The following is a 56,256-nucleotide window of genomic DNA, read 5'->3' as shown; positions in this document are numbered from 1 at the left end:
GATCAATTCACGGATGTCGCGAAGATGCTTTCCGCAAAAGGAGCAGTGTTGACCGGGGCGTGGGTCACTGTTGGACATTGGCGCTCTCGGGTCGAACCTTGGAAAGTGGACTCGGCATTCCTGCTGCCTCGATCGTCCCGGCGCCTCTGCCAAGTGTGCTTGTCGGGCGTCATCTTGATCGCCGGCCGACGTGCAGTCAAAGCCGCCGCTGTCGACGATCCAGATCTGTGAGCTTGTCGGGTTGGCTACCTACCCGACTCTCGCGCTTCGCCCCGGGCAGTTGAACGGCGGGTCGGAAGCCGGCGCATGCAGGAGAGGATCATGGCGCCAAGCAGCATGCTCCAGAAGACGAATTTTCCCCGCAATTTCAAAGCGAACCACCCTGTCCAGTCCTTCCGTTAAAAATAATTATCTTTCTTATTTTCAAAATTCGTGTTTCAATCCCTTCGTCCCGCCTCGGCACGAGGGGCGTATCGCGATCGTCATGACACGCGGGGTGGGATGCGGTGGGCGCTTGGGGTCGCAGCATGGCTTGGCCGTGCGGACGAACGGCTTAAGGCGCACGTTGAAAACGTATGGTCCTGGCATCTCGACGCTGATGCTACGCCGGTGGTGACGATGATCCGCCGGTCACGGGGGCAAGACAGCCCGATCCCCGGGGAGAGTACGCATAAGGCGTAAAGCCATCGCGCAGGGAATGCCGGTTGACCGGCTGGACCTGTGGTGACTGCCGCCTGCTTTTTTTCTGCAGGCGGGCCATGGGTTGCGGCCAGCACCCGGCATTCCCTGCGCCCTCGCTTTGAAAGAGGGTGACAACGAGATGCAGACCTCGGGCGTTTCATGCCGCGAGAACGAGAAGGCATGGGCGAAAACGCATATCCGCGGCAGCGCGCGTTGTCCCAACCGTGTGGTGATATCCATCCACCCGTCATTGCGAGCGCAGCGAAGCAATCCAGAGTGGTGTGCGGGACTCTGGATTGCTTCGCTGCGCTCGCAATGACGCTGTGGAGGCAGGCGTGTGCATATCACGCGAAGTGTGTCGCAGGCGCAGAGTGTTGTCGCGGCGCGATCAGCTCTCCGCTTTCGCCGCACCGCCCTTATAGATGCGATGGTAGCGCCGGCCGAGATTGGTCAGGACTTCGTAGCCGATGGTGCCGAAATGATGCGCGAGCTCGTCGACTGTGATGCCTTCGCCGAGCAGAGTGGCGAAGTGGCCGCGGCGGGCAGCCTTGGGCGGCAGGTCTGTCACGTCGACGGCGATCAGGTCCATCGAGACGCGGCCGGCGATCGGACAGCGCTGGCCGGCGATGATGACGTCGGCGCCGCGGGTGCCGTCGTTGGACGAGGCGGCGCGGAAATAGCCGTCGGCATAGCCGGCGGAGAGGATCGCGATCCTGGTCGGCCGGCGCGCGCTCCAGGTGCCGCCATAGCCGACGGTGTCGCCGCGGGCGAGATCGCGCAGCTGCACGATGCGCGCCTTGATCTCGGCGACCGGCTGCATCGGATTGTCGGCCTCCGGCGTCGGGTTGACGCCGTAGAGCGCGGCGCCCGGGCGCACCATGTCGAACTGGAAGGACGCGCCGAGGAAAATTCCGGAGGAGGCGGCCAGCGCCGCCGGCACGCCGGTGAAGACGCTGGTGACCTCACGGAAGAGGCCGAGCTGGCGCGCATTCGCGGGGCTGTTGACCTGCTCGGCCGAGGCCAGATGGCTCATGACGAGCGTGATGCCGTGGTCGCCGGTCTGGATGCGCGGGATCATGCCCTGCGCATCGATCGGGTTGAGGCCGAGCCGGTTCATGCCGGTGTCGACATGAATGGCGGCGCCGCCCTTCCACCCGGTGCGGCGGCAGAACATGTCCCATTCGGCGAGCTCGTTGAGGTCGCCGATGACGGGGCGGCAGTTGATCGCGGCGTAGTCGTCGCCGGTGTTCTGGAAGAAGCCGTCGAGCACGTAGAGCGCCGCGGTGTCGGGCAGGGCGGCGCGGGCGACCTTGGCCTCGCCGAGCGTGGCCACGAAGAAGGTCTTGCAGCCAGCGGCGGCGAGCGTCCGCGCCACCTGGGGAATGCCGCAGCCATAGGCGTCGGCCTTGATGACCCCGGCGCATTCGGCCGGCACCGCGGTCTTTTCCAGCTTGCGCCAGTTGGCGGCGAGTGCGTCGAGATCGATCGTCAGCACGCCGGTGGCGCCGGCGGGGACCTGGCTGTCGTCGACCGCCGATGCAGGCTGCGCAGGGGCGGGCTGCTCGGTGGGTTTCAGATCGGGAACGCTCATGCCGCGCTTTTACGCGCTGCAGCGTCCCGGTTCAACAGCATGCGGTCAATAGTCGTGGTTCTGCTGCACCGTGCCGTCATGCGCGAGATCGCCGAAGCGGGTGACCGAGGCGTCGAAGTGCAGCTCGACCGTGCCCGTCGGGCCGTGACGCTGCTTGCCGATGATGACCTCGGCCTTGCCGAGCGCCAGATCCATTTCCATCTGCCACTTCTGGTGCTCCTCGGTGCCGGGGCGCGGCTCCTTGGCGGCCAGATAGTACTCGCCGCGATACACGAACAGCACCACGTCGGCGTCCTGCTCGATCGAGCCCGATTCACGCAGGTCCGACAGCTGCGGCCGCTTGTCCTCGCGGTTTTCGACCTGGCGCGACAGCTGCGACAGCGCGATGATGGGAACGCTGAGCTCCTTGGCCAGCGCCTTCAGGCTGGTGGTGATCTCGGTGATTTCCTGGACGCGGTTGTCGTTGCCGCGCTTGCCCGAGCCGGAAAGCAGCTGGATGTAGTCGATCACCAGCAGGTCGAGGCCCTTCTGCCGCTTCAGCCGGCGGGCGCGCGCCATCACCTGCGAGATCGAGATGCCGCCGGTTTCGTCGACATAGAACGGCAGCGATTGCAGCTCGATCGAGCACTCGCGCAGCTTCTCGAAATCGGCCTCGGTGATGCCGCCGCGGCGGATCATGCTGGACGGAATGCCGCTGCGCTCGGCGATGATACGGGTGGCGAGCTGCTCGCCGCTCATTTCGCACGAGAAGAACCCGACCACGCCGCCCTGGGCGGCCCGATAGGTGCCGTCAGGCTGCAGTTCCGGAACATAGGCCTGGGCGACGTTATAGGCTATGTTGGTGGCGAGCGAGGTCTTGCCCATGCCGGGACGGCCGGCGAGAATGATCAAGTCGGAGTGTTGCAGGCCGCCCATCTTGGCGTCGAGATCGCGCAGGCCGGTGGAGATGCCCGACAGCTTGCCGTCGCGCTGGAACGCTTTCGCAGCCATGTCGAGCGCGGTGGTCAGCGCCTGTGAGAATTTCTGGAAGCCGCCGTCATAGCGGCCGGACTCGGCGAGCTCGTACAGCCTTCGCTCGGCGTCCTCGATCTGGTTGCGCGGGGCGAAGTCGACCGGCGCGTCATAGGCGACGTTGACCATGTCCTCGCCGATGCCGATCAGGTCTCGGCGCAACGACAGGTCGTAGATGGTGCGGCCATAGTCCTGCGCGTTGATGATCGTGGTCGCTTCCGCCGCGAGCCGCGCCAGATATTGGCCGACCGTCATGCCGCCGAGGTCGACATCGGCCGGCAGAAACGTCTTGAGCGTGACCGGCGTGGCGATCTTGCCCATCCGGATCAGGCTCGAGGTGGTCTCGAAGATGGTCTGATGCAGCGGCTCGAAGAAGTGCTTCGGCTCGAGGAAGTCGGAGACGCGATAGAACGCGTCGTTGTTGACCAGGATGGCGCCGAGCAGACCCTGCTCCGCCTCGATGTTGTGAGGGGCGCTGCGATAGGTCGGCGCCGCGGTGTCGGGCGTCAGCTTGAGAACGTTCGAATCGGTCAATGCCATGGATGCGGGTTTAGCAGCTTTGAAGGGGAGGGGATAAAGCGCCAGTCGCGTGCGAAGCGGAAGCGAAACGTGGCGGCTATTCACCGTCCGGTAAATCTGGTGGATGAATCCGGACTCGCCAGATGCCGTGCTTGACGGGAACCGGCAGACTCGACGCCGCACGGAGAGAAATGGAACTCCGCTGCAATCACGCCGCGCGACGCGGCAACGTCATACGGTGGCTGGCGAGGCGGTGGCGCCCGGGCATGCAGCTGCGGAATGCGGCCTCACGCGTCCAGTCAGATCAGCAGCAGATAGAGCAGGGCAATGAGCGATGCGCCCACGCCGGCGGCAATCAGCGCGTAATCGGTGCTGAAGTCGGTCTTGGGGTCCAGCATGGCTCGGGTGTGGCTCTGGTTCATGCCGGGACTCTACGGCCGGGCTGCCACGGGGTCTGTGAGCCAGTTCACAGATCGAACCATTTGTTTGATGAAAATTTGAGACGGCTGCGCAGAGGTTTTCATATCGAGGCTGTGCGGCCCATCAGCGACGTGCGTGACCAGTGCGGGGATGTCGCCACCGGAGGAGACGTATTGGGCGATCCACGGATCGGTGGCGTCCGATCCCTCGGAGCGTCCGATCGAATGCAGCTCCATCACGCCGTCGTTCTCGAGCAGCCCGGCGCAGCGGAGCAAGAGCGTGTCGTGGAAGGCGACGCCGAGATGCTCGCAGACCACTCAGCGAGCGATCCTCGTGAGATGCTGATTTGCCCTGACGTCGCACACGATGCGTTGAGAACCGTTTGGTTCCCGTCGAACCACTACTATGTTAGTTGCGAGGCATAAGCCGTGCCACACCCATGGGTACAAGGCCGTCATTCGCAATCCACATGGAAGGATGGACATCTGTGCGCTCCGCCATCTGTGCGCTTTCATTCCCTCTCCGATCAGCTAAAAAGGTGGCGGCCGCCGGTGCTTAGCCGGTGTCCGGCATGTCGTGGCCGGATTTGGCCTCGAAGGATCGCGGTCGAGGACACGGCGCGGCCCCGCGATGCGGGCGTCATGTTCGTCCGATGGCGAGGGGAAGCACGGCGGCTGCTGCTGCGGTTGGCACCGTGTGGGCAAAACCATAGCTGGAGAATGAGGATGGTGGGCCGAGCGCTCAATTTGGCGACGGTGGTGGCGGTGTTCTGCGTGAGCCTGGCCGGCGCCGCGATGGCGCAGGAAAATCTCGATGCCGGCAAGTCGCCGGCGCAGATCTACAACGGGACCTGCGTGGTCTGCCACAAGTCGCCGCGCGGTCTTGCCAAGAACACGTCGGCGGGATCGCTGCCTGGATTCCTGCGGCAGCATTATACGACGAGCCCGGAGATGGCCGGCGTGCTCGCCAACTATCTGATCGCCAACGGCGTGGCCGATGTCCGCTCCGGCGGCCATTCGGGCAAGGACGGTAACAAGGACGGCAAGGAGACGCGATCCGAGCGGCGCGCGCGGGCGGCCGCCACCGAGCCCGCCGAGGCGAAGCCTGCGGCTGCCGCTGACAGCGCCGGCCAAAGCGAGCCGCGCCGCCGCGGCCGTCATTCCAAACGTTCCGAGCCGGTCGAGCCGAAGCCTGAGGCCGGCGCCGAGTCCAAGGAGCCCGCGGCCGGGCCGGCTGATGGCGAAGGCGGCGCGCCGGGCAAGAAGGGCAGGCATGGCAAGCGCAAGAAGCCGGCCCAGGACGGCGCGGCCTCCGAGGAGATTCGCGGCGAGCAGACCGGCGCGACGACCCGGCCGGCGCCGTCGCGTGACGACAGTGCCCGTTCCGAGCCGCCGCGGGTCGAGACGCCGAAGTCGAGCGACGCGGCGCCATCGCTGCGCGCCGATCCGGTGCCGCCGGTGACGCCGGCGCCGGCGACGACTCAGTCGGTTCCGGCGGATCCCGCGGTGCCGTCGTCGCCATCGCGGTGAGACAAGGAAAAAGCCCGGCTCGATGAGCCGGGCTTTGTTTTTGGTGCAAGGTCGTTGGAGCAAGGCGCGAGACGCGCCGCTTACTCCGCCGTCGCTTCGGCAGCGCCCTCGTCCTGGGCCTCCGGATCGAAGAACTCGCCGGCGGCGGCGATGGCCTCGGCGGCGGCGTCGCGGTCCTCCTGGCGGGTCGAGATGTCCTCGCCGCGCTTGATGCGCTCGGCCTCGTCGGCGCTGCGGGCCACCGTCACGGTCACCGAGGTCTCGACCTCCGGGTGGATCGCAATGGTGATCTTCTGCTTGCCGATCGTCTTGATCGGCGCGTCGAGCCAGACCTGCGGACGGCTGACGGAGATGCCGTCGGCGGCGAGCGCGATGACGATGTCACGCACCGAGACCGAGCCGAACAGCTGGCCGGATTCCGAGGCCTGGCGGATGATGACGATGTCGCGGCCGTCGATCTTCTCGGCGACCTTGGCAGCCTCGCCCTTCGCCTTGATGTTGTTGGCCTCGAGATCGGCCTTCATGCCCTCGTACTTGGCCTTGTTCTCGGCGGTGGCCCGCAGCGCCTTCTTGCGCTTGAGCAGGAAGTTGCGGGCGAACCCGTCCCTGACCTTCACGATCTCGCCCATCTGGCCGAGCTTTGCGACACGTTCCAGCAGAATGACTTCCATCGATGTTCTCCTTGTGATGTTCGGAAGCGGTTGGTGTGGGGTTGAACTTTTACGGCACCGGCAACGGCGGCGGCTGCCGCGGCCCGAAGCGGTGGCGCAGGTCGAAGGCGGCGTCGGCGAGGCCGAGCACGGTCATGGCCAGCATCGGCAACGGCCAGACGAAGGTCAGCAGCGGGGCATAGGCAAGGCCGAGCCAGAGCGGACGGGTTCGCATCAGCAGCGTCAGCGTGTGGAGGACGGCGAAGCCGGTGAGCGCATAGGCCGTCAGCAGCGCCGCGGCGGTCATCCTGGCCAGCAGGCCGACCGGCTCGCTCATGAAGCACAAGCCGATGATCGCGACGAGGGCCGGAATCGTCATCAGCGGCAGCTTGGTGTCTCGCAAGCGGGGCCAGGGACGGATCAGCCGGCCGGAAATCGATGTGATCTTCGCGGCGACCGCCAGGTTGACGCTGAGGACGACGGTCATGATGATGGTCATCATCGGCGGAGCCAGGAACACCGTCAGCTCGACCAGCCGCTGGACGTCGACGGCGTCAGATACACCTGCCTGGGCGAGCGCGCGCGGCAAAAGCTGGCGCATGCCCTGTTCCAGTTGCGACATGTCCGTGCCCAGGAAAATCGCGACGGTCAGCGCCGCGAGCATCGCGATCCAGAGCAGGATGTTGTCCGTCGGATACCATTCCGTCCCGGCGTGGCCTGCGGGATCGGACACCGGGCGGCCCAGCAGCACGAGGTGGCCGAGCCACCATGCGGGCAGCGCCACCGCGAGGGCGAAGAGCTCGCCGCGAGCGGCCCCGAAGATCATGAACACGCAAGCTGTCGCTGCCAAGCCGCCGATCGCGGCGCAGAGGCGCCCCCAGGCGATGGCGGCGACCATCAGCGGAACGGGAGCGAACGAGGCGAGGACGAGCGACATCATCACGCCCGACATGGTCGAGGCGAACATGACGGCGGAGGCAGCGCCTGCCGCAATGGCGATGAGAAGCGATCCGATCATCAGCTGTCCCGCTCCCTTCGAGCGGTTAGAGGCTCACTGGCCCCAACCATCGGCGACCGGACGACCCGGAAGCCTTATGAGAATTCCGAAGAACGAATCGGCGGCGCGAGGCCGCCGATTCGGGGCCGCCAATCAGCGGATGACGTAGGGCAGCAGGCCGAGGAAGCGGGCGCGCTTGATGGCGCGCGCCAGCTCGCGCTGCTTCTTAGCGGACACGGCCGTGATACGGCTCGGCACGATCTTGCCGCGCTCAGACACGTAGCGCATCAGCAGCTTCGAATCCTTGTAGTCGATCTTCGGCGCGTTCGGGCCGGTGAACGGGCAGGTCTTGCGACGGCGGAAGAACGGGCGGCGGGCGGGGGCTTCAGCCATCTATCTCACTCCTCTTCCGTCGTTTCTTCTTCACGCGGCCGGCGCGGGCCGCGATCGCCGCGGAATCCGCCGCCACCTTCGCGATCGCCGCGGAAGCCACCGCCTTCGCGCTCGCCACGGAAACCACCGCCGCGGTCGTCGCGCTCACGGTCGCGATCCGCCTTGCGCATCATCGCCGACGGACCTTCCTCGAGCTCGTCGACGCGAACGCTGAGGTAACGGATGACGTCCTCGCTGATCCGCTCCTGGCGCTCGATCTCGGCGATCGCCGCGGACGGCGCGTCGATGTTGAGCAGAACGAAGTGCGCCTTGCGGTTCTTGTTCATGCGGTAGGTGAGGGAGCGAACGCCCCAATTCTCGGTCTTGGTGATCTTGCCGCCCAGACCTTCGACGATGCCGGTCATCTGGGCCGTCAGTTCTTCCACCTGCTGGGTGCTCGCGTCCTGACGCGCGAGAAAAACATGCTCATAAAGAGGCATGGCTGTCCTTTCCATGTTGGCGCAAACCCCGGCGTCAAGCCCTTCGAGCCCTTTTGGAAAGGACTCGCAGACGTCAGCTCAGAAGGCGGGAACACGGGACGACGGGCCGACTGGCCCTGCCACATCAAAGTCGCCTGGATCTCGTTGAGATTAGACAGGGAGAATTTGCTGAGACCGTCCGTTCAGCTCCCGGCTCGGGATCCACGGATGGCGGGCCTTATACCGATTTTCGGCCCCAAGGCAAGGGAAAGTGGTCGAATTGCGCCTGTCACGCGCTTGACATCACCGCCCTGGCCAGTGTCTTTCCGGCCAAAGTTACTCAATTCCAGGGATTTTGGAACGTTCAGGGGGCGGCCATGACGGCAGCATTTACTTTTCCGGGGCAGGGGTCCCAGGCCGTCGGCATGGGCAAGGCGCTCGCGGATGCCTTTCCGGCGGCGCGCGCGGTGTTCGACGAGGTCGACGCCGCCCTCGGCGAGAAGCTGACCGCCATCATCTGGGAAGGTCCGGCCGAAACCCTGCAGCTCACCGAGAATGCCCAGCCGGCCCTGATGGCGGTGTCCATGGCGACGTTGCGGGTGCTGGAGGCCGAGGCGGGGTTCTCGGTCGGAGCTGACGCCGCCTTCGTCGCCGGTCACTCGCTTGGAGAGTATTCTGCTTTGGCTGCCGCCGGCAGCCTGACGATTGCCGACACCGCCCGCCTGCTGCGGACGCGCGGGCTCGCCATGCAGAAGGCCGTTCCGGTCGGCGTGGGCGCCATGGCGGCGCTGCTCGGGATGGATTACGAGGCCGCGGTGGCGGTAGCCGAAGAAGCGGCTCAGGGCGAGGTGTGCCAGGCCGCCAATGACAATGGCGGTGGCCAGGTCGTCGTTTCCGGCAACAAGGCCGCCGTAGACCGCGCCGTCGAAATCGCGCGCGCCAAGGGCGCCAAGCGGGCCATGCTGCTGCCGGTCTCCGCGCCGTTCCACTGCCAGCTGATGCAGCCGGCCGCCGACGTGATGGCGGAGGCGCTGTCGAAGGTCATGATCAAGGCGCCGGCCGCGCCTGTCGTCTCGAACGTTCTGGCCGCGCCGATCAGCGATCCCGACGAGATTCGCCGTCGTCTGGTCGAGCAGGTCACCGGGACGGTGCGCTGGCGCGAATCGATTGCCTATATGGCAAGCCAGGGCGTGACGCGGTTCTTCGAGATCGGCGCCGGCAAGGTGCTGAGCGGGCTGGTCAAGCGGATTGCGGATGGCGCGGTCGGCGTCGCCGTTGGCGGGCCGGCGGATATCGCGGCTGCCAAGGATGCACTGGCCGCGGCCAAGACGTCGTAAAGCGCTGCGTTATAGGCGGCATTGAGGAGAGTTGAATGTTCGATCTGAGTGGCAGGACCGCGCTGGTTACCGGCGCGACCGGTGGCATCGGCAATGCGATCGCCAAGGCCATGCATGCCCAGGGGGCGACGGTGGCGATTTCCGGTACGCGCCGCGAGGTGCTGGAGACCCTGGCAGCCGAGCTGGGCAGCCGCGTGCATGTGCTGCCCTGCAACCTGTCGGACGCCACCGAGGTCGAGGCGCTCGTGCCGGCTGCAGAGCAGGCGATGGGGCAGGTCGACATTCTCGTCGCCAACGCCGGAATCACGCGGGACAACCTGTTCGTGCAGCTGCGCGACGAGGATTGGGACGAGGTCATCAGGGTCAACCTGACCGCGACCTTCCGCCTGTCGCGGGCCGCCACCAAGCTGATGATGCGCAAGCGGTTCGGCCGCATCATCGCGATCACCTCGATCGTCGGCGTCACCGGCAATCCGGGGCAGGGCAATTACACGGCGTCCAAGGCCGGCCTCATCGGCATGATCAAGACGCTCGGCGCCGAATATGCCAAGCGCGGCGTGACCGCCAACTGCATCGCGCCCGGCTTCATCAAGACGCCGATGACCGACGCGCTCAACGACAAGCAGCGCGAGAGCATCCTGGCGAAGGTGCCGGCGGCGCGGTTGGGCACGCCCGAGGATATTGCTGCAGCTGCGGTGTATCTTGCGTCCAACGAAGCCGCCTATGTCACCGGCCAGACCATCCACGTCAACGGCGGGATGGCGATGATCTAGCCTGCGTCCGCGGGGCGGAATGCGGCGAAAAGACGTCGCATCGGCCGCCCCGGGCGTTGTGGTCAATGATTCGCGTGTATGGTAACGGGGCCGCCCACGAGGGCACGAAGAACGCCATTGCAGGATTTCCAAACCCTGTATATTGGCGGGGCGAGCTGCCATCGTTCGCCGGGCCTCCGTCGGCTGGTGCTTCCTGATCCGGGTTCCTGTTTGAGCGCTCTGGGTCGGAGGCGTATCGGACCCACGGAGTCCTTGAGGATTGGAGTTTGTGAGTGGCCCCGTTTCCGAAGTTTTCGGACCGCAAGTCGTCCGCCAGATTTCGGTAAAGGGGCGCTGCGGGGCAAATCTGGTTTTGCGCGATTGCGAAGGAAGTTTAGCGGCCGGGATGACGCGGATCATCCGGGGGTCGGGTCTTAAAGGAACAAGCACGAGGTTGAACGATGAGTGAGATTGGCGAGCGGGTTAAGAAGATCGTGGTCGAGCACCTTGGTGTCGAGCCCGAGAAAGTGGTCGACAACGCGAGCTTCATTGACGACCTCGGTGCTGACAGCCTCGACACGGTCGAGCTCGTCATGGCCTTCGAGGAAGAGTTCGGTTGCGAGATCCCGGACGACGCCGCAGAGACGATCCTGACGGTTGGCGACGCCACCAAGTTTCTCGAGAAGAACGCCAAGAGCTGACGCTCCGGCGAGCGTTGCGCGAAACCGGCCGATCCGTGTTGTGCGGTCGACCGGTTTCTTGCTGTTGGCGGCGTCGCGATGAGCCGTCATCCGGCGTCAGGCGATGCCTGATTCGAACGCGCTGCCATGTCAGACATTGTTGCTGGAATAATTGACCTCGAGGTGCCGCGACGGCCATGAGCCGATCCGCTCGCGCCGAAGGGGCGGGTCTGGAGAAACGAACATGAGGCGGGTTGTCGTCACTGGCCTGGGCATGGTGTCGCCGCTTGGCTGTGGTGTTGAAACGACCTGGCAGCGCATTCTTCAGGGCAAGAGCGGTGCGCGCGTCATCGAGTCGTTCGACGTTTCCGATCTGCCCGCCAAGGTGGCCTGCCAGGTGCCCCGCGGCGATGGTTCCGACGGCACCTTCAATGCCGACCAGTGGATGGAGCCGAAGGACCAGCGCAAGGTTGATGATTTCATCATTTTCGCGATGGCCGCGGCGCGTCAGGCGCTCGATGACGCCAATTGGCACCCCGCGACCGAAGAGGATCGCTGTGCGACCGGCACGCTGATCGGCTCGGGCATCGGCGGCCTGTCGGGCATCGCCGACACCGCGATCCTGCTCAAGGAGCGCGGTCCGCGAAAGGTCTCCCCCTTCTTCATTCCCGGACGACTGATCAATCTCGCCTCCGGCTATGTCTCGATCGAGCATGGCCTGAAGGGGCCCAATCATTCGGTGGTCACCGCCTGTTCGACCGGCGCACATGCCATCGGCGATGCCAGCCGGCTGATTGCGCTTGGCGATGCCGACGTGATGGTGGCCGGTGGAACCGAATCGCCGATCTGCCGCATCGGCATGGCGGGCTTCTGCGCAGCGCGCGCGCTCTCGACCGGCTTCAATGAGATGCCCGAGCGCGCATCGCGTCCCTATGACAAGGATCGCGACGGCTTCGTCATGGGCGAGGGCGCCGGCGTCGTCGTGCTCGAGGAATACGAGCACGCCAAGGCGCGCGGCGCGCGGATCTATGCCGAGGTCAGCGGCTATGGCCTGTCGGGTGACGCCTATCACATCACCTCGCCGTCGCCCGATGGCGACGGTGGCTTCCGCAGCATGAGCGCGGCAATGAAGCGCGCCGGCATCACGGCCGCGGACATCGACTACATCAACGCCCACGGCACCTCGACGCAGGTCGGCGACGAGATCGAACTCGGTGCGGTCGAACGGCTGCTCGGCAATGCCGCCCCGAAGATCTCGATGTCGTCGACCAAATCGTCGATCGGTCATCTGCTCGGCGCCGCCGGCGCCGTCGAAGCAATCTTCAGCATTCTCGCGATTCGGGATAACATCGCGCCGCCGACGATCAATCTGGAGAACCCGTCGGTGGAAACAGCGATCGACCTCGTCCCGCATGCGCCTCGCAAGCGCGAGATCAACGTGGCGTTGTCGAACTCGTTTGGTTTTGGCGGCACCAATGCGTCGGTGATCCTGCGGCGCGTGGTGAACTAGTGCGGAAGGGCGGAATACCGCGTGGACATGTTGCTACTTTGTCACGCGGATATCCGACTGCAGCCACACTAGAACCCAACAGTTCGCGTGTCTTTCGCAGGTCGGCCGAGCGCCGGCGCGGTAAGCGGATGCGCAGAGGAGCGAGACTCGGCGAAAACACCTTTTCGCCGCATTCGATGACGATTCGTTAGCATGGGCGTGGAGTTCAGGTCGCTTGCGTGGGGGTGCGCACGGCCACGACGAGAGCGACAGGACTGAAGGTTGCATCGATGAGTGAACGGCCGCCCATCTCGCCCCGTAGTCCGCGCGCAGCGCTGGAGCCCGAACGGGTGCCACCACCGCCACGCCGGTCCGAACGCGCACGTAATCCTTTCGTGGTGGTCGGCAACGCGATCATCACCTTGCTCATCCTGGCCATGATCGGCGGCGGCGCGACCTATTACTACGGCCGCCAGATCCTCGAGGCGCCAGGACCGCTGCAGGACGACAAGATCGTCAACATCCCGCAGCGCGCGGGCAAGCGCGACATCGCCGACGTGCTCGCGCGCGAAGGCGTCATCGACGTCAATCCCTGGATCTTCATCGGCGGCGTCTACGCGCTGAAGGCCAGTTCAGATCTGAAACCCGGCGAATATTCGTTCCAGAAGAATGCATCTCTGCGCGACGTGATCGGTGTGATCGTCGAAGGCAAGGTGGTGCAGCATGGCGTCACGATTCCTGAAGGCCTGACCTCCGAGCAGATCGTCGCCCGCCTGTCGGACAACGACATCTTCACCGGCAGCGTCCGCGAGATTCCGCGCGAAGGCACGTTGTTGCCCGAGACCTACAAATTCCCGCGCGGCACCAGCCGCGATCAGGTCATCCAGCGCATGCAGCAGGCGCAGAAGCGTGTGCTCGCCGAGATCTGGGAACGGCGCAGTCCCGATCTGCCGGTGAAGACGCCCGAGCAGCTGGTCACCCTGGCCTCGATCGTCGAGAAGGAGACCGGCAAGCCGGACGAGCGCAGCCGCGTGGCTGCCGTGTTCGTGAACCGGCTGAAGCAGCGGATCAAGCTGCAGTCGGACCCGACCATCATCTATGGCCTGGTCGGCGGCAAGGGCACCTTGGGACGTCCGATCAAGCGCAGCGAGATCACCCAGCCCTCGCCCTACAATACCTATGTGATCGAGGGGCTGCCGCCGGGGCCGATCTCCAATCCTGGCCGCGCCTCGCTGGAAGCAACCGCGAGTCCGGCGCGGACGCGCGATCTGTATTTTGTCGCGGACGGCACCGGCGGACACGCCTTCACCGAGACCTACGACCTGCATCAGAAGAACGTCGCCAAGCTCAGGGCGATGGAGCGGCAGACTCAGAACGACACCGTCGAGCCGGAGGAGGCACCGCCTGCCGTTGCCGGCGGAGCGGCGGATCCGGCGGCCATGGCGCCTCGTGCGCCAGTGGGGGCCAAGAAGCCGCCGGCCAACCGCGCCACCGGAGCTCCACCGGCCAATGGGCCCCGCCAGGGCGCGGCGCAGCCGAGCCCCCCGGTCGTTCAGCAATAATTTCCCACGCATGCCGGCCGCGCAGAACCGGGCTTAACATTTGCGCAAAAGGCCGTAAGGTTCGCGCACTTTTGGCGGGGCTGAGTCTGCCCCGTTCCTGATGTGCCGGAGATATTGACGAAATGGCGCTGTCGAGCATGACCGGCTTTGCCCGTAGTCACGGGGCGAGCGGTCCCTACTCGTTCGAGTGGGAATTGAAGTCGGTCAACGCCAAGGGATTGGACGTCCGGGTGCGGCTGCCGCAGGGCTGGGATGAGGTCGAGGCCTTCGCCAAGAAGCGCGCCACCGAAATCCTGTCGCGCGGCACCGTCTATGCGAACCTCACCGTCAAGCGCACCGAGACCGGGTCCACGGTGCGCATCAATGAGGACGTGCTGGCCGCGGTGCTGAAGGTGGCGAGCTCGCTGGCTGGCCGGATCGATGCCGTCGCGCCGAGCATCGACGGCCTGCTGTCGATCAAGGGCGTGATCGAGGTGGCCGAGCCGGAGAGCGACGAGGACGAGGACAAGGCCGCCAAGGACGGAGCCATCGCGGCGTTCGAGACGGCGCTGACAGATCTCGTCGAGATGCGCCGGCGCGAAGGCGACACGCTCGGCCAGATCCTCAACCAGCGCGTCGACGAGATCGAGAAACTGGCAGCGAAGGCCGAGGCATCGCCGGGCCGCAAGCCCGAGGCGATCAAGGCCAGGCTCGCCGAGCAGGTCGCGGCCTTGCTCGACACCTCCGATCGCTTCGATCCCGATCGCCTCGCGCAGGAGGCGCTGCTGATCGCGGCCAAGGCTGACGTGCGCGAGGAGCTCGATCGCATCGCCTCGCACATCGCGCAGGCGCGCGAGATGCTTGGCAAGGGCGGACCGGTCGGCCGCCGGCTCGACTTCCTGGCCCAGGAGTTCCACCGCGAGGTCAACACCTGCTGCTCGAAGGCGAACGACATCGAGCTCACGAATACGGGCCTGGAAATGAAGACCGTGGTCGAGCAGTTCCGCGAACAGGTTCAGAATCTGGAGTGATCCATGGCGGCTCACGACGGAAGCTTCGATGGCGTCGAGCGGCGCGGCCTGATGTTCGTGCTGTCGTCGCCATCCGGCGCAGGCAAGACGACGCTGTCGCGCCTGCTGATCGAGCGCATGCCGGGCCTGCAGATGTCGGTGTCGGCAACCACGCGTCCGATGCGCCCGGGTGAGGTCGACGGCCGCGACTATCACTTCGTCGATCGCGCCCGCTTCGAGGAGATGGCGAAGCGCAACGAGCTGCTCGAATGGGCGACCGTGTTCGACAACCGCTACGGCACGCCGCGTGCGCCGGTCGAAGCTGCGCTCTCGGCCGGCCAGGACGTGCTGTTCGACATCGACTGGCAGGGCACGCAGCAATTGCGCGAGAAGGCGCGGCAGGACGTGGTCAGCGTGTTCATCCTGCCGCCGTCCGCCGCCGATCTCGAGAAGCGCCTGCATACGCGCGCGCAGGATTCCGATGCGGTCATCCGCGGCCGCATGAGCCGCGCCAGCCACGAGATGAGCCACTGGGCGGAGTACGACTACATCGTCATCAACCGGAACATCGACGATGCCTTCGCCGAGGTGCAGTCGATCCTCAAGGCGGAGCGCCTGAAGCGCGAGCGCCGCACCGGTCTGACGAACTTCGTGCGTGAGCTGCAGCGACAGCTCGAGGGCTGAAGCCGAAAACGTCGCCTTACGCCCTGCGGCCAAGACGCGCCAGAATGTCCTGGATCCCGTCGAGCGACTCGTCCTGCTGAATGTTGCGCGGCCGCGGCCGCAGCGCCGGAGGCCGCGGAATGAAGTCGAGCGGCGGGCTCGCCGGATCCTCGAACGAGGTCGGGACGAAAGGCGGCCGTTGTTGCTGTGGCGCGCGCTGCTGTTGCTGCGGAGGCCGCTGCGGCGCCTGCTGCTGACGGAGCTGGGGCTGCAGGTGCTGCTGCTGCGGTGGCTGCTGACGGGGCTGCAGGTGCTGCTGCGGCTGCACGTGATGCTGCTGCGGCGGCGGCGCTTGCGGCCTGTCGATCACAGGTGGTGCCGGCGGGATTGAGGACCGCGACTCCAGCATGCTCATCAGCTGCGCGGCAGGATCGTCCTGCAAGCGTGCGAGGTTTTGCGGCGCCTCGGCTGCTGCAAATTCCTCCTCCTCGTCCTGAGCCGGCTCCGGCTCGTCTTCGGGCAACGAAAATCGCGATTGCAGCAGATTGATCAGCGCCGCCGCGGGGTCGTCGAGCTCGTCGTCAGCGGCTGTGCTCTCGACCCTCGCCGCCGGCTCGGCCGCGGCGATGTCATCATCTTCATCGTCCTGATAGGCCGGCTGCCGCGCCGCATGCGCGCGAAGTGTCTCGATCAGCGCGGCCGCCGGATCGGCTGACCGTGCGTGTTCGGGTTGAGCGGCCGGCTGGCCGTTGCGCAGACGTTCCATCAGCTGCTGCGCGGCCGTGGCCGTCTGAGATGCGGCGGCCTCGGCCACGGGCGGAGCCGTCGCGGCGGGGACGGCTGCGACCGGGGTTTCGCCGGTCTCGCCAGCCGCGGCCTGGGGCACGCGTCGCTTGGCCGCGCGCGATACCAGCAGTGCGGCGATCACCTTGGCGGCGTCGAGCGGCGCGCCGCCGCCGGACGACGCGGCGTCACCGGTGCGGGCCTTGCGCAGGGCCGAGACGATTTCGCCAACGTCGACAGGGGCGGGCGGCGCGGCAGTGGAGGTAGCTGCGGGAGCGGCTGGTGCCGCCGCCTGGGGGGGCGGCGACCAGGATTGTGGCGGCGCCTCGACCGGGGCCGCGCGGGGCGGCGCCTGGGCCGCCAGAGAGGTCGCGGCAGCGTTGGCCTTGGCGGCCGCGATGCTCGCGGCAGCGGCCTGCGCCGCAGCCATCTGCGCTGCTGCCAACTGGGGCGTGAGTTGCTGTTGCGGCGCCGGGGGCGCTGCAGGCGGCATCATGGCAGCGGCCGGTGGCTGTGCGACAGCCGCAGCCATCTGCTGGCTGTTGGCTGCGGGAGCCCGTTGCGCCGAAGCGCGATCAGCGAGCTGATCGATCGCCTGCCACACCGCGTCGGTGTTTTGCGGCCGCTGCATATCCGAGGCGGCGTCAAGCTCGCGCCGGCGCGCCGAGACGGGCTGATGATCCTGGTGCTGGGGCGCTGGGGCCTGCGCCTGACGGTACGCGCGGGACTCCATGTGCTCCGGCTGCGAGCTGCCCAATCGCGCACCCGCCAGCTCGAGCGCCGAAACCGGCTGTGCGCCCCGACCGCTATCGGCATAAGAGGGGCCCGGCATCCCACCGCGGCCTGCACGCGAGCCGGCGGGCTGTGGCGCCTTGGTGCGTGCCTTCATGCGTCCGCGGCGTGACCGCGCATCCTCGTGCCAACTGCCGTTGCGCTTGCGGCGCCGTCCCATGCGGCTGAGCCGGTAGAGGGCGCTTGCCAGCAGGCCCGAGATCGCGAGCGCGCCGATCACCACCAGCATCAGCACATGGATCGGTGCTTCGGGCTTGGTCGCCTTGGAGGCGACGGCAGCCTGGCTGTCGCTCCCGGCAGCGGCATTGGCGTCGGTATCGGCATTGCCGTCACCGGCCATCGCTGCCGGCGACGTATCGGTCGTGGTCGTGTCGACCTGCTGCGGCGGTGCCGATGTCCAAGGCGAGGCATCGAGGCTGCGCGGCAGGCTGGCATCGGACGCCGTCAACGTCGTCGGCGTGATCGCCAGATTTTGGGGCTTGGGCGTCCCTCTCGCGTCGACGCCGGTCCGCAGACGGGTCTGCGGCAGCTCTGCCATGGCGTCAGCGTTCGAGCGCTGTGCCGGGCCATCCGTCCGTCGCGGCGTCAGCTTGGGCGGTGTGGGCTGGGCAAAGTCCCAGGCGGCCGGCTGCTGCGTGGCGCGGGCGGGCACAGCCATCTCGCGCCCATTCGCATCCTTCAGATACCAGCAGCGTCGATTGGTCCCGCGGTCGAAACGATAGTACCAGTGCTGGGCGTCCGACTTGTCGCCGCTCGGTTCGGTCAGGCACTCCTCCGCCGTCATGGCGGTGCGCGGCAGCGCGATCAGGAGCAGGCCTGCAATGCCGGCGGCAATGGCAAATGCAACTCCTGCCGTTCGGCCTGCCATTGACGACTCCGGATACGCTTACGCAACGGCGCGTTCTCGGAGACAAGTTGGGTGGCAATGAGCCGCAATTCCGGATTAATTCTGGCCCGGTCTTTTCATCACCGAGTGCGGCTTTTTTCCCACAAGAGGATCTTGGCGCGTCGCGTTTTTTTGCCGCGATCTCGCGGCAAATCGGCCGCAACGGTGAAGATCGGCTGCCCGTTTCGTCGCAGGGCAATCAGGACGTGTGCAACGACAACCCTTGCGTTCGTAGGCGAATGATCTGCGGCGCAAGCCGCACGGCAGGGCGCGTGACGACCAAGCGCCGTCGAAGCTTCCGCTCCCCCCCATGATCGCGCGCGACGGCTCGCTCCGGCGCGACGAGGGCCGCGCCCGTTCGACCGACCGTGGCTCGGAGCGCGTTGCGGAAAGCGCCTTGTCGTCATTGCCGATGGTGCCGCCGGCACTGCCGGCTTGCGTCGGGGTCACCGTCGGCGACAGCATGATCAGGACAGTGCGATCGCGAGGGGAGGGGGGCGAGGATCACCGTCCGTCCTATCGCTCCGTCCAAGCGATCGTGCCGAGTGGCAGCAAGCGGCCGTTGTGCACGCACCACAGTCGCCTGCGATATCCGATGGGACAACTAATCAGTTGGTCAGCACCACCCGTCCGACCACGTGGCCGGCGCGCAGCTCATCGATCCATTTCTGGACGTCGGCCATCGGCTCCTCGCGCATCGGTGGCGGCTTGATCTTGCCGGCGCGTGCCAGCGCCATCAGTTCCTGGCCTTCCGCGAGAGTGCCGACCATGAAGCCCTCGATGGTCATGCGCTTGTAGACCCATTGAACCATCGGCAGGGTGAACTGGCCGCCCATCAGTCCGGACACCACGATCTTGCCGCCGCGCGCCACGACGGCGACCGCAAACGCCATCGACTTTTCGTTGCCGGCGAAATCGACCACCTCATCGAAGCCGCCGCCGGTCTCCTTGAGGATGCGCTTGATCACGTCAGGCTCAGAGGGATCATAGGCCGTGGTGGCGCCATTCTGCAGCGCCGTGTCGCGGGCGGCGGCGGAGAGATCGGCCACCGAGACCGGCTGCCTGAACATCGCCTGCGCGAACGACAGGCCCATCATGCCGACGCCGCCGAGGCCGATCAGCAGCAGATTGCGCTGCCGCGGCCGATCCACGAGGCGCTTCAGCGCGCCATAGGCTGTCACGCCAGAACACATCAGGGTCGCCGCCTGATTGACCGGCAGCGGATCATATTCGAGCAGGTACTTCGCGTCGGGCACCAGCACGTGAGTGGCGAAGCCGCCGTCGATCGAGACGCCGAGGAAGCGCTGCTTGGCGCACAGGTTCTCATCACCATTGGCACAATCGCGGCATTGGCCGCAGCCGATCCACGGAAACACCGCGCGCTTCGCGCCGATCAGCTCCTTCGGCACATCCGGCCCGACCTCGTCGACGACGCCGGCAATCTCATGTCCGAGCGTGAAGGGCAGGGTCATGCCGCGGGTGGTGTCGAGACGCTTGCCGCCGCCGAGATCAGCATAGCCGTCCTGGATGTGCAGGTCGGAATGGCACAGGCCGCAGCGCTCGATGCGCACGAGAACTTCGCGGCCTTGCGGCCTCGGCGTTTCGACGATGGTTTCGCACAGCGGCGCATCGAACTTGACGAGCGACTGACGGCGCATCAACGCCATGATGAATCTCCCTGAAAGGCTTGTTGTTAGGTCTTGTTATCGTCACGACTATTGGTCAATTCGCGCGCCATGGCAATAAAGCCCGAGACGGGAATGGTCTCGGCGCGGCGCGTGGGATCGACGCCGGCCGCGGCAGCCAGGCGCGCAGGATCTGATGGCAGCGACTTCAGGCTCTGCCGCAGCATTTTGCGGCGCTGGCCGAAGGCGGCGGCGGCGACCTGTTCGAGCGCGCGGCGCTCGCACGGCTCGGGCGCCAGGCGCGGCACGAGCCGCACCACGGATGACGTCACCTTCGGCGGCGGCACGAAGGCCGACGGCGAAATGTCGAACAGGATCCTGGTCTCGCAGCGCCAGTTGGCGAGCACGCCGAGCCGGCCATAGGCCTCGTCGTTCTCGGTTGCCACGATGCGCTCGGCGACCTCGCGCTGGAACATCAGCACCATCATGTCGTACCAGGGCGGCCACGGCTCGGCGGACAGCCAGCCGATCAACAGATGCGTAGCGATGTTGTAGGGCAGGTTGGCGACGATCTTCGCTTTGGTCGTACCAAGATAGGGCCTGACATCGAAGGTGCGGGCGTCGGTGCAGACGATCTCGAGACGTCCGGGATAGCGGTCGGCGATCGCCCGCAGCGCGGGAATCGCGCGCTGATCATGCTCGACCGCGATGACGTGGCGTGCGCCGAGCGCGAGCAGGGCCCGTGTCAGGCCTCCAGGCCCGGGGCCGATCTCCACCACGGTGGCGTCCTCGAGGGGACCTGCGGCGCGCGCGATCCGGGCGGTGAGATTGAGATCGAGCAGGAAGTTCTGGCCGAGCGCCTTGCGCGCCGACAGCTGATGTTCACGGATGACCTCGCGCAATGGCGGGAGGTCGTCGATCGCGCTCATGACGATTGGCTGGCCATGCGCGCCGCCAGCTGCAAGGCCGCAATCAGGCTGGCCGGATTGGCGATGCCCTTGCCGGCGATCGCGAAGGCCGTGCCGTGATCCGGCGACGTGCGGATGAAGGGTAGGCCGAGCGTGACGTTGACGCCCTCGTCGAAGGCCAGCGTCTTGATCGGGATCAACGCCTGGTCGTGGTACATGCAGACGGCGCAATCATAGCTGTTGCGGGCCGCGGCGTGGAACATGGTGTCGGCGGGCAGCGGCCCCTGCACGTCCAGCCCGGCGTTGCGCAAGGTCGCGATCGCCGGCGCGATGATCGTGTCCTCCTCGGTGCCGAGCGTGCCGTCCTCGCCGGCGTGCGGATTGAGGCCCGACATCGCGATGCGCGGCCGCGACAGGCCAAAATAGCGCCGCAGGCCGGCGGCCACGATGCGCGTCGTCGAGGTGATCAGCGGGCTCGTCAGCTGCGCGATCGCATCGCGCAAGGCGACGTGAATGGTCACGGGCACCACGGCCAGCGTCGGCGACCACAGCATCATCACGGGCTGCGGCGCCGGGCCGCCATCGGCTGCGAGCTCGGCAAGAAACTCGGTGTGGCCGGGATGCGAGAAGCCGGCGCGATAGAGCACGGCCTTGGCGATCGGGTTGGTGACGACGGCGCTGGCATGGCCGGCCTTGACGTCGGCGACCGCATGACGGATCGAGCCGATGGCGGCTTCGGCGCTGGTCGCGTCGGGGCGGCCGGGCAGGGCGGTCACGCGATGGCCTGTGGCGACCACGGGGAGCGCGGTTGCGAAGGCCTCCGTCGCCTCGCCGGAGCGCACCTCGGCCACCGGAATCGGAAGCCCAAGCAGCTTGGCCCGCTGCGCCATGAAGGCGGGATCGCCGAGCACGTAGAAGGCCGGAAGCCCGAGTTCAGTGCGGCGCAGCCAGGCCTGCAGGGTGATGTCGGGTCCGATGCCGGCCGGTTCCCCCAGAGAAAGCGCGAGGGGCTTCGTCATCAGCGATATTCGATCATCGCCGCCTTGCGGACTTCCTGCAGATAGGCCTTCGACGTCGCTTCATATTTCTTGGCGTACATCTGTTCCTTGATCTCACGCTTCTTCGGCGTGTCGATCGTGGTCGGCGTGCGCGCGCAGAGAGCGACCATCTGGATGCCCTGCTTGGTCGCTTCCGGCGGAGTCAGGTGGCCGATCGGGGTGTCATCGAGCAGCTTGCGCAGATTGGGCGGAATGTCGGCCGAGGTCTTGACCACGATCTCCTTGATGACGGCGTTGGCTGTCGTCTTGAAGATTGTGTTGGCGTCGGCGCAGCTCTGCACCCGCGTGCGCAGCGCCTCCGCCTCCTTCTGCCGGATCTCCATCGCGCCCTGGTTCGAGGAGTTGCCGACGATCAGGACGATCGGCTGCATCTTGTATTCGAAGGCCTGCCCCTGTTGGTCGGAGTCGCCGCCGGAAGCCGCAACGGCTGCGGCCACGTCCTTGTCGGAGACGATCAGGCGCTCCTTGTAGCGGCCGCGCACGAGGCTGGTCCAGACGATCTCAGCCTTGATGCGGGACTTGAGCGTCTCCGGTCGTATGCCCTGGCTCTCCAGCGATTTCGCCAGCTGTTCGGCGTTCAGGCGCATGCGCGATCCCATCGCGGCAAACGACTGGTCGACGTCGGAAGAGGTGGGCTCGACTCCGAACTTCTTGCCCTCCTTGATCTTCACCTTCTCGTCGATCAGCTCGTTGAGCACATCCTGGCGGCTCTGCTGCTTGTGGGTGCTCAGAAAGTTCAGCTTGGTTCGCTGCTCGATGTCGTAATCGGTGATCGGATCGCCATTGACCATGACGGCGATGCTCTGGGCTCGAGCCGACATGATGCCGGCCCCCCAGACCAGCGCAGCCGCGGCGCAGATGGTCAGGATCCTGAGACGGGGAAGGAGCGCAATCGTCATGACTAGGCTTCGCTGTTCGCAATCGGTCCAACTGGGGAGCGGCGCCACGGCTCTCGACAGCATGGATCTCAACACTTGGATCTCAACACATGGCCCTCGACGCGGTCATTTCGGACCCAGGGAGCGCCGGTCGGAGACTGGCGCGCGCTACTGAAGGCCTCCGGTCCCGGTTCCCGTCGTCGAGGAATTGGCAAGGGTCCGGAGTCCGATCTGGAGCATATAGGCATGGCTCAGAACGGGCGTCGTTGTGCCTGTCGTATAATTATAGGACGTTACATAGTTGGCGGCCAGCACGAAACAATCGTCCACGTAGCCCGCCCCGATCACATACTGGTTGATCTTGTTGGCCACGAGATCCCAGCGCGCAGCACCCGTCGCGACCCAGTTCGGCGCGAACTTGACCGAGCCGCTGGCCAGAACGCCTTCACGCCGGTTGAGGTAGCCGATCGCCGGATCGGCGGCATAGTTGCCGTAGGTCAGGGCCACCGACCAGCGATCGAAATTGGCCTTGGCCTCCGCCTCGAAGCGCTGGATGTTCAGCGTCTGCTGATCGAAGCGGCTGCGCATGCTGAAGGTGTAGGTCCGGTTCGGCGAATAATCCACCCGCGCCACGTAATCGGACACGGTCTTGTCGAGGCCGGACCCGATGCCGGTGTTGTTCATGTCCTGAACCGCGAAGGAGTTCAGGCCGAACAGATGGTAGGACTGGCCGAACAGCACGTTGATGGTGCCGCCGCGGTCGAACTGCGTGGTGGCCTGGACGCCGACATTGGCGCGGCCGCCGCCCTCGACGCGGTCGTAGCCGGAGAACTTGTCGACGCTGAACAGGTTGCTGGCGTCGAACACCATGCTCTGGGCGTCCTCGTTCGGCAGCCGGCCAGCATAGGTCTCGTTGGGCCGGATGATCACTTGCGCGATCGGCTCGATCGTCGTGGTGCCCCACGGCTGCACGTTGATGAACGGGTAGCGGTATTCGAGGCCGACGGTCGGCATCAGCCGCAGCGCCTGGGTGTCGCCGGTCGGCAGGAAGTTGCCGACGCCCGGCTGGTTCGTCACGTTGGCGTTGATCGCATCCGCACGCAGGATCGCGAACGGTGTCCAGATCTGGCCGTAGGGATCCGTGAACGAGCGCCGCCACTCCGCCTGTGCGGTCAGGCGGGTGTAGGTGCCGGGCGTGGCGCGCAGCAGGCACTGCGTCGGCAGGCGCGCAAGCGGGTCAGCCGATGTCGTCGTGCACAGACCGTTGGTGTTGGCCGTGGTGGTGATCGGATCGAACACCGCCTGCTCGCGGGTCAGATTGACGAAGTTGGTCTTGTAGCTGAACTCGCCGCCAAACACCGGGTAGTTGAGCACGTTCGAGTAGTCCAGCACCGGATACACGATCGGCACGGTCTGCTGGTTGCCCGAGAAGCTCAGATAGTGGATCGCCCGGACGTCGAAGAAGCTGCGGCTGCCGACACCGGTCAGGTACAGCTGCGAGATCGCCTCCGTCGGCAGGCTCATGAACGAGTTGAACGGATCGCGGTACTGGGCCAGCCGGTAGTCCGACAGGAACATGTAGTCGGACAGCAGGATGCCGTCCCAGCCGAACACCCATTTGTCGTTAAGCGCGAACTGACCCTTGGTGTCGACGCCGCCGCGGAACTGGCGATCCCCGGGCTGGTTGGCAAACGCATTCCGGTTCAGCTGGTCGATGCCGTAGAGGCGCACCTGATAGCTGCCATTGCTCAGGCGCTGGCGAAACTCGGCCTGCGCCAGCACGCCCTGCTTGGAGGTGATGCGCGGCGTGAAGGTCGCGTCGTAATCGGGCGCGATCGCCCAGTAATACGGGATGTCGACGCCGAAGCCGTAGCCACCGGTCTGGGTGAAGCCCGGCATCAGGAAGCCGCTCTTGCGCTTGACCGTCGGGTCAGGCGTCGAGAAATACGGGATGTAGGCCAGGGGGACGCCGAAGAATTCGAGCTGGGCGTTCTCGAAATACAGCATCTTCTCGGTCTGGTCGTGGATGATGCGCGCACCCTTGACCTGCCACAGCGGCGGCTTCTTCGGATCGTCCTTGCACGGTGCGCAGGCCGTATAAACACCGTTTTCGAAGACGGTATAATTTCCCTTGGAGCGGTCGGCGCGGGTTGCCGCCATCCGCGTCTGGTCCTCGGTCTCGACCCGCAGCGAATCGACGAAGCCGTCGCGATAATTGTCCGACAGATCGAGGCTGTTGGCGTAGGTGATCTTGCCGTCGGCGTCGGTCATGCGGATGTTGCCTTCCGCATGCAGGCGCTTGGTCTTCTGGTCGTAGATGATCCGGTCGGCCTCGACCGAGGTGCCGTTGTAGAACAGCTGCACGTTGCCGACCGCCGACACGCGCGAGTTGTTGTAGTCGTAGTCGACCTCGGTCGCCTGGACCAGCATCTGGTTGTCGTTGGCGACGCGCGGCGGCGGCGGCTTGGGCGGGCGCGGATTGTAGGTGAAGCCCTGCGCCGCAGCCGGCGACAGCAGCGCGGCGTCGAGGGCGGCCGCGAGGCCGAGCGCAAGCACGCAAGCGAGTACGACAGACCCGGCGCAACGGGCGCGCGAAGACGCTACGCGCGCACCAGCAAGCAGCCGGAGCGCGGCGAGCGCGGTCTGACGGACGGCAACGAACGACACTAGCCGTCCTCCTGGTAGAGCAAAGCCATGAAGCCGGTGAGGCCGCCGACGAACACCGGCAGCCACGCCGCAACAATCGGTTCCATCAACGCAGCCTTGCTCAAATCTTCCGTTACTTTCGACAGGACATAGAGCAGAAAGCCGGCGCCCACGCCACTCAAAACCATTTTTTGAACGCCACCCATACGGAAGAACCTGAGGGACACGGACGCAGCCAGCATGACCATCGCAGCCAGCAAAAACGGCTGTGCGATGAGCTTATGATACTGCAGTCGGTACCCTGCGGTCGCGAACCCCGAACTCTCCGACGAACGGATGTAGCTCGGCAGTTGCCAAAACGACACAGTTTCGGGGGTGGAGAAGCTGTTGCGGACCTGCGCCGGCGTCAGACTCGTCGGCAAAATGAACGTCGGTTCGTCGACCGGCGGCGCATCGAGCGAGAATCGGCGGACCGATTTGAACACCCATTGGCCCTCTTCGAGGGTCGCCTCGCGGGCCTCGATTCGATCCTTGAAGTGATTCTTCGCGTCAGGAGTCTTCGTCTCAAAACGAAACAGCGTCAGGCCGGTCAGCCGGACGCCCTGCTGCTCGCTGCGCGCGGCGTTGATGATGACCGCGCCGTCGGGGGTGACCTGGTTGAGCCAGAAGCCGGACGCGTCCTGAACGCCGCCGCCGGGCGCGTTGCCGAACAGCTCGGCTTCCATGCGCTTCGACAGCTCGCGCAGATTGGCCGACATCGGATTGTACAGCGTGGTGGCCATCAGCCCGAGCAGGATCGCGCTCGCTAGCGCCGGCGCGATGAACTGCCAGGCCGACACGCCGGCGGCGCGGGCGACCACAAGCTCGAGCCGGCGCGACAGCGCGAGGTAGCAGGTCATGGCGCCGATCAGCACGCAGAACGGCATCATCTTCTCGAGCAGCTGCGGCACCCGGAACAGCGAGGTCTCGGCCACCATCAGCGCCGAGGCCGAGGCCAGCCCCGAAGTGCGGCGGACCATCTCGATGTAGTCGACCAGCACCAAGAGCAGGAAAATGCTCGCGAACACGCCGATCGCAGAGACCAGGAAACGGCCGGCGAAATAGCGCCCGAGCGTGTTGGTGACCATGCTCATGCGGTGGCCGGCCTCCTGAACAGCCGCGCGATCCGCGCATTGGAGCGGTTGATCGCCTCCATGAGCCGGGCAGGCGGCTCGACCACGACGCCGCCGACAATGATCCACAGGCTGAGGCCGAGCGTGCCGAACAGCATCAGGTACTGGACCAGCGCCGCGATCGGCGTCTTCACGGTCATGACCGAGCAGGCAAAGCCGGCCATGCGCACGCCGAACACGGCCAGAATGGCGCTGCCGAACGAGAAGTTGCGGCTCTGCCGGGTGGTGCGCGGCGCCCCCAGAAACGCGAAGGTGAGGGCGGCGAAAGCGAACGGGTAGATCGGCGCCAGGAAGCGGTCGTGCAATTCCTGCCGGAATTGTCCGGGGATCTGCTTGTAGATCGGATCATCCTCGGCGGGCGCCATCAGCTCCCACACATAGCGCTCGCGAATGCCGAGCGTGACATCGCGGCCCTGATTCGAGAACTTCGACATGTCGAAGGCGTAGCGGGCGAACGCGACCATCGCCGGCTCGCGCTTGCCGATCTCGAAACGCTCCAGGTTGCCGTCCTCCAGCACCAGGAACGAGCCGTCGGTGTTCTTTACCACGGTGCCCTTCTCGGCGATGATGGTGATTCGCTCCTTGGGATCGCGGCGGTCGTCGATCAGGATGCTCTTCAACTCGCCGCCGGGCTGGCGTTCGCCGATCCTGATCGTCAGGTTCTGGTCGAGCTGCGCAAAGCGGCCGGGCTGCAGGATGTTGGTGAGGACGTCGGCCGTGATCTCGGCGTCCCATTGCTTGATCCGGCGCAGCCCGTCGGGCGCGATGAAGGACGCCAGCACGGTGACCAGCACGGCGACCACGCAGGTCGCATAGGCGAACGGCAGGAACAGCCGGATCGGCGACATGCCGGCGGCGTTCATCACGATGATCTCGGAGTCGGTGGCGAGCTTGTTCAGCGTGTGCGAGACCGCGATCATCAGCGCGATCGGCGCGATGACGCCGAGCAGCGACGGAATCACCAGCCCGGTGATGCCGAGGAAGGTGAGGATGGTCTGGCCCTGGCTGGTCATCAGGTCGATGCCGCGCAGCGCCTGGGTGATCCAGATCACCCCGGTGAGGCTGACCAGCACCAACGCAAACGACGCGAGCGTCGTGCGAAAGATGTACCTGTCGATGGACCCCATCGTGCGCGCTCGATCCCAAATCAGCAGTCCCGGAACGAGCGCTGCAGCCCCCCTTGAAACGGGTCCCTGGGCTGCTTGCGCCGTGTCGTTCCAAGAGCGGTGAGTATCTTTACCATCCCTTTGATCCGTCGACAAAATGGCTGTGGCGTGGCGCCACGAAAATACGTTCAAAATTTCACTGTTGTGGCCGCCCCGCCACGGGAAGGCTTGGCAGCCCTGGCCAAGGCAGGCCATACTGTTGCCAAGTTGGGTTCCGAACTGCCGCCATCCCCGTCTGTCCGCTCGGATTTTGACCCGGTCGCGGCGGCTCTCACGTCGAAAATCTGGAGGATTGCTTGATGTCCGACACCGTCAAGGTCGGCTTCGTTCCGCTGTCGACCGCTTCCCGCGGTATCGCGGTGGCGTTTTGCGATGACTCGCTGCGGCTAGGAGCCGCGACCGACAAGGCGCTCGGGGGAGCCTCGGACCTGATCAAGCGGGCGGCCGCAGCGGCGCGGTTCAAGGGCAAGGACGGCGCGGTGCTGGACCTGCTGGCCCCTGAAGGAATCAAGATTCAGCGCTTGATCGTGATCGGGACCGGCAAGGGCAGCGATCATAAGGAAAAGGATTTCCTCAAATATGGCGGGGTCTTAACCGGAAAACTCAACGCCGGGACTGAAGCGGTCACGGTGCTGGCCGAGCTTCCGGCCGGGCCGATGACGCCGGACCAGGTCAGCTCGCTGGCTGCCGGGATCAGGCTGCGCGCGTATCAGTTCGACCGCTACAAGACGAAGAAGAAGGACGACGATGGCAGCGTCAGCGCCACCGTCTCGATCGCCGTCTCCGACGTCGCCGCCGCCAAGAAGGCGTTCGCGCCGCGCACCCATGTGACCGACGGCGTGATTCTCGCGCGCGATCTCGTCAACGAGCCGCCGAACGTGCTCTATCCGGAGGAGTTCGCCAAGCGCGCCGCCGCGCTGCGCAAGCTCGGCGTCACCGTCGAGATTCTCGACGTTCCGGCGATGAAGAAGCTCGGCATGGGGGCGCTGCTCGGCGTCGGCCAGGGCTCGGCGCGGCCGAGCCGCACCGTTGTGATGCGCTACAATGGCGGCAAGAAGGGCGAGCAGCCGGTGGCCTTCATCGGCAAGGGCGTGTGCTTCGACACCGGCGGCATCTCGATCAAGCCGGCCGGCTCGATGGAGGACATGAAGGGCGACATGGGCGGCGCCGCCTGCGTCGTCGGCCTGATGCACGCGCTGGCGGCCCGCAAGGCCAAGGCCAATGTGATCGGTGCGATCGGCCTCGTCGAGAACATGCCGGACGGCAATGCCCAGCGTCCGGGCGACATCGTCACCTCGATGTCCGGCCAGACCATCGAGATCATCAACACCGACGCCGAAGGGCGGCTCGTGCTCGCCGATGTGCTCTGGTATGTCGCGACCAAGTTCAAGCCGAAATTCATGATCGATCTGGCGACCCTCACCGGAGCGATCATGGTCGCGCTCGGCACCGAGCATGCCGGCCTGTTCGCCAATGATGACGATCTGGCCGACAAGCTGATCAAGGCCGGGCAGGAGACCGGCGAGAAGGTCTGGCGCATGCCGCTCGGATCCGAATACGACAAGCTGATCGATTCGCAGTTCGCCGACATGAAGAACACCGGCGGCCGCCACGGCGGCTCGATCACCGCCGCGCAGTTCCTGCAGCGCTTCGTCGATGGCACGCCATGGGCGCATCTGGACATCGCGGGCACCGCGATGGGTGCGCCGAAATCGGAAATCAACCAGAGCTGGGGATCAGGCTATGGCGTCCGCCTGCTTGATCGCCTGGTCTGGGACTCCTACGAAGCGAAAGCGTAACCGGGTCCTGAGCGGATGACCGAAGTCCTGTTCTATCATCTGCAGAACATGACGCTGGAAGGCGTGCTGCCGCCGCTGCTCGAGAAATCGCTCGAGCGCGGCTGGCGGGTGGTGGTGCAGTCGACCTCGGAGGAGCGTGCCGATGCGCTCGACGCGCATCTGTGGACCTATCGTGACGATTCGTTTCTGCCGCACGCGACCTGGCGGGTGCCCGATGTCGCCGATCAGCCGATCGTGCTGGCGGTGGAGGAGAGCAATCCGAACGGCGCGACGGTCAGATTCCTGGTCGACAACGCGGCGCTGCCGTCCGATTCGCAGAACTACGAGCGCGTGGTGCTGGTCTTCAACGGCGATGATACGGACGCGCTCGCTGCAGCGCGGTCGGCGTGGACCGATTGCAAAAATCGTGGATTCGATGTCACCTACTGGCAGGCCGATGAGCGCGGGCGCTGGCAACGTCGGCAATGATGGCGTAAGCCCTGACAACATGCACGGGCGCGTGATGGCAGCGCCGGGCGATTAATGGTAAACAGCCGATTTGCCGGCTAGAGCGTTGGCAAAGTCACGAACGTGCCGCAAAGTGATGGTGGGACAACACCTTAGAGTGTCCACAGGTTGCAATTCAGCAAGGTTCATCGTGCGAGACCACAACAAACAACTGACGCGCGTTCTGCCGTTCCTCTTGCTTGCAACGGTCGTGTCCGGATGCTCGAGCACGCCCGACTTCCTGTCCAAGGATGCCGAGTGGTTCAACCGGCCGCAGCGCCTGTTCATCAAGAGCATCTCGATCGACGCGCCGCCGCTGTCGCCTGAAAAGCCGGTCAACGCGGAAGATCTCGTCAGCACGGATGGGGCCTGTCCCGGAATGGCGCCGACCGGTGCTGCTGCGGGTGCGAATGCGCTGTCCAGCGATGCGGCCGCTGCGCCGCCGCCAAACGCCGGTGGCACCGTGGCGCTTGGCCATACCGAGTGTGACGTCGTGCGGGGTATCGGTGCGCCCGACAGCGTCAACATCGGCAACAATGGCGGCGACCGCGTTGCGACCGTCACTTGGCTGCGCGGTGCGCGTGCCGGCGTCTACACCTTTACGGGGGGGCGCCTGACCTCGGTGGAGCGCGCGCCCGATCCGGGTCCGGCTCCGAAGATGGCCAAGCCGGCGAAAGCGAAGAAGCGCGCCACCTGAGCGCGCTTCGATCTGATTTGTTCAGCTGACGAATACAGGTTCGTCAGCCGGCTGCCTCGTCATACAGCGTGCTCGCCTCCAGCCACTGCTCCTCGGCACGCACCAGCGCTTCGGTCGCGTTGGCGCGTGCTTTCGAGAGTTGCGCCGCCTGCTTCGGGTCGCGCGTGAAGATGTCCGGCAGCGACAGCGCGCCGTCGATCTTGGCGATGATCTCGGTGATGCGGGCAATCTCGGCTTCGGCCGCAGTGATCTTCTGCTTCAGCGCGCCACGCCGGTTGTCGCGCGGCCGCTCGGCTTTTTCGATGGCCTGCGGACGTTCCGTCTCTCGCGCGGCTGCGCCGCTGCGCGACGACAGGATCATGCGCCTGTAGTCATCGAGATCACCGTCATACGTCTTCACGGTGCGGTCGCCGACGACCCACAGCCGGTCGGCGCAGGCCTCGATCAGATAGCGATCGTGCGACACCATGATCACCGCGCCCGGAAACTCGTTGATCGCCTCGGCCAGCGCGGCGCGGCTGTCGATGTCGAGATGGTTGGTCGGCTCGTCCAGGATGATCATGTTCGGGCCGTAGAAGGTGGCGAGGCCGAGCAGCAGCCGCGCCTTCTCGCCGCCCGACAGGCTCTTCACCAGCGTGTCCGCCGCCTTGCCGGAAAAGCCGATCGCGCCGGCGCGGGCACGCACCTTCGATTCCGGCGCTTCGCCCATCAGCTTGCGCACATGCGTGTAGGGCGATCCGAGCTCGTCGAGCTCGTCGAGCTGGTGTTGGGCGAAATAGGCAATCGACAGCTTGTCGGCGCGGGTGATCTTGCCGGAGAACGGCGCGAGCCGCCCGGCGAGCAGCTTCACCAGCGTCGATTTGCCGTTGCCGTTGGCGCCGAGCAATGCGACGCGGTCGTCATTGTCGATGCGCAAGGTGACGCGGTTGAGCACGGGCTGCGCCGGATCGTAGCCGACCGTTGCGTTGTCGACGGCGATGATCGGCGGCGACAGCAGCTTCTCCGGCGCGGGGAAGGTGATCTCGTGCACGTCCTGGGTGACGAGCGCGGTGATCGGCTTCATCCGCTCCAGCATCTTGACGCGGGATTGCGCCTGGCGCGCCTTCGAGGCCTTGGCCTTGAAGCGTTCGACGAAGGCCTGCAACCGGGCGCGCTCGGCCTCCTGGCGCTTGACCGCCTTGGCGTCGAGCATCTCGCGGGTTGCCCGCTGCTCCTCGAACGACGAATAGCCGCCGCGGTACAGCGTGAGCTTGTTGCGCTCGAGATGCAGGATCTGGTCGACCGACGTCTCCAGCAGGTCGCGGTCGTGGCTGATCACGATCACGGTGCGCGGATAATGCGCGAGGTGATCCTCGAGCCACAGCGTGCCTTCGAGGTCGAGATAGTTGGTCGGCTCGTCCAGCAGCAGCAGGTCGGGCGCGGCGAACAGGGTGGCCGCGAGCGCGACGCGCATCCGCCAGCCGCCGGAGAATTCGGAGCAGGCGCGGGCCTGGTCGGCGGCGGAGAAGCCGAGGCCGCTGAGGATGGCGGCGGCGCGCGCCGGCGCCGAATGCGCGTCGATGTCGACGAGCCGCATCTGGATCTCGGCGATGCGGTCGGGATCGACGGCGGTCTCGGATTCGCGCAGCAGGGCGTCGCGCTCGAGATCGGCGCGCAGCACCACCTCGATCAGGCTTTCGGGCCCGCTTGGAGCTTCTTGGGCCAGGCTGCCGATCCGCCACCGCGGCGGCAGGCTGATGCTGCCGTTCTCCAGCGACAGTTCGCCGCGGATGGCCTTGAAGAGGGTCGACTTGCCGGTGCCGTTGCGGCCGACCAGACCGACGCGCGCGCCGGGCGGGATCTGCACCGAGCTCTGGTCGATGAGAAGCCGTCCGGCCAGGCGGATGGAGATGTCGGTGATGGAAAGCATGCGCGCCTTGTCACCGCGCGCGCGGCCAAACGCAACCGGTTTGTGCCGGCTTCAGCTGATCGAAGGCTCAGTCAAAGCGCGCGAGCGGCTCGTCACGCTTGCGCAGCTCGTTCATCAGATGGGCGAGCGGATCCGGCAGATGCGAGTCCTCGGGCGGCAGGCTGCGCTGCAGCCGTTCGCCCACGGCGTCGCAGATCGATCGGCTCATCTTGCGATCGAGCGCCTCGCTGAATTCGGCGGTGCGGCCTGTCATGACGAAGTTCCAAGGGCATGTTCAATACGATGCCTTGACAAGTCATGGCTGGCCGTTTGGTTTCCGGGCAGCGGCCGGAATAGGTCGAATTGGGTTGAAATCGCATGAAAAAAGCCCCGGCGTGGGGGAGACGCCGGGGCGAGGCGAGTTCGGTGCGGCGGGGGGCGGATGCCGCGCCGAAGCTCGTATCAATAGCAGCGGTTGATCAGGCGCCAGCGCGGTCCCCACGGGGTCGGAACGACGCGGCGTACGTAGCAGCCGCCATAACCGTAGCTGTACACCGGGCCGCCGACGAAGACGCGCGGGCCATAGAACGGACGATGCCAGCCATAGCCGCCGCCATGCCATCCCCCGTGCCAGCCGCCATGCCAATGGGCGGAGGCGGCGGTGGGGGCGAGAGCGGCTGCGCCCAAGGCAACGGCGGCCGCCACGGTGAGGGAGAGTTTGCGCAACATGATCGTCTCCTGGATGACAGCGCTGGTGGCGCGGAAATTGTCCGACGGATGAGGCTGGGAGAAGGCGGCCAGCGGTCGGCTGCTTGCTCGTCCTCGCCCGATACGAAACACTCTAGGGCATCGGAGCTGAACGCTGGTGTCACGGACCCTTCAGCCTATGTTCACAATCGTGAAATTGTCGTAAGGCGTCGTCCCTCCGGCGGGGTCCCGATCGCTTGCCGTCGACCGATCGCGTCGATATAAGCCCGCAACCCACCCAAATCCCGCACCTCCAAGGACGACATCATGGCGATTGAGCGCACCTTTTCGATTATCAAGCCCGACGCGACCGAGCGTAACCTCACCGGCGCGATCAACGCGCTGATCGAGAAGGCCGGCCTGCGGATCGTGGCCCAGAAGCGGATCCGCATGACCCGCGACCAGGCCGAGACCTTCTATGCCGTGCACAAGGCGCGCCCGTTCTTCGGCGAGCTGGTCGACTTCATGATCTCCGGCCCGGTCGTGGTCCAGGTCCTGGAAGGCGAGGGCGCCATCCTGAAGTACCGCGACGTAATGGGCGCCACCGATCCGTCCAAGGCGGCCGAGGGCACCATCCGCAAGTCGCATGCGAAGTCGATCGGCGAGAACTCCGTGCACGGCTCGGATGCGCCGGAGACCGCCGCGATCGAGATCGCGCAGTTCTTCTCCGGCAACGAGATCGTCGGCTAAGCGACGACGGCTGCGGTGAAGCCTTGCTTCGCCGCAGCTTGCCCGCATGTGCAAGCCCGTTGAACGCTTCTGAAAGGTCCGGCCGTGAACTGGCTGTCGCAGCTCGCTGATCCCGCCACCTACGGCCATCTCCTCGCTCAATTCGAAGCCGACCTGCAGAGCCCCGGCTTCTGGCTGGCGCTGGGCAAGATCATCTGGATCAACGTGCTGTTGTCGGGCGACAACGCGCTGGTCATCGCGCTCGCCTGTCGCGGCCTGCATGGCAAGCATCGCTTCTGGGGCATGGTGGCGGGCTCCGGCATCGCCGTCGCGCTCCGGATCGCCTTCACCGGCATCGTCGCCACGCTGATGGCGCTGCCTTATCTGAAGCTGATCGGCGGCCTTGCGCTGCTCGTGATCGCTGCCAAGCTCTTGGTTCCGGAGGACGAGAACGACGACATCGCCGCCGGCACCACGCTGTGGCACGCGGTCCGGATCGTTGCGCTCGCCGACCTCGTGATGAGCCTCGACAACGTGATCGCGGTGGCGGCTGCCGCGAACGGACAGGCCTCGCTCCTGATCATCGGTCTGGCGATGAGCATCCCGCTGATCATCGCCGGCGCCGCGCTGATCATGCTCGTGCTCGACAGTTTCCCGCTCCTGGTATGGCTCGGCGCCATGCTGCTCGGCTGGGTCGCCGGCGAGGTGATCGCGACCGACCCCGCTATCGAGCCGCTGCTGCATCATCTCCTCGACGGCACGGTTGTCATCAACATCGAGGCCGTCTCGGCCCTGTTCGCCGGCAAGACCAATCTCTCCAGCCATATCGACGTCATGGAGACGCTGATGGCGCTGCTCGGTGCCGCGGTGGTGCTGATCGCCGGCTCGATCTGGCGCGGCCGCGCCCTGCAGCACCAGGGCAAGGACGAGCTCGAGGCCGTTCCGGCCCGCGGTGTCGAGCTGCCCTAGCGCTCAGGCGGGCGTCGGCGCCATGCGTGCCGACCGCCCTCTCGCACCTCAGCAAGGCTCGTCAGGCTTCCGCGTCCAGCCGGTCCAGGAATTCCTTGATGGTGTGAACCGAGCCGGTTTCTGCCGGCTGATAGCCGGGCAGGGCGGCGATGGCGCGATGGAATTCCTCGCCCTTCATGACCGCGAGCACGCGCCGCATCGGATCGGTTTCCAGAAACGACTGGTGACAGGCGAAGAAATAGTCCTCGGTGAGGATGCGGATGAAGTCGAGCCCGAACTGCCGCGCGGCGGCCTCGACGCCGAAGCAGACGTCGGCCATGCCGCTCGCGACATAGGCCGCGACGGCCGCATGGGTGAACTCGATCTGCTGCGCGCCGTTGATGCTGGCCTCATCGATGCCATGTGCCGCGAGCAACTGATCGAACAGCAGCCGGGTGCCGGAATCATGATCGCGGTTGACGAACCGCGCTCTGCCGTCGGCAATGTCCGCCAATGACTGGATCGATAGCGGATTGCCGCGCTTGACCATCAATCCCATCTCCCGCGTCACGAAGCTGATGACGCAGTCGTGCTTGGGGTCGAGCCACTCGCGGCAGGCCTGGATGCTCTGCGCGCGCAATTCGCCACGCGGCAGGTGCAGGCCCGAAAGGTCGCAGGCGTCCTGCGCGAGCGAGACCAGTGAATGCTGGCTGCTGACATAGCGGAGATCGACGCCGACCCCACGCTCGCGATCCAGCAGTTCGCGCAGCTTGGCGACCGCAAAGCCATGGCTGGCATGAACGCGGATGACGGTCGGATGCGGCTGCAGGAATGGCTTGATCTCGGTCACCAGCTCCTGCGCCAGATTGTCGAGTTGCGGGCCGAGGCGGGCGTGCATGCGCTCGCCGGCCCAGACCAGCTTGTCGCCGAACGGCGTCAGCTTCGAGCCCTTGCCGCGCTGGGTCTCCACCAGCGGCACGCCGAAGAAGGCGGACCACTGCTCGATCAGATTCCAGACATGACGATAGGAGAGATGCGCGTCGCTGGCGGCGCTGGTGATCTTGCCGGTTCGCCTGATTTCGCTGAGCACGCTGAGCATCACGACGATGCTCTGCGGACCGTCGTCCTTGGAAAAGCGCCAGACGGGTTCGATCGCGATCCGCAACATCAGGGCCTGCTTGTGAAGTCGGCTTCATATGATCCGCCGGTCATAGGCAAAACATATCATATTTACGAACGGAGGTTTGCTCTTACGTTTGTTGGCATACAACAAACGGAGGAAATATGATGTCGATTGCATATGACTACGAGCGCAGCTCGAGCACGGCGTCCTACCTGTCGAAGCCGCTGCAGCTCCTGATCGGCGGCCGGCACGTTCCCTCGATCTCCGGGCGCACCTTCACCTCGCTCAATCCCGCAACCGAGCAGGTAATCGCGACGGTCGCCGAGGGCAATGCCGAGGATGTCGATCTCGCGGTCGCCGCGGCCCGCAAGGCCTTCGAGGGCCCGTGGCGGACGATGCGCGCGTCCGAGCGCGGCGCGATCCTGCTGAAATGGGCGCAGCTGCTGCGCGACCATGCCGACGAGATCGTCGAGCTCGAAAGCCTCGATGCGGGCAAGCCGGTGTCGGGGATCCAGCGCCAGGATCTTCCCGCCGCGATCGATACGCTGACCTATTACGCCGGCTGGGCCGACAAGATCAGCGGTGACGTCGTGTCCACGCGCGATGATGCGTTGACCTACACGATGCGCGAGCCCGTCGGCGTGGTCGCCGCGATCGTGCCGTGGAACTTCCCGCTGATGATCGGGATGTGGAAGCTCGCCCCGGCGCTGGCCTGCGGCTGCACCGTCGTGATGAAGCCCGCCGAGCTGACGTCGTTGTCGGCGCTGCGGATCGGCGAGCTCGCGCTCGACGCCGGACTGCCGCCCGGCGTTCTCAACATCGTCACCGGCCCCGGACGGATCGTCGGCGAGGCGCTGGTCAATCATCCCGACGTTGACAAGGTCACGTTCACCGGCTCGCCCGGCGTCGGCCGCGGTATCATGAAGGCGGCCGCCGGCAACTTCAAACGCGTCTCGCTCGAGCTTGGTGGCAAGTCGGCCAACATCATCTTCGATGATGCGAACATCGAGGCGGCCGCAAAGGCTGCGGCCAGCGGCATCTTCTTCAATGCGGGACAGGTGTGCTCGGCCGGCTCGCGCGTGCTGGTGCAGGAGCGCGTGTATGACGAGGTGGTCGAGCGTCTGGCGGCGCGGGCGCAGGCGCTGCGGATCGGCGATCCGCTCGATCGCGCGACCTCGCTCGGGCCGGTCATCTCCGAACGGCAGATGAAGTCGATCCTCGACTATGTCGACATCGGCCGCAACGAAGGCGCCACGCTCGTCACCGGCGGCGAGCGCGCCGCGGCCCGCGGCTATTTCATCAGCCCCGCCGTCTTCGCCGGCGTCACGCATGAGATGCGGATTTCGCAGGAGGAGATCTTCGGACCCGTGGTCAGCGTGATCAAGTTCAGGGACGAGGCCGAGGCGCTGCGGATGGCCAACGGCACCGCCTACAGCTTGGCCGCCGGCGTCTGGAGCCGCGACATCGGCCGCGTCCAGCGCTTCGCCAAGCGCCTGCGCGCCGGCACGGTGTGGATCAACACCTACGGCTATACCGACGTAAGGCTGCCCTGGGGCGGCGATCGTGACTCCGGCCTCGGCCGCGAGCACGGCACCGCCGCGCTGGATAACTTCACCGAGCCGAAGGCGGTGTGGATGAATCTCGCGGTCTGATCCGACGAGGCAGCTCAAGCGGGCGGCTGCGATATCGCATCATCCGCCGCCCGCAGGCTTGGGCCGATCAATCGGTCTTGGCACCCGTCTTGATGATTGTTCCAACGTGGTTGCCGCGGTTGCTTCGTGGCCCGGCGTCAAAACGCAAATGAAGTATTCTTCGTATTCCCAAAAGCTATATTCAATCCAATATAGATGGCGTCCTGCTCGCGTGTCGTCTTTGCGACAATGCGGGAGCGATGCATAGATGATCGTCGCCGGACGTTGAGCGCCGGAGCGACCTTCACGCCGCCGTCTCCGTAGGCCGGTGGCCAATCGCTGAGCTGGTCGAGCGTGCTTCGTGATCCGCTGGGACATTGCGCCCGCGAGTCGGCCATCTCGTGGTACTTGCGTGCTCCCCCGATACGCCGAGATCCTGATAGATGTTGATCGCGCTGCGGCACGGTGCCGCGCCGGGGACAAATACCGCGGGGCACGGCGATCGGGCTCTCATAGTCTTGAACCGGATCGTGACGCCGCGACACCACCACGTCGTGACTCATCGCTCGACCCGCCCATTGGAATTATTCGAAATTGGACTTTGTGAATGTTGACCTCCGAGGAGATCGGCCACGTCCGGTCGTCGTTCGACATGGTGTTTGCAAATGCCACGGACATGACGACCACGTTCTACGACCGGATCTTTGAGCTTGCGCCGGAATGCCGTTCGATGTTTCGCGACGACATCGACGTGCTGAAGCGGGACTTCATCGCGACGCTGGCGGTGCTGGTCGGCAGCCTCGACCAGATGACCGGCCTGCTGTCGAGCTCCGACATCCTCGGCCGCAACCACGCGCGCTACGGCGTCAGGCCGGAGCACTATCCCGTGGTCTGCGAAGCGCTGATGTGGAGCCTTGCCAAAGGGCTCGGTCCGCACTGGACCGACGAGGTGGAGCAGGCCTGGCGCAAGGTCTACGGCGTCATTGCCCAGCGCATGATCGCGATTTCGGCAGGCCACCCGCGGTCCTAGGCCCGCGCTAGCTCCGCACGATCGAGCCGGAGCGGCCGACGAGGCGCGCCAGCTGCTTGAAGCGGCCGCCGACGCGGTCGGCGACGAGGTCGACCATCTGATGCTCGAACACCAGCATCAGCTTGCGGTCCTGGGTCCGGAAATGCGTGGCCGGCAGCACGCCCGGCCGCGCCGCCGAGATCATATGCGCGACCCGAAACGCGGTGCCCAGCAGGCGCGCCCGATCGATCTCGGCCGGGCTGAGCTGCTCCGTGAGGGCCGGCGGCGCCGCCTCGTCGCGCAGGCCCTCGTAGCGGAAGAACACCGACAGGGCGACGAAGATGCGGCCGTCGTGACTGATCGAGCCGAAATTGCCGTTGAGGATGATGCCGTAGGTCTGCTCGCCGCGGTGGTCGGGATGCATGCGCCAGCCGATGTCGGACATCAGGCAGGCCGCGTGGCGCAGCCGGCGCTCCTCCTCGGTCTCGCGGATGTGGACGACGCGGAACAGGCGGTCGGTCCAGTCGATCAGCTCGCGCGCATGCTGCGCCGAGCGCGACAGCAGCTCGTTCAGTCCCTGGGCGGCGCAGAGCAGGCCGTCCTTGGCGCGCTCGGTGTCGGGCAGCTTGGAGTACAGCAGGCCCTCGCGCACGCCGAAGGTCGAGAACACCACCGTGGTCGGCCTGGCGACGCGGATGATGTGCTCGAGCACGAGCGCGGCATAGGCGAGCAGCGGGCGCCGCGCCTCGGCGATCGCCTCGATGTCGGCCAGCATGTCGGCGGCGACGAGGCGGCGGAGGCGGCGGACAAAGGCCAGCGCATCCGCGGCCGGGATCGCATAGCCGTGCATCACGGCGAGCGGATAGCCGCTCTGGATGATGTGGATGCGCGCCAGCGCGCGCCAGGTGCCGCCGACCGCATAGAAGGTCCGGCCCTGGCCGGCGAGCAGCTGCGGCAGGTCGGTCAGCGCTTCGCTGGCGATCCGCTGCGCCTTCTTCAGCGACTTCTCGGCGAGGTCCTGCAGCGCCAGGCTGCCCAGCGGCAGCGTGACGCCGCTGCGCACCTGGTGGCCGCGCACGTCGATCAGCTCCAGCGAGCCGCCGCCGAGGTCGCCGACGATGCCGTCGGGCTTGTGGATGCCGGAGATGACGCCGAGCGCGGAATAGCGGGCCTCCTCCGGACCGGTGAGGATCTGGATCGGAGCGCCGCAGATCTTCTCCGCCTTGGCGATGAAATCGGGGCCGTTCGAGGCGTCGCGGCAGGCCGCCGTCGCGATGGCATGGACCTCGCCGACCTGCTGCACCTTGCACAGCGCGCGAAACCGCGTCAGCGCCGTCAGCGCCTTGTCGACGGCATCGGCGGCAAGCAGGCCGGTGGTCTGGACCTCGCGGCCGAGCCCGCACAGCGCCTTCTCGTTGAACACGGTGACGAGGCTGCGTTCCATCGCCTGGTAGACGACGAGGCGGACCGAGTTCGAGCCGATGTCGATGACACCGACGCTCGCGGCCCTTGGGGCGGGCCGCTTCACCGCGTCATTCCCTTGGGAAGCAGGTCGCTACGACAGATGGCGTTCGTTCCGGCGGGTGAGCCGGCGCGGTGATGATTCCTTGAGCGACTTTCCACGGCCGGACAGACTCGGATTCGTCATGAAGTAATTGTGCAGGTTGAACGGCTCCTCGCCCTTCGCCGCCTTCATACGCGTTGACGACCCATCCGGCAACAATTGCCAGCTCTGCTCGGTATCCTTCAGGTTGGCGACCATGATCTGCTCCAGAACCTGCTGGTGCACCGTCGGATTCTGCAGCGGACACAGCACCTCGACGCGGCGGTCGAGATTGCGCGGCATCATGTCGGCCGAGGAGATGTAGACGGCCGCCTTGGCGCTCGGCAGGCCCTGGCCCATGCCGAAGCAGTAGATGCGGCCATGCTCGAGGAAGCGGCCGATGACCGATTTGACCCGGATGTTGTCGGAGAGGCCGGGAATCCCCGGGCGCAGGCAGCAGATGCCGCGCACGATCAGCTCGATCGAGACGCCGGCCTGGGAGGCCTCGTAGAGCGCGTCGATGATGTCAGGGTCGACCAGCGAGTTCATCTTCATCCAGATCACCGCCGGCTTGCCCTGGCGGGCAAAGCTGGTCTCGCCGTGGATGTGCTCGATCATGCGCTTGCGAAGCGTGAGCGGCGACACCGCCATCTTCTCGATGTCGATCGGCTCGGCATAGCCGGTGATGTAGTTGAACACGCGCGTGACGTCGCGGCCGATCACCGGATCGGAGGTGAAGTAGGACAAATCGGTGTAGATGCGCGCCGTCACCGGATGATAGTTGCCGGTGCCGGTGTGGACATAGGTCGTGAGGCCGCCGCCCTCGCGGCGCACCACCATCGACAGCTTGGCATGCGTCTTCAGCTCCAGGAAGCCGTAGACCACCTGCACGCCAGCGCGCTCGAGGTCGCGTGCCCAGCGGATGTTGGCCTCCTCGTCGAAGCGCGCCTTGAGCTCGACCAGCGCCGTCACCGACTTGCCGGCTTCGGCGGCTTCCACCAGCGTGCGCACGATCGGCGAGTTGTTGGAGGTGCGGTACAGCGTCTGCTTGATCGCGACGACGTCGGGGTCGCGCGCCGCCTGCTGCAGGAACTGCACGACGACGTCGAACGACTCGTACGGATGGTGGACGATCAGGTCCTTCTGCCGGATCGCGGCGAAGATGTCGCCGCCATGGTCGCGGACCCGTTCGGGGTGGCGCGGCACGTAAGGCGCGAATTCGAGGTCGGGCCGGTCGACGCGCGTCAGCTGCGACAGCTCGTTCATCGCCAGCACGCCGTCGACCATGAACACCTCGTCGTCGGTGGTCGACAGCGCGTTCTGCACGAAGGCGCGCAGCTGCTGCGGCATGTTGGCCTCGATCTCGAGCCTGATCACCGAGCCGCGGCGCCGCCGCTTGAGCGCCGTCTCGAACAGCCGCACCAGATCCTCGGCCTCTTCCTCGATCTCGATCTCGCTGTCGCGGATGATCCGGAAGGCGCCCTGGCCCTTCACCGTATAGCCGGGGAACAGGCGCCCGATGAACAGGCCGGTGGCCTGCTCGAGCGTGATGAGGCGGATCACGCCGTCCTTGGCGCCGGGGAAGCGGATGAAGCGGTCGATCTTGCCGGGCATGCGGATCAGCGCGTTCATCGGCCGGCCGTCGGCGGTGCGCGTCAGCTGCAGCGCGACCGTGAAGCCGAGGCTCGGAATGAACGGGAACGGATGCGCCGGATCGATCGCCAGCGGCGTCAGCAGCGGGAAGATGTTGGCGAGGAAGTGGTCCTCGATCCAGGCGCGCTCGCTCTTGGTGACATCCTGGCCGTCGACCAGCACGATGCCGAGCTCGGCGAGAAACTTGCGCAGGTCGCGCCAGATCGCCTGCTGGTCGATCGCGAGCTGCGACACGGTCTCGTTGATCAGCTTCAGCTGCTCGATCGGCGTCAGACCGTCGGGGCTGCGCTCGGCGATGCCTTCGCGCACCTGGGCGCGGATGCCGGCAACGCGGACCATGAAGAATTCATCGAGGTTGTTGGCCGAGATCGACAGGAAGCGCACGCGCTCCAGCGCCGGATGGCGCGGATTGACCGATTCCTCCAACACGCGGCGGTTGAAATGCAGCCAGGACAGTTCCCGGTTGATGAAACGCTCGGGGCTGGAGGCAATCTCGATCGATGGCGCAGCAACCGGCTCTTGCTGTACGATTTCAGTAACTTGCTCGGTATCCATCAGAAATCCGTCCAATCCGCTTGCGGCATGAAATGAGGCCGCTCAGGCCGACCGTAGACCAATCCGTATGACCAGGGGATGACGTTCCCGACACCATTGAGGTTCCGCTGTGGACCGGCGTCAAGATGGCCGGCGGTCACACCGGGCGGAGCACCTCCGCCGCGAGCGCTCGGGTCACCGGCCGCCCGAGCCTCAGGGATTCATCGTCCAGCAATGCGATGGTGTGGCGGGCGGCGGCGTAGGACCGCTCGATGCGGGTCGCGAGGTAGCTGACGACCGTCTCGTCGATCGCCAGCTGCCGGTCCGCGGCCAGCTTGACGATCAGCGCGCGGAACAACTGGTCATCCGGCGGCAACAGCGTGATCGCCGGGACGGCGCGCAGCCGCGACCGGAGGTCGGCCAGGACGATCGGCAGGGCCGCCGGCGCCTCGCGTGCGGTGATCAGGATGAAGGCCTCGTCCTGCCGCGCCAGGTTGAGCAGGTGGAACAGGGCCCGCTCGTCGAGATCGGTGGCCGTGAGGTCTTCGAGCACCAGCGCGCCGGTGGCCAGTGCTCCGGGAACGGCGCTCGCCTCCAGCGCATGGGCCGACAGCGACCGGGCGCCCGAGCGCTCGGCCCAGATCGCGGCAAGATGGCTCTTGCCGGAGCCGTCGGGGCCGACCAGGAACATCGTCCTCGCCGGCCATTCCGGCCAGGCGTCGACCAGCGCCAGCCCGGCCGCATTGCCAGGGCCTTCGAGGAAGTTGTCCCGCGTCAGGCTTTCCGCGTGCGGCAGCGCGAGGGCCAGTTGACGAGGGGGAATATGGCCGGCCAAGTTCGACGTGCTCCGTACAGTGTCGTCCGCGGAGGCGGTGCAGGGCCCGCCCACTAAGCTCATTGCGCCTCGAGGGTGCTCATGTGGCGCACCCAGTCGACGAGATACAGCCCGACCGACGTGAGCGTAAAGACCGTGACCAGCACCATCAGCACGGTGGCATAGGGCTTGGGCTCGAAGCCGAACGCAAGTGCTGCGAGCACCAGCCCCGCGAATCCCACCTGCGCGGCCGTGTTCAGCTTCGAGACCATCAATGGCTTCATTGCGACCGGGCGGTCGAACAGCCAGGACACGATCACGGCGGCGACGATCATGATGTCGCGAGAGACCACGAGGATGACGATCCAGCGCGGGATGGCGCCCCAGATGCCGAGCGTGACGAAGATCGAGACCAGCAGGGCCTTGTCGGCCAGCGGGTCGAGCAGCGCGCCGAGCTCGGAACGCAGGTTGAACCGCCTGGCCAGAAACCCGTCCACGGCATCGCTCACGCCGGCGATGACGAACACGAAGAACGCGATTTCCATCTCGCTGGCCGCGATGGCCCAGACCACGATCGGAACCAGCAGGATCCGGCCAAGCGTAATCAGATTGGGGATAGAGTGGGGGATGGTCACGCAGCTGGTCCCGACGACAACTCGATCAAAATACAATCCGATTCCGAAGCGTGGCAAACCGGTCCGGCTCCTAGATAGGGTGGGGACGAGCCTCTTGCGAGCCATTGCGCGCCGCCAGATTCCGACGTAACCAGCGGCCAGATTAGGGGTTTTGACCATGACCGAGCGCAAGAACGGGCTCACTTATGCAGATTCGGGCGTCGATATCGATGCCGGCAACCGTCTGGTCGATCTGATCAAGCCCATGGTGCGCGCGACCGCGCGCCCCGGCGCAGATGCCGAGATCGGCGGCTTCGGCGGCCTGTTCGATCTCAAGGCCGCCGGCTTCAAGGATCCGGTCCTGGTGGCGGCCACCGACGGCGTCGGCACCAAGGTGAAGATCGCGATCGAGACCGGGCTGCATGGCGGGATCGGCATCGATCTGGTGGCGATGTCGGTCAACGATCTGGTGGTGCAGGGCGCCGAGCCGCTGTTCTTCCTCGACTACTTCGCCTGCGGCAAGCTCGATCCGGAGGCGACCGCCTCGATCGTCGCGGGCGTCGCCGAGGGCTGCCGCGAATCCGGCTGCGCGCTGATCGGCGGCGAGACGGCGGAGATGCCCGGCCTCTACAAGGATGGCGACTACGATCTCGCCGGCTTTGCCGTCGGCGCGGCCGAGCGCGGCACCTTGCTGCCATCGCCCGACATTGCGGCCGGCGATGTCGTGCTCGGCCTGGCCTCGTCCGGTGTGCACTCCAATGGTTATTCGCTGGTGCGTAAGATCGTCGCCCAGTCCGGCCTCGGCTTCGAGGCGCCGGCGCCGTTCGCGCCAGTGCTGACCCTGGGCGCGGCGCTGCTCACCCCGACACGGCTCTATGTGAAATCGTGCCTGCGCGCCATCCGCGAGACCGGCGCGGTGAAGGGACTGGCGCACATCACCGGCGGCGGCTTCACCGACAACATTCCGCGCGTGCTGCCGAAGCATCTCGGCGTCTCGATCGACCTCACGCACCTGCCGGTGCTGCCGGTGTTCAAATGGCTGGCGGAGCAGGGCGGCATTGCCGAGCGCGAGCTGCTCCGCACCTTCAATTGCGGGATCGGCATGATCGTGATCGTCAAGGCCGAGGCGGTCGACGCCGTTATTGAGGTGTTCAAGGCGAATGGCGAGCACGTCGCCCGCCTCGGCGAGGTCGTCGAGGCCGCGGGCGAGGAGCGCGTGATCTATAGCGGCGCGCTCGATCTGTCGCTGTGAGACGGGTTGTCACGATGAAGCGCCGCGTCGCGATCCTGATTTCTGGCCGCGGGTCCAACATGGCCGCGCTGATCCGTGCGGCGGGCGCGCCTGATTTTCCGGCGGAGATCGCGGTCGTCATCTCCAACCGTGCCGATGCGGCCGGCCTGCAGAAGGCCGCGGAGAGCGGCATCGCCGTCGAAATCATCGAGAGCAAGCCGTTCGGCAAGGACCGCGCGGGCTTCGAGGCGAAGCTGCAGGCAGCGCTCGATGCGCGCGGCATCGAGATCATCTGCCTCGCCGGCTTCATGCGGCTGTTCACGGCGGAGTTCGTCCAGCGCTGGTACGGCCGGATGCTGAACATCCATCCGTCGCTGCTGCCGTCGTTTCCCGGGCTCGATCCGCACGGCCAAGCCCTGCGCGCCGGCGTGAAGCTCTCCGGCGCGACGGTGCACTTCGTCATCCCGGAGACGGATGCCGGCCCGATCGTGATGCAGGGCGCCGTCGTGGTCAATGACGGCGATACGGCAGACACGCTGTCGGAGCGCATCCTCGGTGTCGAGCATCGCATCTATCCCGAAGCCCTCCGGCTGCTGGCGAAGGATCTGGTGCGGCTCGAGGGCGATCTCTGCAGGACGTCCGCGGTGGCGCAGGCCGATCAGGTGCTGATCTGGCCGATGGTTTCGTAGCTCCGCAACCTGACAAAAAAATCCCCGGCAAGGGCCGGGGGCGCATCAAGGCTGACGAAGTCTGATCATCCGCGCGGAGTGAACGTTGCGCGGACCTCGTTGGTTGAGAGCGGCCGGCGCGCGGTGGCGCCTTTTGCCAGGAGCCTGCTCAAGAGAGCTTGAGATTCTCGGCTGACGTCTTGCCGCGACTCTCGACGAGATCGTATTCGATCGTCTGGTTTTCGTTGAGCGTGGTCAGACCCGCACGCTCGACGGCCGAGATGTGGACGAACACGTCCTTGTCTCCACCGGTTGGTTTGATGAAGCCATATCCCTTGGTCGGGTTGAACCATTTCACGCTGCCTTTGTAGGTCGGCATCGCTGTCTCCTCGTCTAGACGAAAAAAAGACGCGGCCACGCTCGTCGCGTGCCACGCCACAAGCGGGCTCCCGAGATCTGCTCAATTTCCGTAGTCACGAAACGCACAGTCGAACGGCCAATCCGATTGTAGACGAGATTGCAACACGATTTTTCTGCGATAGCAAGTTTGGCGAACTGATGAGAACGCGTCGCGGAGTCGCAACGCCATTGCTGCTGCAGCTGCGAGGGCTGTGGCGCTGGAACCACAAGGCCCTGCCGCGCGGCCGCGCGACGGCGATGTTGATTGACCGGCGTCAGGAACTGAGGGCTAATCGTCGCCACATTTTAGGCAAATGTGAGCTGGCGGCGGACGGGCATCGATGCGCGGGGTATCTCGAACCAGACGAGGCGGACGGCCGTGCCCGGCGCGACCGGGAGCGCTGCTGCTCGTCGCAGCTCTCGCGGGAACGGCGCTCGCACCCTGCGCGGCCCAGACCGCGGGCCAGCCCAGCATCGCTGCAAGCCCGACGCCGACACCGACACCAACGCCGACACCAACACCAACACCGACGCCGACACCGAGCCCATCGCCCAGCCCGGCTCCGGGCGCGATCAGTTCCAATCTTTCGTCCGGCCGATCCGTGCTCGACCTGGGGTCGCAGTTCCTGCAGCGGCTGGGCAGCGAGGCCACCTCCGGCGGCAGCCGGCTGCTGCGCAGCAATCCCGGCGGCGGCGGAGCGTCGGAGGCGGCGGAGCAGCCCCGCTTCCGCAGCTGGGGTGAAGCCTACGGCGTGACCGCACGCTCCAACGCGCAAGGTGACTTCGTTGGAGACAAGAGGACGACGTGGGGCGGTGTCGCCGGTATCGGCATGCGCCTCGCGCCTGGCATAAACGTCGGCCTGTCGGTAGATCAGAGCCGAACCCAGGTCGATGTGCCGCTGGCGCTGCAGTCCGCCACGCTGGATCTGACCCAGCTTGGCTTCAACGCCTCTATCGATCACGGACCCTGGACCTGGGCGGTGGCCGTGGTGCACGGGTCCGGCGGCATCAATGCGCGGCGTGACACCAGCCTGGGAGCCACGCGCGCGGCCTATGGAGCCCATCTCACCGGCGTGCTGAGCGAGCTCGACTATTACTGGAGCTTCGGTGAGAGCCGCGTGGTTCCGAAGCTCGCCTTCGAGTATGCGCGTGCCACCACTGCGGCGTTCCAGGAGACCGGCGGTCTCGATCCGCTGTCGGTCAGCGGCACGTCGCTGGAGCGTGGCCGCGTTCTGGCGGGCGCCGAGATCGGCCGTTATTTCGTCATCGACGGCAGGATCCTCGACGTCTCGGCCTACGGCAAGTTTGTCGACAATCTGACGCAGAATCTCGGTGCCGTGACCGTCAGTCTCGGCGCGCAGAGCATTACGCTGCAGGGCCTTGGCGAGGGACGCTATGGCGCCGACGCCGGTGCGGCGTTGTCGCTGTCCCTGAGCAGCACCGCGCGCCTCTATCTGAACTATGATGCGAAGCTGCGCTCTGCGCTGCAATCGCATCAGGGCACGCTCGGCGTCGAGCTCAAATGGTAGCTGATCAGACCGGAATCGGCGCAACGTAGCCGCCGAAGCCGACGACGTCCCGCGCTGCGGTCATCAGCGGCACCAGATCCAGCGGATGGATGAACTCGTCGCGGAAGCAGGCGTGGATCTTCGCATCGAAGATGTGCTTCAGCCAGTCGATCACGACCTTGTGCCGATCGGAATTGCGGAACTCCTTGTGATAGGTCAGCCACAGATCCATGTGATAGTGGACGCCGAGATCGACCGGAACGAGCGGCGCACCGAGCGCGACCACCGATGTCGGCAGGAAGCCGATGCCGGCGCTGCGCTCGACGGCGTAGAGGACCGCCACGCTCGAATTGGTGGAAATGCCGACGATACCCTCGAGCGAGTCCAATCCCAGGATTCGTGCATAGCCCGTCTCGTCGAGCTGCACGCCATGCTGCTTGATGATCCGGTGGTTCCTGAGGTCTGCCAGCGATGTCGGCAGGCCGTGCGCATCGCGGTAGGCTTCCGACACGAAGCCGTAGATGTGCAGGCGCCCGAGCCTGGTCACGATCACGTCCGGATTGGTTGGCCGTTCGAACTGAATCGAAATGTCTGCCTCGAGGCGCGAGACGTCCGCCTGCTGCATCGCGCAGCTCAGATCGACCGTGATCTTGCGATAAGTCCGCTGGAAATCGATTAGTCGCGGCAGAATCCAGAAATTTCCGGGACCTTCGGTCACGGCGACGCGTACCGATCCGCGCGTGTCGGTCGAGAGTGCGGCGCGTCGGAAGATGTTGAAGCTCAGTCGTTCCATCTGCTCGACGTCGAACAGCAGAGCGCGTCCTTCATCGCTGAGCGACAGCCCGGACTGATCACGGATGAAAAGCTTGAACCCCAGCTCGTTCTCGAGCCGGTCGATCTTGCGCATCAGCGTGGTGCCGGTCAGTCCGAGAACCTCCGCCGCGTTTCTGAAGCTCTGGTGCCGCGTACAAAGGAGAAATGCTCTTAAATCTTCCCATGAGGCATTAAGCGTTTCGTCAGATTTCCCGCGCTGCGTAGATGCAGCACCCCGATGCAAATGTTGCCGCATACACTCGAGCCCCGACTAGTATGATGACGTCATCAAAGCCAAGCTGGAAACATAGATGCAGAAACAGCAGCGCGGAAGCACAGAATTCACAGAGCGACATCAGCTTGACGCATTGCCGCGGACTCATCTGATCACGGCGCAAGCCGTCGGCTCCGATCGGCTCGGCGAGCTCGCAGCGTTGGCGAGGCGGGAAATTCCTGGTGTGCGTGCATCCGAGCACGAGCTTGCGGAGTTCTTGCGTCATGATCCGGCCTCGATTTTCGTGCTGTGCCGCGGCAGCCGGCTGCTCGGCGGCATCGCGTTCCTCTATTTGAACTGTGAGGGTCTGGATGCGCTGCTGCTGGATGATTTCAATTTGAACAATCCGCCGCGCGGATTTCTGGCGCGGCCCGACGAGGAGCCTGCGGCGATCTACGTCTGGGCGCTGGTGGCTCAGGGACGGGGCGCGCTCGGGCTCGGCAATGTCGCAGAGGTGCTGCGCGGACCGAGATACCGGGCTGCAGATTACTACGCGCAACCTTCGAGCGACGAGGGGCGTGCCTTTCTCAGTGCACTCGGCTTCACGCCGCGCGCAAGCTTTCAGCCGGATCTCTGGTGGTATCAGCGGCCGTGGAACCGGCTGCCCGAGATGACGGCCCCCCCGATTCAATCGACGACGCATTTCGACAAAGGGAGTCTTGCAGATGTACGGCAGTAGTTCAGCCAAGATGACGAAATCGAATCCACGCGCGATCACGGTGCGCATCGCGCGTGATCCGAACGATCTGATGCTCGTTACGGCGATCCGCTCGGCCGTCTATCTCACCGAGCAGGATTGTCCGATGGAGGAGGAGTTCGACGGCAATGATCTCGTCGCGGCCCACTTCCTCGGCTTTGTCGGCAAGGAGCCGGCCGGATGCGTACGCGTGCGCTTCTTCGGCGAGTTCGCCAAGGTCGAGCGGCTTGCGGTCCGCCACCAGTATCGCCGCTCGCGGCTGTCGTTCAAGCTGGTGCGTGATGCGCTCGACTATTGCAGGCGCAAGGGTTTCAAGAAGGCCTATGGCCATGCGCAGGATCGCCTCATCGACTTCTGGGCGCATTTCGGCGCCAAGCCGCTCGGCCACAATCGCAAGCTCACCTTCTCCGACTTTTCCTACACCGAGATGGTGCTGGATCTCGAGCCGTGCGACGATGCCATCACGCTCGACAGCGATCCCTACATGATCATCCGGCCCGAGGGCGATTGGGATCGGCCCGGCGTGCTTGACCTCTCGGCCGGCCGGCCGGCGTCATCGCCGTTGCGCGACTTCGCTGCAGCGAGACCGTGATGTCGAGCGGCGATCTGTTCGTCGCGACCGAGACGGATCCGCCCGTCCTGCTATGCGCCGATCTGCAGTGCGAATATCTCGCCGAGGGACGCAAGCACCTGATCGCCGACGGCGACGTCGTCACGGCCCGGTGCCGGCAGCTGATCGCGCTCTGGCGCGACAATCTGTGGCCCGTCGTCCACCTCAAGCGGATCGCGCAGGCGGCCTGGTTCAACCCGGCCTCCAACCTGACCAACTGGCTCGATGACTTCAAGCCGAGGCCCGGCGAGATTGCGTTCGAGCATCCGCTGCCCTCGGCCTACAGTTCGGCCCGGTTCGCCGACTACATGTCGAACATGCGCAGCATCCGCTGCATCGTGCTCGGGTTCTCGCTGGACGAGACGATCCTTTCCACGGTCGTCGATGGCTTCCATCGCAGCCATCGTTATCAGGTGATCGGGGACGCGGTGGCGTGCCGCAAGGCCTGCGCCGGCGATGCCGACTCCTACAAGCAGGTCGTCACCCGTGTGATCGGCAATTTTGCCGGGGTGCTCGACAGTGCGGAGCTGACCGGGGCGAGCGGCCGGCTCGCGGCCCGGGCAGGGCGGCGGCGCTGACCTCACCGCCCCGCGAGCCGTTCGGCCAGGTTGATCACCATGCGGCGGTCGGACGGGTCGATGATCTTGTTGAATGCAACCACGAGGCGCAACGCCTCGACGACGTGCAAATCAACAGGATTTTCGCTCAGCAGCCGCAGCAGCTTCTGTTCTGGCGGTTCGCAATCGTCTTTGCTCACGCGGCAGCTCCAGGAACGAGAACGCGACATGACCCGAGAGGAAGAGCTCAAGGAGCTGGCGAGCAGCCTCCAGGTGGCCATTGCGAAAGCCCGCCAGCTCAACCTGCCGACCAGCGTCTACATTCTTTCGTTGGCCCTGGTCGAGGTATCCCAGACAATCGAGGCGGAGTTGAGGGGGCGGCCCGGCCCTGAATGACGTGCGGTGACCATGGCCGTGCGGAACCCGATCCGCAATCAACTGGGTGACTCTCGGCCGGGTGACGCCCCGGGCAAGTAACGCGCGGACCGGTAACGCGTTAAGCCGATAGCGTTTGGGACCGGTAACTCTCGGGCGCAGCAACCTGAACGCTGTCGACCGGTCAGTCCCGGTCGACCCTGATGACCCGGCCCTTGTCGATGGCGAGTGCGAGCTTGCCGTGCTTCAAGGCCAGCGCGGCGTCGCCGAACAGCTCGCGCCGCCAGCCCTGCAGCGCGGCAACATCGGCCTCGTCGTCGGCCGCGATCTGCTCGAGGTCGTCGACCGTCGCGATCACCTTGCTGGCGACGGCATGACGCTCCGAGGTCATGCGCAGCAGCACCTTGAGCAGCTCGACGATCGCCGCGCCGTTGGAATTGTTGCGCGGCTTTTCCAGCTTCGGCAGTGCTGCGGGATCGCGCGCCAGCCCGCGCTGCACGGCGGCAACGATGTCGGCGCCCCATTTGGAGCGCTCGAAGCCCTTTGGTAGCGAGCGCAGGCTGCCGAGCTTCTCGATCGTGGTTGGCGCGTGGGTGGCGATGTCGCCGACCGCATCGTCCTTCATGACGCGGCTGCGCGGGACGTCGCGGCTCTGCGCCTCCTGCTCGCGCCAGGCGGCGACCTCGATCAGCACCGCGAGCTCCTTCGGCTTGCGGACGCGCGTCTTCAGCCGTTCCCAGGCGCGCTCGGGATGGAAGTCGTAGGTCTTCGGCGAGGTCAGGATTTCCATCTCCTCGCTGACCCAGTCGCTGCGCTTGCGCTTCTTCAGGTCGGCATCCAGCGCTGCGAACACGTCGCGGAGATGGGTGACGTCCGCCTCGGCGTAGTGCGCCTGCTCCTTGGTCAGCGGCCGGCGCGACCAGTCGGTGAAGCGGTGGGTCTTGTCGGGGCGGTGGCCGGTGATGCGTTCGACCAGCTGGTCATAGGCGATGCTGTCGCCGTATCCGAGCACCATCGCAGCGACCTGGGTGTCGAAGATCGGATGCGGCACGATGCCGGCCTGATGCCAGATGATCTCGATGTCCTGGCGTGCGGCGTGGAAGACCTTGAGCACCTTCTCGTTCGCCATCAGCTCGAAGAACGGCTTGAGATCGATGCCCTCGGCCAGCGCGTCGATGACCAGCGCTTCGTCCGGGCTCGCCATCTGCACGACGCAGAGCAGGGGGTAATAGGTGGTCTCCCGCAGGAACTCGGTATCGACGGTGATGACCGGGTGCTGGGCGAGGCGGGCGCAGGCGGCTGCAAGATCCGCAGTGGTGGTGATCAAGTCCATGAACGATCCATGACGGGGCACTTACGCCGTCGTCCGAAAACGCTGACAAGTCAAGGGTGTCGGCAAAGGATGGGGAACGAAATTCGTCTCCGCTTGTCGGCCCAATCAGGCCGGAACGCAAGCGCCACCGTACCGCTTGATCGCTCTATGGTTGACGATGCCGGGCCACCGGCCGGCCGGGCGAGCCGCTCAGTGGTGCCGGACCCGGCCCGAAGAGCGGCGTGCGGAGGGGACAGCCAGCACGATCAGACACAGGGCGATCATCGCCAGACCCATGAATTCGAACACCAGCGCGTCCACGTTTGCGACCTCCCCGAGTTGTTGCTTCAACTTGTCGGGGCTGCGTTGATGGTTTCTTAAGGACCCGATCGCTGTCAGGGCGATGGTGGACGCGAGGTTAAGACCGCGTGCTACGTGCCGCAGAAGGTCTGCATCACGCGCTCCTCGGGCTGGGGCGGCTCGGCGTAGGCGACGAACTCCGGCTGGTCGTCATAGGGCTTCGTCAGCACCGCATGCAGCTCCTCGAACGGCTTGTAATCGTCGTTCTCCACCGCCGCCGTGATCACAGCCTCGATGCGGTGGTTGCGCGGGATGAAGGCCGGATTGACCTTGCGCATGGCCTCGCGGCGCTCGGCCGGCGTCTGCGGCTCCTCGGCGAGGCGCTGCTGCCAGCGTGCCGCCCATTCGTCGAAACCAGTGGGATCCTCGAACAAGGCGCGGACCTCGCTGAGATCGCCAGTTCCGGCCGCCTCGCTGAGCCGGCGGAAAGTCAGGGTGAAATCGGCCCTGCCAGCTGCCATCGCGTCGAACAGCGTCTGGGCCAGCGGCTGGTCGCCCTCGCGGGTCGCGAACAGGCCGAGCTTGCGGCGCAGCCCCGCCTGGTGCGCGTCGGTGAACTGGGCGGCGAAGCCGTCGAGCGCCGCCTCGGCCTCCTTGACCGCCTGGTCCTTGTCACTGCCGAACAGCGGCAGCAGGCATTCGGCGAGCCGGGTCAGGTTCCACATGCCGATGCGCGGCTGATTGGCGAAGGCGTAGCGGCCGAACTCGTCGATCGAGGAGAACACCTGCTTGGGGTCGTAGGCGTCCATGAAGGCGCAGGGACCGTAATCGATGGTCTCCCCCGACACCGAGCTGTTGTCGGTGTTCATCACGCCATGGATGAAGCCGATCAGCAGCCAGTCGGCGATCAGCCGGGCCTGGCGTGCGATCACCGCATCGAGCAGCGCGTGATAGGGCCGCTCGGTGCCGGCGAGGTCCGGATAGTGCCGGCTGATGACGTGGTCGGCGAGCCGGCGTACCGCCTCGGTGTCCTGGCGGGCCGCAAAATACTGGAACGTGCCGACCCGGATATGGCTGGTCGCGACCCGCGTCAGCACCGCGCCGGGCAGCGCCGTGCCGCGATAGACCTGCTCGCCGGTAACCACCGCCGCAAGCGACCGGGTGGTTGGAATGCCCAGCGCGGCCATCGCCTCGCTGACGATGTATTCGCGCAACACCGGCCCGAGCGCCGCGCGGCCGTCGCCGCGGCGCGAAAACGGGGTCGGGCCGGAGCCCTTGAGCTGGATGTCGCGGCGGACGCCGTTCTTGTCGACCACCTCGCCGAGCAGGATTGCCCGGCCGTCGCCGAGCTGCGGGACGAAATGCCCGAACTGGTGCCCGGCATAGGCCATCGCGATCGGCTCGGCGCCCTCGGGCACGGTCTTGCCGGCCAGGATCGCGGCGCCCTCGGCGGTCTCCAGCTCGGCCGGATCGAGGCCCAGCTCCTCGGCCAGCGGCCGGTTCAGCTTGATCAGCCGCGGCGCGGCGACGGGCGTGGGGGCCACCCGGGCAAAGAAATTGTCCGGCAGCGCAGCGTAGGAGTTCTGGAAGGGGAAATGCACGGTCATACCGTCCAAGATAAGCCCGCGGGCGTCGCTTTTCGAGCCCAAACGACCGTCAGATGAGCGCTTCGGCGCCAGCTCATTTCGGCGGCAGGGCGCCCGGCCGGCGCAGCGGATGGGGATCAGCGGCTTTTGCCGCCTTGGGGCGGAAAAGGCCCGACGCGTCGGTTGCCGCGCCGGGGCGGCTCGGCTAAACCCTGCGCGCATTCGGAACGCGCCTTCGAGGCTGCACCGATTCCTTTTCCTCACGACGACCATTCAGGACGACCATGCATCGCTACCGGACCCATACCTGCGGCGCGCTCCGCGACAGCAACATCGGAGAGACGGTCCGGCTGTCCGGCTGGTGCCATCGCATCCGCGACCATGGCGGCGTGCTGTTCGTCGATTTGCGCGACCATTACGGCCTCACCCAGTGCGTCGTCGATCCCGACTCCAAGGCGTTCGGCCTCGCCGAGAAGCTGCGCTCGGAGTGGGTCGTGCGCATGGAAGGCAAGGTCCGCCGCCGTCCCGAGGGCACCGACAATGCCGAGCTGCCGACCGGGCAGGTCGAGCTCTATGTCGCCGACATCGAGGTGCTGGGCCCCGCGGCCGAGCTGCCGCTGCCGGTGTTCGGCGAGCAGGAATACCCCGAGGACATCCGGCTGAAATACCGCTTCCTCGACCTGCGCCGCGACAAGCTGCACCAGAACATCATGACCCGCGGCGCGATCATCGATTCGATGCGCCGGCGCATGAAGGAGCAGGGCTTCTTCGAATTCCAGACGCCGATCCTGACCGCGTCCTCGCCGGAGGGCGCGCGCGACTTCCTGGTGCCGTCGCGCATCCATCCCGGCAAGTTCTACGCGCTGCCTCAGGCGCCGCAGCAGTACAAGCAGCTGCTGATGATGTCGGGCTTCGACCGCTATTTCCAGATCGCGCCATGCTTCCGCGACGAGGATCCGCGCGCCGACCGCCTGCCGGGCGAGTTCTATCAGCTCGACGTCGAGATGAGCTTCGTCGAGCAGGAGGACGTGTTCGCGGCGCTGGAGCCGGTCGTCACCGGCGTGTTCGAGGAGTTCGCCAAGGGCAAGCCGGTCACCAAGGGCTGGCCGCGCATTCCGTTCGCGCAGGCGCTGCGCAAATACGGCACCGACAAGCCGGACCTGCGCAACCCGATCGAGATGCAGGACGTCTCCGAGCACTTCCGCGGCTCCGGCTTCAAGGTGTTTGCGCGCATGCTCGAAGACCCGAAGAACCAGGTCTGGGCGATTCCCGCGCCATCGGGCGGCAGCCGCGCGTTCTGCGACCGCATGAATTCGTGGGCGCAGGGCGAAGGCCAGCCCGGCCTCGGCTACATCATGTGGCGCGAGGGCGGCGAGGGCGCGGGTCCGCTCGCCAACAACATCGGCCCCGAGCGCACGGCGGCGATCAGGACGCAACTCGGCACCAAGGAGGGCGATGCCGCCTTCTTCGTCGCCGGCGATCCCGACAAGTTCTGGAAGTTCGCAGGCCTCGCCCGCACCCGGGTCGGCGAGGAGCTGAACCTGATCGACAAGGACCGCTTCGCGCTGGCCTGGATCGTCGACTTCCCGATGTACGAGTACAATGAGGACGACAAGAAGGTCGACTTCTCGCACAACCCGTTCTCGATGCCGCAGGGCGGCCTCGACGCGCTGAAGTCACAGGACCCGCTGACCATCAAGGCGTTCCAGTACGACATCGCCTGCAACGGCTATGAGATCGCCTCCGGCGGCATCCGCAACCACAAGCCGGAAGCGATGGTGAAGGCGTTCGAGATCGCTGGCTATGGCGAGCAGGAAGTGGTCGACCGCTTCGGCGGCATGTACCGCGCCTTCCAGTACGGCGCGCCGCCGCATGGCGGCATGGCCGCCGGCGTCGACCGCATCGTGATGCTGCTCTGTGGCACCAACAATCTGCGCGAGATCTCGCTGTTCCCGATGAACCAGCAGGCCATGGACCTCTTGATGGGCGCGCCGTCGGAAGCTTCGACCAAGCAGCTGCGCGAGCTGCACATCAAGACCAACCTGCCGAACAAGTAGTTCGGCAGCAGGAACATGTAGAAACGTAGAGCTTGTGAGCCAATTTGAGTTCGCAGCTGAGCTTACGCCGCGGGGGCTG

General features: G+C 65.8%; 53 protein-coding genes (1 of these 53 only partly in view). 23 read left to right on the top strand and 30 right to left on the bottom strand.

Annotation, left to right across the window (positions count from 1 at the left end; all coding sequences use genetic code 11):
* The 5 genes from QQL87_RS37300 to QQL87_RS37360 all read right to left on the bottom strand — a co-directional run.
* Positions 1–78, bottom strand: partial view of a ClpX C4-type zinc finger protein gene (locus QQL87_RS37300; RefSeq protein WP_349817308.1) — the 5' end (the start) only. It extends 258 nt beyond the left edge of the window; 78 of the gene's 336 nt are visible here — the first part of the coding sequence; it begins with the start codon at positions 76–78; the stop codon falls past the left edge of the window.
* A gap of 991 nt (positions 79–1,069) precedes the next feature.
* A complete protein-coding gene (gene alr, locus QQL87_RS32455) occupies positions 1,070–2,272 on the bottom strand; it encodes an alanine racemase (protein WP_284423157.1) in 1,203 nt (400 codons plus the stop codon).
* Positions 2,273–2,317: 45 nt separating this feature from the next.
* The gene (locus tag QQL87_RS32450) at positions 2,318–3,823 is read right to left on the bottom strand and encodes a replicative DNA helicase (RefSeq protein ID WP_284423158.1); all 1,506 of its coding nucleotides are present in this window, start codon (positions 3,821–3,823) and stop codon (positions 2,318–2,320) included.
* Between the two features lie 278 nt (positions 3,824–4,101).
* Entirely contained in the window at positions 4,102–4,224 is a 123-nt protein-coding gene (locus tag QQL87_RS32445) for a hypothetical protein (protein ID WP_284423205.1), read from the bottom strand.
* A gap of 9 nt (positions 4,225–4,233) precedes the next feature.
* Positions 4,234–4,539: a hypothetical protein gene (locus tag QQL87_RS37360; protein ID WP_502871243.1), complete on the bottom strand. Its 306-nt coding sequence runs from the start codon at positions 4,537–4,539 to the stop codon at positions 4,234–4,236.
* Between the two features lie 408 nt (positions 4,540–4,947).
* Here QQL87_RS37360 and QQL87_RS32435 point away from each other — a divergent pair, with 408 nt between their 5' ends.
* Positions 4,948–5,751, top strand: coding sequence for a hypothetical protein (locus QQL87_RS32435; RefSeq protein ID WP_284423159.1), 804 nt, complete (start codon positions 4,948–4,950; stop codon positions 5,749–5,751).
* A gap of 80 nt (positions 5,752–5,831) precedes the next feature.
* On the opposite strand, the gene rplI is transcribed toward QQL87_RS32435, so the two are convergent.
* The 4 genes from rplI to rpsF all read right to left on the bottom strand — a co-directional run bounded on the left by rplI (position 5,832) and on the right by rpsF (position 8,270).
* A complete protein-coding gene (gene rplI / locus QQL87_RS32430) occupies positions 5,832–6,422 on the bottom strand; it encodes a 50S ribosomal protein L9 (RefSeq protein WP_284423160.1) in 591 nt (196 codons plus the stop codon).
* 49 nt (positions 6,423–6,471) lie between these two features.
* A complete protein-coding gene (locus QQL87_RS32425; RefSeq protein ID WP_284423161.1) occupies positions 6,472–7,419 on the bottom strand; it encodes a DUF2232 domain-containing protein in 948 nt (315 codons plus the stop codon).
* A 132-nt stretch (positions 7,420–7,551) separates the two neighbouring features.
* Entirely contained in the window at positions 7,552–7,791 is a 240-nt protein-coding gene (rpsR, locus tag QQL87_RS32420; protein WP_006610961.1) for a 30S ribosomal protein S18, read from the bottom strand.
* A 5-nt stretch (positions 7,792–7,796) separates the two neighbouring features.
* Positions 7,797–8,270 (bottom strand): 30S ribosomal protein S6, encoded by a 474-nt coding sequence (gene rpsF / locus QQL87_RS32415; RefSeq protein WP_284423162.1) that lies wholly within the window; start codon positions 8,268–8,270, stop codon positions 7,797–7,799.
* 356 nt (positions 8,271–8,626) lie between these two features.
* Here rpsF and fabD point away from each other — a divergent pair, with 356 nt between their 5' ends.
* From fabD to gmk, 7 genes are all read left to right on the top strand, one after another.
* On the top strand, positions 8,627–9,586 hold the full coding sequence (fabD, locus tag QQL87_RS32410) for an ACP S-malonyltransferase (RefSeq protein WP_284423163.1): 960 nt from the start codon (positions 8,627–8,629) through the stop codon (positions 9,584–9,586).
* A 35-nt stretch (positions 9,587–9,621) separates the two neighbouring features.
* Entirely contained in the window at positions 9,622–10,359 is a 738-nt protein-coding gene (gene fabG, locus QQL87_RS32405) for a 3-oxoacyl-[acyl-carrier-protein] reductase (RefSeq protein WP_284423164.1), read from the top strand.
* A gap of 440 nt (positions 10,360–10,799) precedes the next feature.
* Entirely contained in the window at positions 10,800–11,039 is a 240-nt protein-coding gene (locus QQL87_RS32400; RefSeq protein ID WP_006610957.1) for an acyl carrier protein, read from the top strand.
* A 223-nt stretch (positions 11,040–11,262) separates the two neighbouring features.
* Positions 11,263–12,528: a beta-ketoacyl-ACP synthase II gene (fabF, locus tag QQL87_RS32395; RefSeq protein ID WP_284423165.1), complete on the top strand. Its 1,266-nt coding sequence runs from the start codon at positions 11,263–11,265 to the stop codon at positions 12,526–12,528.
* Between the two features lie 269 nt (positions 12,529–12,797).
* A complete protein-coding gene (gene mltG, locus QQL87_RS32390) occupies positions 12,798–14,069 on the top strand; it encodes an endolytic transglycosylase MltG (RefSeq protein WP_284423166.1) in 1,272 nt (423 codons plus the stop codon).
* A gap of 122 nt (positions 14,070–14,191) precedes the next feature.
* Complete coding sequence (locus tag QQL87_RS32385) at positions 14,192–15,079, top strand: YicC/YloC family endoribonuclease (protein WP_284423167.1); 888 nt, start codon at positions 14,192–14,194, stop codon at positions 15,077–15,079.
* Between the two features lie 3 nt (positions 15,080–15,082).
* Positions 15,083–15,742 carry a guanylate kinase gene (gene gmk, locus QQL87_RS32380; protein WP_284423168.1) on the top strand — a complete coding sequence of 220 codons (660 nt, stop codon included), beginning with the start codon at positions 15,083–15,085 and terminating at the stop codon, positions 15,740–15,742.
* Between the two features lie 16 nt (positions 15,743–15,758).
* Here the strand turns inward: gmk and QQL87_RS32375 are convergent, their stop codons facing one another.
* The 8 genes from QQL87_RS32375 to lptF form a co-directional block, all read right to left on the bottom strand.
* Complete coding sequence (locus QQL87_RS32375) at positions 15,759–18,164, bottom strand: hypothetical protein (protein ID WP_284423169.1); 2,406 nt, start codon at positions 18,162–18,164, stop codon at positions 15,759–15,761.
* Positions 18,165–18,790: 626 nt separating this feature from the next.
* Positions 18,791–19,849: an alcohol dehydrogenase gene (locus QQL87_RS32370; RefSeq protein ID WP_284423170.1), complete on the bottom strand. Its 1,059-nt coding sequence runs from the start codon at positions 19,847–19,849 to the stop codon at positions 18,791–18,793.
* A gap of 26 nt (positions 19,850–19,875) precedes the next feature.
* On the bottom strand, positions 19,876–20,736 hold the full coding sequence (gene rsmA, locus QQL87_RS32365; protein WP_284423171.1) for a 16S rRNA (adenine(1518)-N(6)/adenine(1519)-N(6))-dimethyltransferase RsmA: 861 nt from the start codon (positions 20,734–20,736) through the stop codon (positions 19,876–19,878).
* Positions 20,733–21,734: a 4-hydroxythreonine-4-phosphate dehydrogenase PdxA gene (gene pdxA / locus QQL87_RS32360; RefSeq protein ID WP_284423172.1), complete on the bottom strand. Its 1,002-nt coding sequence runs from the start codon at positions 21,732–21,734 to the stop codon at positions 20,733–20,735. The genes rsmA and pdxA overlap by 4 nt, the downstream gene beginning before the upstream one ends.
* Positions 21,734–22,672 (bottom strand): SurA N-terminal domain-containing protein, encoded by a 939-nt coding sequence (locus tag QQL87_RS32355; RefSeq protein ID WP_284423173.1) that lies wholly within the window; start codon positions 22,670–22,672, stop codon positions 21,734–21,736. Before QQL87_RS32355 ends, pdxA begins: the two co-directional genes overlap by 1 nt.
* Positions 22,673–22,819: 147 nt before the next feature.
* Positions 22,820–25,318 (bottom strand): LPS-assembly protein LptD, encoded by a 2,499-nt coding sequence (locus QQL87_RS32350; protein ID WP_284423174.1) that lies wholly within the window; start codon positions 25,316–25,318, stop codon positions 22,820–22,822.
* Positions 25,318–26,430: an LPS export ABC transporter permease LptG gene (gene lptG / locus QQL87_RS32345; RefSeq protein ID WP_284423175.1), complete on the bottom strand. Its 1,113-nt coding sequence runs from the start codon at positions 26,428–26,430 to the stop codon at positions 25,318–25,320. The genes QQL87_RS32350 and lptG overlap by 1 nt, the downstream gene beginning before the upstream one ends.
* Positions 26,427–27,596: an LPS export ABC transporter permease LptF gene (gene lptF / locus QQL87_RS32340; protein ID WP_284423176.1), complete on the bottom strand. Its 1,170-nt coding sequence runs from the start codon at positions 27,594–27,596 to the stop codon at positions 26,427–26,429. Before lptF ends, lptG begins: the two co-directional genes overlap by 4 nt.
* 338 nt (positions 27,597–27,934) lie before the next feature.
* Between lptF and QQL87_RS32335 the strand changes: the two genes are divergently transcribed.
* The 3 genes from QQL87_RS32335 (at position 27,935) to QQL87_RS32325 (ending at position 30,617) form a co-directional block, all read left to right on the top strand.
* The gene (locus QQL87_RS32335) at positions 27,935–29,434 is read left to right on the top strand and encodes a leucyl aminopeptidase (RefSeq protein WP_284423177.1); all 1,500 of its coding nucleotides are present in this window, start codon (positions 27,935–27,937) and stop codon (positions 29,432–29,434) included.
* Between the two features lie 15 nt (positions 29,435–29,449).
* A complete protein-coding gene (locus QQL87_RS32330) occupies positions 29,450–29,902 on the top strand; it encodes a DNA polymerase III subunit chi (protein WP_284423178.1) in 453 nt (150 codons plus the stop codon).
* 214 nt (positions 29,903–30,116) lie between these two features.
* Positions 30,117–30,617, top strand: a complete 501-nt coding sequence (locus tag QQL87_RS32325; protein WP_284423203.1) for a hypothetical protein — start codon at positions 30,117–30,119, stop codon at positions 30,615–30,617.
* Positions 30,618–30,660: 43 nt separating this feature from the next.
* On the opposite strand, the gene QQL87_RS32320 is transcribed toward QQL87_RS32325, so the two are convergent.
* From QQL87_RS32320 to QQL87_RS32310, 3 genes are all read right to left on the bottom strand, one after another.
* On the bottom strand, positions 30,661–32,526 hold the full coding sequence (locus tag QQL87_RS32320) for an ABC-F family ATP-binding cassette domain-containing protein (RefSeq protein WP_284423179.1): 1,866 nt from the start codon (positions 32,524–32,526) through the stop codon (positions 30,661–30,663).
* Between the two features lie 67 nt (positions 32,527–32,593).
* Entirely contained in the window at positions 32,594–32,779 is a 186-nt protein-coding gene (locus QQL87_RS32315) for a hypothetical protein (protein WP_284423180.1), read from the bottom strand.
* Positions 32,780–32,967: 188 nt separating this feature from the next.
* Positions 32,968–33,234 (bottom strand): sulfur globule protein precursor, encoded by a 267-nt coding sequence (locus QQL87_RS32310; protein WP_284423181.1) that lies wholly within the window; start codon positions 33,232–33,234, stop codon positions 32,968–32,970.
* A 285-nt stretch (positions 33,235–33,519) separates the two neighbouring features.
* Here QQL87_RS32310 and ndk point away from each other — a divergent pair, with 285 nt between their 5' ends.
* The gene (gene ndk / locus QQL87_RS32305; RefSeq protein ID WP_284423182.1) at positions 33,520–33,942 is read left to right on the top strand and encodes a nucleoside-diphosphate kinase; all 423 of its coding nucleotides are present in this window, start codon (positions 33,520–33,522) and stop codon (positions 33,940–33,942) included.
* Positions 33,943–34,026: 84 nt separating this feature from the next.
* Positions 34,027–34,890 (top strand): TerC family protein, encoded by an 864-nt coding sequence (locus tag QQL87_RS32300; protein ID WP_284423183.1) that lies wholly within the window; start codon positions 34,027–34,029, stop codon positions 34,888–34,890.
* Between the two features lie 61 nt (positions 34,891–34,951).
* Here the strand turns inward: QQL87_RS32300 and QQL87_RS32295 are convergent, their stop codons facing one another.
* Entirely contained in the window at positions 34,952–36,037 is a 1,086-nt protein-coding gene (locus QQL87_RS32295; protein WP_284423184.1) for a substrate-binding domain-containing protein, read from the bottom strand.
* Positions 36,038–36,156: 119 nt separating this feature from the next.
* Here QQL87_RS32295 and QQL87_RS32290 point away from each other — a divergent pair, with 119 nt between their 5' ends.
* Positions 36,157–37,644, top strand: a complete 1,488-nt coding sequence (locus QQL87_RS32290) for an aldehyde dehydrogenase family protein (protein ID WP_284423204.1) — start codon at positions 36,157–36,159, stop codon at positions 37,642–37,644.
* A gap of 586 nt (positions 37,645–38,230) precedes the next feature.
* On the top strand, positions 38,231–38,653 hold the full coding sequence (locus tag QQL87_RS32285) for a globin family protein (RefSeq protein WP_284423185.1): 423 nt from the start codon (positions 38,231–38,233) through the stop codon (positions 38,651–38,653).
* Between the two features lie 7 nt (positions 38,654–38,660).
* On the opposite strand, the gene ppx is transcribed toward QQL87_RS32285, so the two are convergent.
* From ppx to QQL87_RS32265, 4 genes are all read right to left on the bottom strand, one after another.
* Positions 38,661–40,160, bottom strand: a complete 1,500-nt coding sequence (ppx, locus tag QQL87_RS32280) for an exopolyphosphatase (protein WP_284423186.1) — start codon at positions 40,158–40,160, stop codon at positions 38,661–38,663.
* Between the two features lie 27 nt (positions 40,161–40,187).
* Positions 40,188–42,383 carry an RNA degradosome polyphosphate kinase gene (locus tag QQL87_RS32275; protein WP_284423187.1) on the bottom strand — a complete coding sequence of 732 codons (2,196 nt, stop codon included), beginning with the start codon at positions 42,381–42,383 and terminating at the stop codon, positions 40,188–40,190.
* A gap of 136 nt (positions 42,384–42,519) precedes the next feature.
* Entirely contained in the window at positions 42,520–43,197 is a 678-nt protein-coding gene (locus QQL87_RS32270; protein ID WP_284423188.1) for a P-loop NTPase family protein, read from the bottom strand.
* A gap of 59 nt (positions 43,198–43,256) precedes the next feature.
* Entirely contained in the window at positions 43,257–43,811 is a 555-nt protein-coding gene (locus QQL87_RS32265; protein WP_284423189.1) for a CDP-alcohol phosphatidyltransferase family protein, read from the bottom strand.
* A gap of 157 nt (positions 43,812–43,968) precedes the next feature.
* Here QQL87_RS32265 and purM point away from each other — a divergent pair, with 157 nt between their 5' ends.
* Together purM and purN are read left to right on the top strand one after the other, a co-directional pair.
* Positions 43,969–45,042 (top strand): phosphoribosylformylglycinamidine cyclo-ligase, encoded by a 1,074-nt coding sequence (purM, locus tag QQL87_RS32260; RefSeq protein ID WP_284423190.1) that lies wholly within the window; start codon positions 43,969–43,971, stop codon positions 45,040–45,042.
* A gap of 14 nt (positions 45,043–45,056) precedes the next feature.
* A complete protein-coding gene (gene purN / locus QQL87_RS32255) occupies positions 45,057–45,710 on the top strand; it encodes a phosphoribosylglycinamide formyltransferase (RefSeq protein WP_284423191.1) in 654 nt (217 codons plus the stop codon).
* A gap of 148 nt (positions 45,711–45,858) precedes the next feature.
* On the opposite strand, the gene QQL87_RS32250 is transcribed toward purN, so the two are convergent.
* Positions 45,859–46,068 (bottom strand): cold-shock protein, encoded by a 210-nt coding sequence (locus QQL87_RS32250; RefSeq protein ID WP_284423192.1) that lies wholly within the window; start codon positions 46,066–46,068, stop codon positions 45,859–45,861.
* A gap of 361 nt (positions 46,069–46,429) precedes the next feature.
* Between QQL87_RS32250 and QQL87_RS32245 the strand changes: the two genes are divergently transcribed.
* Positions 46,430–47,617: an autotransporter outer membrane beta-barrel domain-containing protein gene (locus QQL87_RS32245; RefSeq protein ID WP_284423193.1), complete on the top strand. Its 1,188-nt coding sequence runs from the start codon at positions 46,430–46,432 to the stop codon at positions 47,615–47,617.
* Between the two features lie 4 nt (positions 47,618–47,621).
* On the opposite strand, the gene QQL87_RS32240 is transcribed toward QQL87_RS32245, so the two are convergent.
* On the bottom strand, positions 47,622–48,665 hold the full coding sequence (locus QQL87_RS32240) for a LysR family transcriptional regulator (protein ID WP_284423194.1): 1,044 nt from the start codon (positions 48,663–48,665) through the stop codon (positions 47,622–47,624).
* A gap of 55 nt (positions 48,666–48,720) precedes the next feature.
* Here QQL87_RS32240 and QQL87_RS32235 point away from each other — a divergent pair, with 55 nt between their 5' ends.
* The 3 genes from QQL87_RS32235 to QQL87_RS32225 are packed head-to-tail and all read left to right on the top strand — an operon-like array spanning position 48,721 to position 50,568.
* Positions 48,721–49,362 carry a hypothetical protein gene (locus tag QQL87_RS32235; protein ID WP_284423195.1) on the top strand — a complete coding sequence of 214 codons (642 nt, stop codon included), beginning with the start codon at positions 48,721–48,723 and terminating at the stop codon, positions 49,360–49,362.
* Positions 49,349–49,972 (top strand): GNAT family N-acetyltransferase, encoded by a 624-nt coding sequence (locus tag QQL87_RS32230; protein WP_284423196.1) that lies wholly within the window; start codon positions 49,349–49,351, stop codon positions 49,970–49,972. The genes QQL87_RS32235 and QQL87_RS32230 overlap by 14 nt, the downstream gene beginning before the upstream one ends.
* On the top strand, positions 49,972–50,568 hold the full coding sequence (locus tag QQL87_RS32225) for an isochorismatase family protein (RefSeq protein ID WP_284423197.1): 597 nt from the start codon (positions 49,972–49,974) through the stop codon (positions 50,566–50,568). Before QQL87_RS32230 ends, QQL87_RS32225 begins: the two co-directional genes overlap by 1 nt.
* Positions 50,569–50,570: 2 nt before the next feature.
* On the opposite strand, the gene QQL87_RS32220 is transcribed toward QQL87_RS32225, so the two are convergent.
* The gene (locus QQL87_RS32220; protein WP_284423198.1) at positions 50,571–50,747 is read right to left on the bottom strand and encodes a hypothetical protein; all 177 of its coding nucleotides are present in this window, start codon (positions 50,745–50,747) and stop codon (positions 50,571–50,573) included.
* Between the two features lie 28 nt (positions 50,748–50,775).
* On the opposite strand from QQL87_RS32220, the gene QQL87_RS32215 reads away from it, so the two are divergent.
* On the top strand, positions 50,776–50,943 hold the full coding sequence (locus QQL87_RS32215; RefSeq protein WP_284423199.1) for a hypothetical protein: 168 nt from the start codon (positions 50,776–50,778) through the stop codon (positions 50,941–50,943).
* A gap of 163 nt (positions 50,944–51,106) precedes the next feature.
* Here the strand turns inward: QQL87_RS32215 and rnd are convergent, their stop codons facing one another.
* Both rnd and QQL87_RS32205 read right to left on the bottom strand, forming a co-directional pair.
* On the bottom strand, positions 51,107–52,255 hold the full coding sequence (gene rnd / locus QQL87_RS32210; RefSeq protein ID WP_284423200.1) for a ribonuclease D: 1,149 nt from the start codon (positions 52,253–52,255) through the stop codon (positions 51,107–51,109).
* Between the two features lie 410 nt (positions 52,256–52,665).
* Entirely contained in the window at positions 52,666–54,141 is a 1,476-nt protein-coding gene (locus QQL87_RS32205; protein ID WP_284423201.1) for a protein adenylyltransferase SelO, read from the bottom strand.
* A gap of 263 nt (positions 54,142–54,404) precedes the next feature.
* Here QQL87_RS32205 and aspS point away from each other — a divergent pair, with 263 nt between their 5' ends.
* Entirely contained in the window at positions 54,405–56,177 is a 1,773-nt protein-coding gene (aspS, locus tag QQL87_RS32200) for an aspartate--tRNA ligase (RefSeq protein WP_284423202.1), read from the top strand.
* Positions 56,178–56,256 lie beyond the last annotated feature (79 nt).

Origin of the sequence: Bradyrhizobium sp. SSBR45G, assembly GCF_030159255.1 — a bacterium.
Classification (GTDB): Bacteria; Pseudomonadota; Alphaproteobacteria; order Rhizobiales; family Xanthobacteraceae; genus Bradyrhizobium.
The sequence above is the reverse complement of the archived record's forward strand: the minus strand, read 5'-3'. Positions and strand labels throughout refer to the sequence as shown.

Excerpts from the sequence above, each read along its gene's own strand:
- QQL87_RS32275 (WP_284423187.1), bottom strand. The coding sequence starts at position 42,383 with ATGGATACCGAGCAAGTTACTGAAATCGTACAGCAAGAGCCGGTTGCT.
- QQL87_RS32320 (WP_284423179.1), bottom strand. The coding sequence starts at position 32,526 with ATGCTTTCCATCACCGACATCTCCATCCGCCTGGCCGGACGGCTTCTC.
- QQL87_RS32285 (WP_284423185.1), top strand. The coding sequence starts at position 38,231 with ATGTTGACCTCCGAGGAGATCGGCCACGTCCGGTCGTCGTTCGACATG.
- purN (WP_284423191.1), top strand. The coding sequence starts at position 45,057 with ATGAAGCGCCGCGTCGCGATCCTGATTTCTGGCCGCGGGTCCAACATG.
- QQL87_RS32205 (WP_284423201.1), bottom strand. The coding sequence starts at position 54,141 with ATGACCGTGCATTTCCCCTTCCAGAACTCCTACGCTGCGCTGCCGGAC.
- QQL87_RS32330 (WP_284423178.1), top strand. The coding sequence starts at position 29,450 with ATGACCGAAGTCCTGTTCTATCATCTGCAGAACATGACGCTGGAAGGC.
- aspS (WP_284423202.1), top strand. The coding sequence starts at position 54,405 with ATGCATCGCTACCGGACCCATACCTGCGGCGCGCTCCGCGACAGCAAC.
- fabD (WP_284423163.1), top strand. The coding sequence starts at position 8,627 with ATGACGGCAGCATTTACTTTTCCGGGGCAGGGGTCCCAGGCCGTCGGC.
- ndk (WP_284423182.1), top strand. The coding sequence starts at position 33,520 with ATGGCGATTGAGCGCACCTTTTCGATTATCAAGCCCGACGCGACCGAG.
- QQL87_RS32245 (WP_284423193.1), top strand. The coding sequence starts at position 46,430 with ATGCGCGGGGTATCTCGAACCAGACGAGGCGGACGGCCGTGCCCGGCG.
- QQL87_RS32250 (WP_284423192.1), bottom strand. The coding sequence starts at position 46,068 with ATGCCGACCTACAAAGGCAGCGTGAAATGGTTCAACCCGACCAAGGGA.
- rpsR (WP_006610961.1), bottom strand. The coding sequence starts at position 7,791 with ATGGCTGAAGCCCCCGCCCGCCGCCCGTTCTTCCGCCGTCGCAAGACC.
- QQL87_RS32230 (WP_284423196.1), top strand. The coding sequence starts at position 49,349 with ATGTACGGCAGTAGTTCAGCCAAGATGACGAAATCGAATCCACGCGCG.
- QQL87_RS32450 (WP_284423158.1), bottom strand. The coding sequence starts at position 3,823 with ATGGCATTGACCGATTCGAACGTTCTCAAGCTGACGCCCGACACCGCG.
- alr (WP_284423157.1), bottom strand. The coding sequence starts at position 2,272 with ATGAGCGTTCCCGATCTGAAACCCACCGAGCAGCCCGCCCCTGCGCAG.
- QQL87_RS32235 (WP_284423195.1), top strand. The coding sequence starts at position 48,721 with ATGCAGAAACAGCAGCGCGGAAGCACAGAATTCACAGAGCGACATCAG.
- rsmA (WP_284423171.1), bottom strand. The coding sequence starts at position 20,736 with ATGAGCGCGATCGACGACCTCCCGCCATTGCGCGAGGTCATCCGTGAA.
- mltG (WP_284423166.1), top strand. The coding sequence starts at position 12,798 with ATGAGTGAACGGCCGCCCATCTCGCCCCGTAGTCCGCGCGCAGCGCTG.
- QQL87_RS32375 (WP_284423169.1), bottom strand. The coding sequence starts at position 18,164 with ATGGCAGGCCGAACGGCAGGAGTTGCATTTGCCATTGCCGCCGGCATT.
- QQL87_RS32385 (WP_284423167.1), top strand. The coding sequence starts at position 14,192 with ATGGCGCTGTCGAGCATGACCGGCTTTGCCCGTAGTCACGGGGCGAGC.
- QQL87_RS32435 (WP_284423159.1), top strand. The coding sequence starts at position 4,948 with ATGGTGGGCCGAGCGCTCAATTTGGCGACGGTGGTGGCGGTGTTCTGC.
- QQL87_RS32315 (WP_284423180.1), bottom strand. The coding sequence starts at position 32,779 with ATGACAGGCCGCACCGCCGAATTCAGCGAGGCGCTCGATCGCAAGATG.
- rnd (WP_284423200.1), bottom strand. The coding sequence starts at position 52,255 with ATGGACTTGATCACCACCACTGCGGATCTTGCAGCCGCCTGCGCCCGC.
- lptF (WP_284423176.1), bottom strand. The coding sequence starts at position 27,596 with ATGGGGTCCATCGACAGGTACATCTTTCGCACGACGCTCGCGTCGTTT.
- rplI (WP_284423160.1), bottom strand. The coding sequence starts at position 6,422 with ATGGAAGTCATTCTGCTGGAACGTGTCGCAAAGCTCGGCCAGATGGGC.
- QQL87_RS32370 (WP_284423170.1), bottom strand. The coding sequence starts at position 19,849 with ATGGCGTTGATGCGCCGTCAGTCGCTCGTCAAGTTCGATGCGCCGCTG.
- fabF (WP_284423165.1), top strand. The coding sequence starts at position 11,263 with ATGAGGCGGGTTGTCGTCACTGGCCTGGGCATGGTGTCGCCGCTTGGC.
- QQL87_RS32215 (WP_284423199.1), top strand. The coding sequence starts at position 50,776 with ATGACCCGAGAGGAAGAGCTCAAGGAGCTGGCGAGCAGCCTCCAGGTG.
- QQL87_RS32400 (WP_006610957.1), top strand. The coding sequence starts at position 10,800 with ATGAGTGAGATTGGCGAGCGGGTTAAGAAGATCGTGGTCGAGCACCTT.
- QQL87_RS32445 (WP_284423205.1), bottom strand. The coding sequence starts at position 4,224 with ATGAACCAGAGCCACACCCGAGCCATGCTGGACCCCAAGACCGACTTC.
- purM (WP_284423190.1), top strand. The coding sequence starts at position 43,969 with ATGACCGAGCGCAAGAACGGGCTCACTTATGCAGATTCGGGCGTCGAT.
- QQL87_RS32295 (WP_284423184.1), bottom strand. The coding sequence starts at position 36,037 with ATGTTGCGGATCGCGATCGAACCCGTCTGGCGCTTTTCCAAGGACGAC.
- QQL87_RS32335 (WP_284423177.1), top strand. The coding sequence starts at position 27,935 with ATGTCCGACACCGTCAAGGTCGGCTTCGTTCCGCTGTCGACCGCTTCC.
- QQL87_RS32290 (WP_284423204.1), top strand. The coding sequence starts at position 36,157 with ATGTCGATTGCATATGACTACGAGCGCAGCTCGAGCACGGCGTCCTAC.
- fabG (WP_284423164.1), top strand. The coding sequence starts at position 9,622 with ATGTTCGATCTGAGTGGCAGGACCGCGCTGGTTACCGGCGCGACCGGT.
- QQL87_RS32225 (WP_284423197.1), top strand. The coding sequence starts at position 49,972 with ATGTCGAGCGGCGATCTGTTCGTCGCGACCGAGACGGATCCGCCCGTC.
- gmk (WP_284423168.1), top strand. The coding sequence starts at position 15,083 with ATGGCGGCTCACGACGGAAGCTTCGATGGCGTCGAGCGGCGCGGCCTG.
- pdxA (WP_284423172.1), bottom strand. The coding sequence starts at position 21,734 with ATGACGAAGCCCCTCGCGCTTTCTCTGGGGGAACCGGCCGGCATCGGA.
- QQL87_RS32310 (WP_284423181.1), bottom strand. The coding sequence starts at position 33,234 with ATGTTGCGCAAACTCTCCCTCACCGTGGCGGCCGCCGTTGCCTTGGGC.
- lptG (WP_284423175.1), bottom strand. The coding sequence starts at position 26,430 with ATGAGCATGGTCACCAACACGCTCGGGCGCTATTTCGCCGGCCGTTTC.
- QQL87_RS32355 (WP_284423173.1), bottom strand. The coding sequence starts at position 22,672 with ATGACGATTGCGCTCCTTCCCCGTCTCAGGATCCTGACCATCTGCGCC.
- QQL87_RS32425 (WP_284423161.1), bottom strand. The coding sequence starts at position 7,419 with ATGATCGGATCGCTTCTCATCGCCATTGCGGCAGGCGCTGCCTCCGCC.
- QQL87_RS32240 (WP_284423194.1), bottom strand. The coding sequence starts at position 48,665 with ATGCGGCAACATTTGCATCGGGGTGCTGCATCTACGCAGCGCGGGAAA.
- rpsF (WP_284423162.1), bottom strand. The coding sequence starts at position 8,270 with ATGCCTCTTTATGAGCATGTTTTTCTCGCGCGTCAGGACGCGAGCACC.